The sequence below is a fragment of the Bordetella genomosp. 12 genome (genome assembly GCF_002261355.1).
GTDB lineage: Bacteria > Pseudomonadota > Gammaproteobacteria > Burkholderiales > Burkholderiaceae_B > Bordetella.
In genome coordinates, this window is sequence record NZ_NEVU01000002.1 from 1,183,645 (window position 1) to 1,241,315 (window position 57,671).

Consider the following 57,671-nt stretch of genomic DNA (forward strand, 5'->3'; position numbering starts at 1 on the left):
GCGCTGCCCGACACCAAAACGATGCTGCTCGTCGACGATGGACAAGCCCAGACGGGGGAAATCGACGCCATCCTGAATCAGCGCCTGGGTACCCACCACCAGTTGCACTTGACCGGCTTGCACGGCCGCGGCAGCCTGGCGGCGCGCCTTGGGCGTGAGACTGCCGCTCATCCAGGCGACCGACACCCCGAGCGGCTCGAGCCAGCCGACCAGTTTGCGGAAATGCTGCTCGGCCAGGATTTCGGTCGGGGCCATGAGCGCCACCTGAAATCCATTGGCGATGGCCTGGGCCGCCGCCAACGCCGCCACCACGGTCTTGCCACTGCCCACATCGCCCTGCAACAGGCGATGCATGGGATAGGGGCGCGCCAGATCGGCGGCGATTTCAGCCACGACGCGCTGTTGCGCGCCGGTCAGCGTAAACGGCAAGGCGGCATACAGGCGCGCCACCAGACCGTCCTTCGCCTCATCGGCCGGCATGGTCGGGGCGCGCTTGTCCCGCCGCGCTGCCCGCGCCGCCGCCAAAGACAATTGTTGCGCCAACAACTCGTCGAACTTGATGCGCTGCCAAGCCGGATGGGTCCGCTCGGTGAGGTCAGCGTCGGGCACACCCGGCGGCGGGGCATGCAGCAGGCGAACCGCCGCATCAAACGGCATCAGGTCATAGCGCTCACGCACGGGCGGCGGCAACGTGTCGTGCAGGCCCACCTGGGCCAAGGCCTGCGTGACCGCGCGCCGCAAGACCGGTTGGGGCAAGCCGTCGGTGCTGGGATACACGGGCGTGAGGGCATCCGGCAGCGCGCCGTCGGCATTGCTCATGCGCGGGTGCACCATCTCGCGCCCGAACAGCCCGCCGCGCACCTCGCCACGCGCGCGCAACCGGCGCCCGGCCGTCAATTGTTTCTGCTGGCTGGGGTAGAAGTTCAGCCAGCGCAACTGCAGTTCGCCACTGTCGTCGGCGATGACGGCCGTCAGTTGGCGGCGCGGCCGGTACAAGACTTCCGAGCGCAGGATCTCACCTTCGACCTGGGCCGAATATCCCGGGCGCACCGAGCCGATCGGCGTCACGCGCGTTTCGTCCTCGTAGCGCAACGGCAGATGCAGCACGAAATCTTCGGGCTCGACCAGACCGAGATTGCGCAGGCGGCGCTCGGTGTCCGAACGCGCCGTCGATGCGCGGCCGGCGGCTTTGGCTTGAGCGGGCATGGGGCCGCGCCAGCCGTCTCAGAGGACCAGGATGGCTTCGACCTCGAACTGGGCCCCCTTGGGCAAGCTGGCCACACCCACGGTGGAACGCGCGGGGAACGGTTGCGGAATCAGTTCGGCCATGATCGCATTGGCCGCGGCGAACTTGTTCAGATCGGTCAGAAACAGCGTGAGCTTGACGATGTCGTTAAGCGAGCCGCCGGCTTCCTTGATGACCGCTTCCATATTGGCGAAGGCCTGGCGCACCTGAGCGTCGAAGTTCTCCGAAACCAGATCGCCGGTGCCCGGCTCCAGGCCGATCTGCCCGGAGAGGTAAACCGTTTTTGAACCCGTTGCGGCCACGGCCTGGGAGTACGGGCCGACGGCGGCAGGTGCCGCGTCCGTATGGATGATCTGCTTACTCATGGGCGACTCCTTGGTAACGAAAAACATGACTATCGAAGTTTAAACAGCAATAGGCACTTGCGAAAGAGGCCAGCTGCCAGGGAGCTGCAAGGTGAGTAACCCTACAATTCCCGGACCTCGGGTTCTGCATCTTGCCATGTTCTTGCCTGCTCTTCGTCCCCGCGCCATCTTTACCCTGGCTGTATTGCTCGTGGGACTCTCCGCAGGCGTGACGGGGCTGCTGCTCTCTTTGCTCCTGCACGCCGTGCAGCATCTGGCGTTCGGCTATAGCCTGGACGATCTGTTTTTCAGCCACCGGGCCTTTCTGGATGGCGTGATGGCCGCCACGCCGCAGCGCCGGGTGCTCGCCTTGACGGCCTGCGGCGTGGTCGCTGGACTGGGCTGGGGGGCCCTCTACCGATGGGGCCGGCCATTGGTCAGTGTCAAGGCGACGCTGGCCGAGCCCGGCCGGACGATGCCGCCGGGCGCCACGCTTGCGCATGCCATTTTGCAGATCCTCACGGTCGGTCTGGGCTCGCCCCTGGGACGAGAGGCCGCTCCGCGCGAGGTGTCGGCCATGCTGGCGAGCGGTCTGGCACGCCATGCGCGGCTGGATGCCGAACAAAGGCGGATACTGGTGGCCTGCGCGGCAGGCGCGGGCCTGGCCGCCGTCTACAACGTGCCGCTTGCCGGCGCCGTCTTTGCGCTCGAGGGCTTGTTGGCCACCTTCCGCTGGCAAGCCGCACTCATCGCGCTGGCCACTTCGGCCGTTGCCGCCGCGGTGGCCTGGCTGGGGCTGGGCATGGGCCTGCAATACGTGATCGGCCCCATGGAAATACATCCCAGCCTGCTGGTCTGGGCCATGCTGGCCGGGCCCGTGATCGGCGTGGTGGCCCATGGATTCTCGCGCATGACCGATGCGGCCCGCCGCAGGGCGCACACCCTGCGTGGCTGGCGCATGCCCCTATTGGCCTTGCTCAACTTCACGGCCATCGGCCTGTTGTCGGTGTACTTCCCAGCCCTCCTGGGCAATGGCAAAGGACCCGCGCAATTAGGATTTGATAGCGCGCTCACGCTCAGCCTGGCCGCCATGCTGCTCTGCCTGAAGATGCTGGTCAGCGCGAGCACGCTGCGCGTCGGCGCTTCCGGCGGTTTGCTCACGCCGGGACTGGCCTGCGGCGCGCTGCTGGCCACGCTGCTGGGCGGCCTCTGGAATCTCCTGTGGCCCGGCGCGCCACTGGGCGCCTATGCGGTGATCGGTGCCGCGGCCTTTCTCGGGACGTCCATGCATCTGCCGTTTACCGCCATCGTGCTGGTCATGGAGTTCACCCAGGTCAATCACAACTTCGTCGTCCCGATTGCCCTGGCGGTGGCCGGCGCGCTGGCCACCGCACGTCTGCTGGATCACGATTGAGCAACAAAAAGCCCGCCATGGATGGCGGGCCTGGGCACAGCATGTCGTGCTGCTTATTTTTCGACGAAGGCGCGTTCGTAGACATAATCGCCCGGCTCGCCCACGCCGGCCGAGACCTCGAAACCACGCGCATCCAGCATGGCGCGGATATCGGCCAGCATGTGCGGGCTGCCGCAAATCATGGCGCGATCGGTTTCCGGATTAAGGGGCGGCAAGCCGATATCCTCGAACAACTTGCCGTTATCAACCAGTTCCGTGATACGACCCTGATTGCGGAAAGGCTCGCGCGTGACGGTCGGGTAATAAATCAGCTTATTGCGGACCACATCACCGAAGAACTCATTATCCGGCAGCTCGCGCCCGATGTAATCGGCATAGGCCAGCTCGCTCACAAAGCGCACGCCATGCAGCAGCACGACCTTGTCGAAGCGCTCATAGATGTCCGGGTCCTTGATGATGCTCATGAAGGGAGCCAGGCCCGTACCGGTGGCAAACAGATACAGGTGCTTGCCCGGACGCAGGTCATCAGCGACGAGCGTGCCCACCGGCTTGCGGCTGACCAGGATGCTGTCGCCCTCTTTCAGGTGCTGCAGACGCGAGGTCAGCGGGCCATCCTGGACCTTGATGCTCAGGAACTCGAGGTTTTCTTCGTAATTGGCGCTGGCGATACTGTAGGCGCGCATCAGGGGCTTGCCTTCGACTTCCAGGCCGATCATGACGAAATGACCGTTATGGAAACGCAGCGCGGCATCGCGGGTAGTGGTAAACGAAAAAAGAGTGTCGTTCCAGTGGTGCACGCTCAGCACGCGCTCAGTATTGAAAGCAGCCATATCGTTGTAGAAGTTGTGACGCCGTGCGACCGCACAGAATGGACCTAGGGTTAGTACCGATTCTAACCCATCCACCTGATAATTGCTCTCATTAATGGTTATACCCATATAGCTGAAAACGGGGTTTGTCCGCCTTTTTTCTGACCTGCCGCTATACACCGCGCGCGCCGCGTGCCCCGCTTTCCGGCCGCAATCAGCCAGAGAAACCTTTCATTTAGTTGAACGAACGGGCGCTTCCTGCTATCTTTCCGAGCTTGTTGATAATCATTTTCGTTTGTGCGGCGCGCCCCCGCGCCCAGCAGGAGACTCGACTATGTCCATAAAGCGTCCCGCCCTCCCGACACTGCTGCGCGCCCTGGCGCTTGCCGGCGCCGCCTCCTTTGCCGCCCAGGTGGGCGCGGCCGAAGAGGTCAGCCTCTACACCACCCGCGAGCCCAAGCTCATACAACCGCTGCTGGATGCCTTCACCAAGGACAGCGGCATCAAAGTCAACACCGTGTTCGTCAAGGACGGCCTGCTCGAGCGCGTCAAGGCCGAGGGCGCGAAGTCGCCTGCCGACGTGCTCATGACGGTCGACATCGGCAACCTCATCGATCTGGTCGATGGCGGCGTCACCCAGCCCGTCAAGTCGGCCACCCTCGAAGAAGTTATCCCCGCCAACCTGCGCGGCGCCGACGGGAAATGGTACGCCCTGTCCTTGCGTGACCGGGTCCTGTACGCCGAGAAGGACCTCAAGCTCGACAGCTTCCATTACGAAGACCTGGCCGACCCGAAGTACAAGGGCAAGGTGTGCATCCGCTCCGGCCAGCACCCCTATAACACGGCGCTCGTGGCCGCCATGATCGCGCACGATGGCGCTGAAGCCACCGAGAAATGGCTGCGCGGCGTCAAGGCCAACCTGGCGCGTAAAGCCGCGGGCGGCGATCGGGACGTGGCGCGCGACATCCTCGGCGGCATTTGCGACATCGGTCTGGCCAATGCCTATTACGTCGGCCATATGAAAAACGCCGAACCGGGCACCGACGCGCGCAAATGGGGCGACGCGATCAAGGTCATCCGCCCGACCTTCGCCGACAAGCAAACCAGCGGCACCCATGTCAACGTCAGCGGCGCGGCCGTCGCGGCTCACGCCCCGCACAAGGCCAATGCGGTCAAGCTGCTGGAGTTCCTGGTTTCCGAACCGGCCCAGACTCTCTACGCGCAAGCCAACTACGAGTACCCCGTGCGCAAGGGTGTCAAGCTCGACCCCGTGGTGGCCAGCTTCGGGCCGCTGACGGTCGATTCCCTGCCCGTGGCCGACATCGCCAAGTACCGCAAGCAAGCCAGCGAACTGGTCGACAAGGTGGGCTTCGACAACTAAGTTTTCCCCTTCTGTGGCGCCACCCGGCGTGGCGCCACAGGCTTGACCCGCCGGCCAAGGCGGACGCGACTTTTCCCGTGGTTTCAACAGGGCGGCCCCAAGGCCGCTTTGTGTTTTTTTCGCAGATGATGCCCAAGCTCTCCCTGGCACGCCCTTACAGCACTGGCCTGCGCGGACGCGGCTGGTTGCTGGCCGCCGCATTGATCGCCCTGGCCGTACTCGCGCCCTTGGCCAGCCTCGCCTGGTGGGCCCTGGACGCGGATCTCGGCCACTGGAACCATCTGGCGGCCTACGTGCTGCCTCAGGCGTTGAGCAATACGGCGCTGCTGCTGCTGGGTGTCGGCGCACTGGTCACCGTGGTGGGCGCCGGCTCGGCGTGGCTGGTGGCCGCCTACGATTTTCCCAGCCGCAGCGTGCTGGTCTGGGCATTGTTACTGCCCTTGGCCGTGCCCACCTACATCATCGCGTTCGCCTATCTCGACCTGCTGCACCCTATCGGGCCGATTCAGTCCGGCCTGCGAACGATTCTGGGCTATGACAGCCCCAGGCAGTTTCGTCTGCCCGACCTGCGCTCACTGGGCGGCGCGATTTTCGTGCTGGGCTTCGTGCTCTACCCCTATGTCTACCTCAGCACCCGGGTCATGTTCATGACACAGGCTGCCAGCCTGATTGAGGCCGCCCGCAGTCTGGGCTCCGGCCGCGCGGGGGTGTTCTTCCGCGTCGCCCTGCCCCTGGCGCGCCCGGCCATTGCCGTGGGCGTGAGCCTGGCGTTGCTCGAAACCCTCAATGACATCGGCGCATCCGAGTTCCTGGGCGTGCAGACCCTGACCGTCTCGGTCTACACCACCTGGATCACCCGCTCCGACCTGGCGGGCGCGGCACAGATCGCCCTGACGATGCTGGCTTTCGTGATCGCCCTGGTGTTGCTGGAGCGACGCGGCCGCGCGCGCCAGCGCTACGCCAATACGCAGCGTATGCGGCCCATGCAACCCCAACGCCTGCGCGGCGGGGCCGCGCTGGCCGCCTGCGTGCTGGGCTGGATCCCGGTCGTACTCGGCTTTGTGGCCCCGGCACTGTATCTGCTGGCCGAGACGTACAAACGGCTGCATCTGGTGGGCGGCGTGTCAGGACAACTGCTCGCCAGCCTGAGCAACACCCTGCTCGTGGCGGCCAGCGCGACGGTCATTACTGTGCTGTGCGGCCTTGCGGTTGCCTGGGCCGCGCGCAATCTCGGCGCGGGCGCCGGCCCCGCCCGCCTCTGCGCCCGCATTGCCAGCCTGGGCTATGCCGTCCCGGGTACGGTGTTGGCCATTGGCCTGCTCACCCCCTTTGCCTGGATCGACGCGGCGGCCGGCCGCTTGTTCGGGCTGCCCGGCATGCTGCTCATGGGGACAATGGCTGCTCTGGTCTGCGCTTACACCATCCGGTTTCTGGCCATCTCCACCGGCAGTATCGAGGCCGGCTTGGCCCGCATCCCGCCCTCTCTCGAACAGGCCTCGCGCCTCCTGGGCGAAAGCGGCAGCGCAACCCTGCGGCGCGTGCATCTGCCGCTCTTGCGCCCGGCGCTGGCCGCCGCGGCTCTGCTGGTGTTCGTGGACACCATGAAAGAGCTCCCCGCCACACTGCTGTTGCGCCCGATGAACTTCGACACCCTGGCCACCTGGCTGTACGCCGAGGCCGCCCGCGGCACTTACGAAGAAGGCGCCGTGGCCGCGCTGGCCATCGTCCTGGCGGGGCTGGCTCCCGTCATCCTGCTCGCGCGCACCAATCTGAAAATGGGACATTGACACCATGGCCGACCTGCTTCAACTCGAACACCTGGCCCTGGGCTACGACACGCCGCAAGGCATCAAGCGCGTGGTCGACGATCTGAGCCTGACGTTGCCCGCCGGGCAAATCGGCTGCCTGCTGGGCGAATCCGGCTGCGGCAAAACCACCGTTCTGCGCGCGATTGCGGGCTTTGAGCCGCTGCGCGCCGGGCGTATTCTGCTCGGCGGCCAGGTGCTGTCTTCGCGGGGCGAGCAAGTGGTGCCCGAAAAGCGCAACGTGGGCATGATGTTTCAGGACTACGCCCTCTTTCCTCACCTCACCGTCGGCCAGAACGTGGCGTTTGGCCTGCGGCGCTTAGCGAAAGCACAGCAACTCGCCCGCGTTGACGAAATGCTGTCATTGGTGGGCCTGGCGCACGCCGCGCAAAGCTATCCGCACGAAATTTCGGGGGGACAGCAACAGCGGGTGGCGCTGGCCCGCGCCCTGGCGCCATCGCCCGGCCTTTTACTGCTCGACGAGCCATTCTCCAACCTGGACGTGGATACGCGGGAGCGGCTGGCTTTCGAGGTGCGCGACATTCTCAAAGCCACCGGCAACACGGCGATTCTCGTCACCCATAACCAGGCAGAGGCCTTTGCCATCGCAGATCGAATCGGCATCATGCAGCAAGGGCGTATCGCCCAATGGGATACGCCCTATCACCTGCGCCACCTGCCGGCCAGCGATTTCGTGCGCGACTACATCCGCCGCGAGGCGCTGCAAGAGCAACGCGAAGCGGCCTATGCCCGGGGAAGCTGACGCGGGCCGGCTCAGGAACGGGGCGCGGGCAAGGGGATGAATTCGGTTTCGTCGCCCGGCACGATCTGCCCGAAACGGTTGCGCTGCCATTCGTCCTTGGCTTGTTCGATACGCTCTTTGCTGCTGGAGACGAAGTTCCACCAGATGTAGCGCGGCCCGTCCAGGGGCTCGCCGCCCAGCACCGCAAACCTGGCATCGCTGCGCGCGCGCAAGGTCACCGGGCTGCCCGCCTTGAAGACCAATAGACGCCCGGCGTCGAACACCTGACCGTCGACTTCCACCGTGCCTTGCACCAGATAAGCGCCCCGCTCTTCGTAATCGGCGGGCAAGACCAGACAGGAACCCTCCCGCATCCGCACATCGCCATAGAACAGCGGCGACAAGGTCTGCACCTGCGAGGTCTGCCCGAACAGGCTACCTGCCACGAGCTGCACACGCACGCCCTCGCCCTCGATGACCGGCTGCGCCTCGCGCCCGTAATGCACGAATCCCGGGTCGGTTTCTTCATGTGCGCGCGTCAACCCCACCCACAGCTGCAAGCCAAAGATGCGCTGCTCGGCCTGGCGGCTCTGCGGCGATGAGCGCTCCGAATGCACGATGCCGCGGCCTGCCGTCATCCAATTGACTTCACCGGGCAGAATGGTCTGCACATGGCCTTTGCCATCCCGATGCACGATGCTGCCGTCATAGAGATAGGTCACCGTGGCCAGGCCGATGTGTGGATGCGGGCGCACATCCATGCCCACACCGGCCGGAAACATCGCCGGACCCATTTCGTCCAGGAACACAAACGGCCCGATAGCGCGCCGTTGCGCCGACGGCAATGCGCGGCGCACCTCAAAACCGCCCAGGTCACTGGTGCGGGGCACGACGATCGTTTCCAGGCTGGTGTGGCCTTCGGGGGTCAGACTCGACATGATCGATACCTCTGCGAGTGGGGCGACAAGCGCCAGGTGGGTGCGCCAGACGAACTCGCGCAGACAAGGGCGGGGCCGCCAGACCCCGCCCGCCTACTTTACGGCAAGTCGAACACCAGCACTTCCGCCTGGCGGCCATCGCTGACCCGGACGGCGGCTTCGTTTTCCAGCGCCACGCCGTCGCCGGCCTCGAGCGCCCGGCCATTGATGCTCACCGCGCCGCGGGCAACATGCACCCAGGCGCGCCGACCTGCCGCCAAGGGCAGCTCGGCCTGCTCGGCCCCGTCGAACAGGCCCGCGTAGAGCCGCACATCCTGGTGAATGCACAGCGACCCTTGCGCGCCATCGGGCGAGGCGACTTGGCGCAGGGCACCCCGCTTCTCGGCGCCCTCGAAGGTCTTTTGCTCATACTCCGGTTCGATGCCGGCCACATCGGGCTCGATCCAGATTTGCAGCATATGCGTGGCCGCATCAGGCTGCGGATTGAACTCCGAGTGCAGCACCCCTCGCCCGGCGCTCATGCGTTGCACGTCGCCCGGACGAATGGTGGATCCGGTGCCCATGCTGTCCTTGTGCGCGACCGCGCCATCCAGGACATAGGTGATGATCTCCATGTCGCGGTGGCCATGCGTGCCAAAGCCCCTGCCGGCGGCGATACGATCATCGTTGATGACACGCAGCGGCCCGAAGCCCATATGCGCGGGGTCGTAGTAGTTGGCAAACGAAAAGGTGTGAAAAGTGTCCAGCCAGCCATGATTGGCATGACCGCGGGCGGCGGCGGGGCGAGGGGTGATCATGATGGGCTCCTTATTCCGATTCGGTGAACGAGTCCAGCCAGACAGGCCAAAACGATCGCTCACTGCATGCTTGTCATTGTGCGCGTTTGCAGGACTCTCCAAGACGACTAGAATTGAACACATCATTCAAATTATTTGAACGATCATGCCCAAGCCCTCCTCCGCCCCGCCGCCGCCCGGCGCCATCACGCCAGACTTGCTCCTGATGCTCGACGCCATTGCACGCCACGGCAGTTTCGCGCGTGCCGCGCGCGAGCTGGGCAAGGTGCCGTCGGCCGTCACCTATGCCGTGCGCAAGCTCGAGGACAATCTGGATGTGCTGCTGTTCGACCGCTCCGGCCACCGCGCCCGCCTCACGCCGGCTGGCCAGACGCTGCTGGAGGATGGCCGGCACTTGCTGCGTTCGCTCGATGACCTGGCCTGCCGTGTCAAACGGATAGCCACGGGGTGGGAGGTCGAGTTGCGCATCGCCGTCAGCGCCGTACTGCCCTTGGAGCCGCTGCTGGATCTCGTGCGCGATTTCCAGGCCCTGGGCGGCGGCACGACGCTGCGCATCAGCGAGGAAGTCCTGAGTGGATCCTGGGATGCGCTGGCTTCTGGCCGCGCCGACCTCATCATCGGAGCCGACGCCTCCGGCACCCCTGCCGGCGCTTATCACAGCACGGCCATGGGCCAGACCCAGCTGGGCTTTTGCGTGGCGCCGCAGCACCCGTTGGCACGGCTAGGCCGCCCACTGACCGCTCAGGATATCGCCGAGCACACTGCCATCGTCGTGGCCGACACCTCTCGGGACCTTCCCCCCCGCACCCGGGGGCTGCTGCACAGCCAGAGCTTGATCGTCATGCCCAATATGCGCGCCAAAATGCAGGCCCAGATCCGGGGCCTGGGTTGCGGCTATCTGCCCATGACGCTGGCTGCCGGACCCATCACTGCCGGTTTGCTGGTGGATTGCCCCATCGAAGACGTCATTGCTCCCACCGAGCATGTCGTCTACGCCTGGCGCGCAGAAAGACCCGGTCAGGCCTTGGCGTGGTGGCTGGAGAAACTACGCTCGCCGCGCCTGTGCGAAAGCCTGCTGGGCGTGAGCTGACCTCAATACCCAATGGCGATGGTCAGAGGAGCCGGCATGGTTGGGGTTGCGGCTCGCAAGCGGGTCTGCGAGCCGCTGGCCTTGCGGATCGTCGCCAGGCGGGCCGGGGCGCGAGCTGCGGGCCGCAGCTCCACCGTACCGGGGTTGCTCGCGGCACAGACCACCTTGAAGGGTTCATCACCCTGCCCGCGCACAAGATGGCACCCCTGTGCGAGATCCAGCTCAAACGTCACCTCGTTGGCCTGCGCGGCGCCACCGGCCACGGCCATGAGCGAGGCAATTACCACGCGTCGAAATACGTTGTTCATAGCACTACTCCTTTCCGATCAAGTGAAGCAGACAGGGAAAGAATAGGACTTGAAGAAGGCCCTTTGAATCATCTACTTCTCGGCGTGCTGTAGGAAAAATCTCGGTCTTCGCGCAGGCCTTCGTCAGGGCGAAAAAAAGCCGCTCATCGAGCGGCTTGGGGAGGCGTCATCGTCATGACGTCAGTCCTCGGCGATTCCCAGTTCGCGCAACTTACGGGTAATGGTGTTGCGGCCAATACCCAGGCGCGTAGCGGCCTCCACGCGGCGCCCGCGGCTGGCGTCCAGCGCGCTTTGCAGCAGGATTTTTTCGAACTGCCGGGTGAGCGTGGCCATGACGGCCGGCTCTCCGCGTTCGAGCCGATACTGCGCGTCCTTGAGCAAGGCGTCCTGCCAATTGCGCGGCAAATCATCGCCGGCAAGCCCCGCCGCCGCCGGCGGATAGGCCTGATGGCTGGGCGCAAGATAGGGGGTATCGCTGGGGCCCGGCACGCGCAGGGGCGGATTGGGCGCGGCGTGCTCCATGGCCCGGATTTCGGGCGGCAGATCATTGCGATCGATGGTCTGGCCGGGCGCCATCACGGTGAGCCAATGACAGAAGTTCTCCAACTGCCGCACGTTGCCCGGAAAATCGAACTTGATCAGCACCGCCACCGCTTCCGGCGTCAGGCGCTTGACCGGCACCCCGAGCGTCTTGGCGCTGGAGGCCAGAAAGTGATTGGCCAGCGCCGGGATATCCTCGGTGCGCTCGCGCAAGGGCGGAAGGCGCAGGCGAATGACGTTGAGGCGGTGAAACAAATCCTCCCGGAACAATCCCTGCTCGACACGCTGCTCGAGCGGCTGGTGCGTCGCGGCGACGATGCGCACGTCGACGCGCACGGGCTGCGCACCGCCCACGCGATAGAAGCTGCCCTCGGCCAGTACCCGCAGCAAACGCGTCTGCAACTCTATGGGCATATCGCCGATTTCATCGAGAAAGAGCGTGCCGCCGTGCGCCTCCTCGAAGCGCCCCCGGCGCAATGTATTGGCGCCGGTAAAGGCCCCGCGCTCGTGACCGAAGAGTTCGGCCTCCAGCAGATCGCGCGGAATGGCGGCCGCGTTCAGTGCGACGAAGGGCCCGCCAGCGCGCGCGCCATGGCCATGCAGCGCGCGAGCCACCAACTCCTTGCCGGTCCCGGACTCGCCGGTGATCAGCACGGTGACCTTGGATTGGGCCAAGCGGCCAATCGCCCTGAAGACCTCCTGCATCGCCGTCGACGATGACTGGGTCATCATGTAGCGCTCGTTGGCGGCAGCTTCGGCGCTGGTCGCGGCTTCGGCCTGGGGCTCGACTTCCTGCATGGCGCGCTGGATGAGCGCCACGGCTTCATTGACGTCGAACGGCTTGGCCAGATAGTCGAAGGCTCCGCCCTGAAAAGCGGAAACCGTGCTGTCCAGATCGGCAAATGCCGTCATGACGATCACAGGCAGGCCGGCGTGACGCTCTTTGATCTGCCGCAGCAGTTCCAGGCCATCGCCGCCGGGCATGCGGATATCGGATACCAGCGCCGAAGGCGTGTCGCGCGTGAGCGCGTCCAGCACATCCGCGGCCTGGGAAAAGCTGCGCGTGGCGATGCCCGCGCGGGCCAGGGCTTTTTCCAGTACCCAACGGATGGCCTGATCGTCGTCAACTATCCATACGGGTTTCATCAAAGGGGCTCCATCGGTAATACCAGGCGGAATTCAGTGTGGCGGGGTCGGGACTCGAACTCGATGATGCCGCCGTGTTGCTGCACGAAGTCTTGTGCCAGGCTCAGGCCCAGGCCAGTCCCGCCCGGTCGGGCGGTCACCAGGGGATGGAAGATGCGGTCTCGGATATGTTCCGGCACGCCGGGGCCGTTATCGATGATGGACAACACCAGCGCCAGGCGATGATGGCGGTGAGCCAGCATGACCTGCCGCGCTACGCGCGTGCGCATGGTGATCTGGCCTCGGGGCACGTCGGGGCCGGGCTTTTGCAGTACCAATTCCTGCGCCGCGTTGCGCGCCACATTGAGTACGGCCTGCATCAGACGCGCGGCATCGCCCTGCAAGTCCGGCACCGAGGCGTCGTAGTCGCGCAGGATGCCGACGTCATCGCGGAACTCGGCCTGAATCAGCGCGCAGACGCGTTCGCAGATTTCGTGAATATTGACCGGACGCGCATTGAGCGGCACACGTTGCGGACCGCTCAAGCGGTCCACCAGTGCCTGCAAGCGATCCGCTTCGGAAATGATGACCTGGGTGTACTCGGCCAAGGCCGGGCTGGGCAGCTCGGCTTCCAGCAACTGGGCCGCGCCGCGCAGGCCGCCCAAGGGGTTCTTGACCTCATGCGCCAGATTACGCAGCAACTCGCGGTGCGACTCGATTTCATCGACCAGGCGATGGTTGCGGTCGGCGAGCACGCGCTGCTCGATCTCGCGGGTCTCGAGCAGCACGGGCCAGCGCTGGCCCGGGCAGGAGACGGTCGTCACCGTGACTTCGATCGATTCGTTGGCACGGCGCAAAGAAGACAGCTGGCGCACGTCGGCGAACTTGCCGCCCACGGCACCATCGATGGAATTCTGTAAGGCTTCAGGGTGATCGAATAGCGTGGGCGCCGCCAGACCGCTCAATTGCTTGCGGGACCTTCCGAAGAGATCTTCGGCAGCCGCGTTGGCGTATTCGATATGGCCACGTTCGTTCAACAGGAAAACGGAGGTGGCGAGCAACTCAAAGGCATCTACATTCGTCATGTGGGCTCCGGGGCGGGAAAGTCGGCGGGTCGAATGACCCGCCCCTAGCGGACTCCGCCCACCGTGTGGACGGAGCCTTCAGCCTCGGCGTATTACAGGCTGTAGTACATGTCGAACTCGACCGGATGGGTCGTCATGCGCAGGCGCGTGACGTCAGCCATCTTGAGCTCGATGTACGCGTCCAGCATTTCATTGCTGAACACACCGCCGCGGGTCAGGAACTCGCGATCCTGATCCAGTGCGGCCAGCGCTTCTTCCAGCGAGGCGCACACGGTCGGGATCTTGGCATCCTCTTCCGGCGGCAGGTCGTACAGATTCTTGTCGGCGGGATCGCCGGGGTGAATCTTGTTCTGCACACCGTCCAGACCGGCCATCATCAGGGCCGAGAAGGCCAGGTAGGGGTTGGCCAGGGGATCCGGGAAGCGGGTCTCGATGCGGCGGCCCTTGGGGTTGCCCACGTAAGGGATGCGGATCGAAGCCGAGCGGTTGCGGGCCGAGTAAGCCAGCTTGACGGGCGCTTCGAAGTGCGGAACCAGACGCTTGTACGAGTTCGTACCCGGGTTGGTGATGGCATTCAGGGCACGGGCGTGCTTGATGATGCCGCCGATGTAGTACAGGGCGAAGTCGGACAGGCCGGCGTAACCGTTGCCCGCGAACAAGTTCTGGCCATCCTTCCAGATGGACTGGTGAACGTGCATGCCGGAACCGTTGTCGCCAACGATGGGCTTGGGCATGAAGGTGGCGGTCTTGCCGTAGGCATGGGCCACGTTGTGGATCACGTACTTGACGATCTGGTTCCAGTCGCCGCGGGTCACCAGGGTGCTGAACTTGGTGCCGATTTCGAGCTGACCGGGAGCCGCCACTTCATGGTGGTGCACCTCAACCGGAACGCCCATTTGTTCCATCAGCAGGCACATTTCCGAACGCATGTCCTGGAAGGAGTCGACCGGCGGCACGGGGAAGTAGCCACCCTTGACGCCCGGGCGGTGACCCATGTTGCCGCCTTCGAATTCCTGGCCGCTGGACCACGGGGCCTCTTCCGACTTGATCTTGACGAAGGTGCCCGACATGTCCGTGTTCCAGGTCACGCCGTCGAAAACGAAGAATTCGGGTTCCGGACCGAAGAAGGCGGTGTCGCCCAGGCCGGAGGACTTCAGGTAGGCTTCGGCGCGCTTGGCCAGCGAGCGCGGGTCGCGGTCGTAGCCCTTCATGTCCGAGGGTTCGACGACGTCGCAGGTCAGGATCAGCGTCGATTCTTCGCGGAAAGGATCCAGATTGGCCGTGTTGACATCGGGGATGAGCAGCATGTCGGAGGCTTCGATGCCCTTCCAGCCCGGGATCGACGAACCATCGAAAGCCTGGCCGCTTTCCAGCTTGTCTTCATCGACAGTGTGGGCCGGCACCGAGACGTGGTGCTCGCGGCCGAGCGTGTCGGTGAATCGGAAATCCACGAACTTGACTTCGTTATCGGCGATCTGTTTGAGAACGTCTTGTGGGCTTGCCATGTCATCTCCATTGGGTAAAAGCGTCACGGGCATAGCGCCCGACAGGCGTAGAAAGCTAAAGCAATATGCGTGCCAGGTTTATCCCAGGGGAAATCCCGAGGCGGTACACAAGCTGAGCTGAATTTAGCACCGTTATGGTGCAAAACATAGGGCATAAAGGCCCTATGTTGGTGCAGATCAATTACAGGAAGATTTCCTGCAAATCGTTCAGGAAGCGCCATCCCAGGGCGGTGGCGCGCAGGCGGGTCGGGTCGGGATCCAGCAGCCCCCGCTGCGTAGCCGCCTCCAATTGGTGCGCGATGGCGGCCAGTGATAGCCCGGTGCGCTCGGAAAAGGTGCTTGCCGCCACGCCCTCTTTCAGACGGAGCGCATTGAGCATGAACTCAAAAGGCAGCTCTTCCGGGCCCACCTGGCGGCTTTCGGCGATGTGGCTGCCATCGCGCGCCATGGCTTTGACCATCCAGGACTCAGGATTGCGATGCCGCGCCTCGCGGATGATGCGGTCATGAAAGGACAGTTTGCCGTGCGCGCCCGGCCCCAGGCCGAGGTAGTCGCCAAACTCCCAATAATTGACATTGTGTTTGCTGCGCGCGCCGGCGCGCGCGTACGCCGACACCTCGTAGCGGGCCAGGCCTGCCTGCGCCAACGCCGCCTCGACCGCATCCTGCATCAGGGCGCTGGCGTCGTCGTCGGGCACTTCAGGCGGATACTTGGCAAAGACCGTATTGGGCTCGAGCGTCAGGTGATACATGGACAGATGCTCGGTGCCGAATGCCAAGGCCTGCCGGACATCATCCAGACAGGCCGCCAGATCCTGCCCTGGCAGCGCAAACATCAGATCCAGATTGACGCGCGACACAGCGCGCTGCGCCATGTCGATGGCCGCCCGCGCCTGCGCGGCGTCATGGATGCGCCCCAACTTGTGCAGTTGGGCGTCATCAAAACTCTGAATACCCAGCGACAGCCGGGTCACCCCGCTGGCGCCATAGTCCAGAAAACGCCCGGCCTCAGCCGTACCCGGATTGGCCTCCATGGTGATCTCGGCATCGGGCAGCAAATTCAGGCAGGCGCGCAGCATGGCCAGCAACTCGTCCAGGCCGGCCGAAGACAGCAGGCTGGGCGTCCCGCCGCCAATAAAGACCGAGATCACCTGCCGGCCCCATATCAGCGGAACGGATTGCTCCAGGTCGGCGCGCAAAGCGTCCAGGTAGGCCCGTTCGGGAATGTCCTGGCCTGGCGTGGCGTGCGAGTTGAAATCGCAATAGGGGCATTTACGCACGCACCACGGCACATGCACATACACCGAAAGCGGCGGCAAACTGGTCAGCGCCGCGCCGGCGGGGACGAGCACGGCGGATTTGGCCGGCGCGGCACCGGCCAGCCTGATGGGTATGGTGATAGCCATTCCGCTCAGAGTGCCTGCAACTTGCTCAGCACCACATGCAGTGCGCGGGCGCGATGGCTGACGGCATTTTTCTCGGCGGGCGGCAACTGGGCCGCCGTCTGACCCAGGTCAGGCAGATAGAAGTAGGGATCGTAGCCAAACCCGTGATCGCCCGCGGCCGAGTGCGCGATTTCGCCGTGCCAGTAGCCCTCTCCAATCAAGGGACAGGGGTCTTCGGCGTGGCGCACCAGCACCAGCAGGGCCACATACCAGGCACGCCGGTCGGCCTGCCCCTGCAGCCGCTCGAGCAGCAAAGCATTATTGGCGGCATCGGCTTTGGCTGCGCCGGTTTCACGCTGCGCGTAACGGGCGGAGTACACGCCGGGCGCGCCGCCCAGGGCGTGGACGCAGAGCCCCGAATCATCGGCCAACGCCGGCAGCCCGGTAGCCAGGCTGGCGTGGCGGGCCTTGGCCAGCGCATTCTCGACGAAAGTGACGTGAGGCTCTTCGGCCTCGGATACGCCCAGCTCGCCCTGGGGCACGAGCTCAATGCCCAGCGGGGCAAACAGCGCGGCAAACTCGCGCAGCTTGCCGGGATTGTTGGACGCCAGCACGATGCGGCGTAAGGAAGGAGGAATGGCAGCAGACATGAGCGCTATTGTAATCGCGGGGCAAGCGCGCCGGGCCCGGGGAGGCGCGGGGCTCGCCAGGCCCGGGCGAGCCTCAGAAAATATCCGAAGCATGACAAATGGAAACAATCACGACATAAACGGCCTTCATGATGGGGTTTCTGCCGCCGCTGGCGGCCATTCTTTTGCCTGAGCATGAACCCCTTGCTAGACGCCGAGACACCCGCCGCCAACCTGCCCTGGCTCATCCAAAGACGACTCTTGCAAGCGCGCTATCAGCCCGTAGCCGATCTGAGCCAGGGACGGATCTACGGTCACGAAAGCCTGATCCGCGGTCCGGCCGACAGCCCGCTGCATTTGCCCGACGCGCTGTTCGCCGAGGCCCGCCGCCTCGGTTTGCGCGATGAACTCGAGTGGGAGTGCTTCCGAGCCGGCGCCCTCAATTACCCCCGTCTGGGCGGTCAGGGAAAGCTATTTCTCAATTTGTCGGGCGCCAGCATCCTGGAGTACTGGACACGCTGGGGCCGGGACCTGCCGCAGCGCCTGTTGAGCGACACCGGCCTGGCGGCCGGCCGCGTGGTCATCGAACTGACCGAGCACAGGCCGGAGCGGGAAGATACCCAGACCCTGCGCCTGGCGCTGGATTGCCTGCGCGAAGCGGGCATGAAAGTGGCGCTGGACGACTATGGCGTCGGCCATGCCTCTTTACAGCTGTGGCTCGAGTTGCGCCCCGACCTGGTCAAAATCGACCGGTATTTTTTTCGCGATATCAGCCGTGATGAGAACCGGCTGGCCCTGGTGCGCGGGATGCTGGGCGTGGCCCAGCAATTGGGCACCGCCGTGGTGGCCGAAGGCGTGGAGACGCAGGATGACTTGCTGACCATCGCCGATCTCGGCATCCGCTACGCCCAGGGCTGGTGCCTGGGTTACCCCGCCGGCCAGCCCGCGCCCGCCCTGCCCCCGGAACTCGATGCGCTGCTGCCCGCCGTCCCCCGGGCCGCCCAGACCCACGGCTCGGGCAGAACGGCGCTGCATCTGCGCGCCGAAGGCCCGGCGGTGTATCTGACGCGCCACAGCAATGACGACGTGCATCGCATCTTCCAGGAGCAGCGCCACCAGCATGCGCTGGCGGTGCTCGACGAGCAGGATCGCCCGGTCGGCATCATCAACCGCCGCGACTTTCTCGAGCACTACTCGCAGCGCTACACCCGCGACCTGTTCGGGCGCAACCGCTGCGATACCTTCATGAACGCCGAACCCGTGCTGGTCGACATCGGCACGTCCATCGACCAGCTCAGCCACGTGCTGACCTCGGCCGACCAGCGCTATCTCACCGATGGCTTCATCATTACCCGGCATGGCCGCTACGACGGCCTGGGCACGGGCGAGGCGCTGGTGCGCTCGGTCACCGAGATCCGCCTCGAAGCGGCGCGCTACGCCAATCCGCTGACCTCGCTGCCCGGCAACATCCCCATCAGCAAACGCATTGCACAGCTGCTCGAAGGGCCCAGCGAGTTCATCATCGGCTACGCCGACTTGAATAATTTCAAACCCTTTAACGATGTCTATGGCTATTGGCGCGGCGACGACATGATTCTGTTGTGCGCGGAAATCATCCGCCGCCATTGCGATGCCCAACGCGACTTCGTGGGGCATGTCGGCGGTGACGATTTCGTGATCGCGCTACGCAGCCCGGACTGGCAAGAACGCCTGATGCAGCTGATCGACGCCTTCAATGCGCGGGCCATGGACCTGTACGATCCGCAGGCGCGGTGCGCGGGCGGGATACGCGCCGAAGACCGCTACGGCAGTCTGCGTTTCTTCCCTTTCGTGACCCTGGGCATCGGCGCGCTGCGCGTGGAGCCCGCCGAGCTGGCCCGGGCCGGCGCACGTACCCGGCCTGAAGACATCGCCTCAGCGGCCGCCCACGTCAAGCACAAGGTCAAGCATGGCGACCTTCCCATGGTGCTCGAAACCTATCGGCCTGCGGTCTGAAGGCGCAGCCAGACCCTGGCCGACGCCCTGCGCGCTGCGCAAGCGGAAGACCGACATGGCCTCGCGCAGCGATTGCGCCTGGGTTTCCAGTTCCATGGCCGCGGCCGCCGTCTGTTCGGCCATGGCAGCGTTTTCCTGCGTATCGCGATCCACCTCGGCCACGGCATTGCTGACGGCCGAAATCCCTTCGGCCTGCTCGGCGCTGGCGTGCGAAATATCGCCCACCAGACGCCTGACGCTATCGACCGCCGAGACCATGGCCTGCATGGTCTGACCCGCCTGAGCAACCTGCCGCGAGCCGGCTGCCACGCGCTCGCGCGATTCCTCGATCAGGCCCTTGATCTCGCGCGCCGCCTGGGCGCTGCGTTGCGCCAGCGAACGCACTTCCGCCGCCACCACCGCAAAACCCTTGCCCTGCTCGCCCGCCCGGGCCGCTTCGACGGCGGCATTCAAGGCCAGAATATTGGTTTGAAAGGCAATACTGTCGACCACACCCACGATCTCGCCGATGCGTTCGGCCGAGCCAGCGATCTCCTGCATGCTGAGCACGGCGTCCTGCACCGCCGAGCCGCCGTCGCGAGCCAGCCGGGCCGCGCCGTCCGCCTGGCTACTGGCCAGATCCGCATTGCGGGCGGTCTGGCTGACGGTCGTGGCCAGCCCCATCATGCTGGCCGCCGTCTCCTGCAGCGTCGCGGCCTGCCGTGCCGCCCGGTTGGACATATCGCCCGCGCCAGCGGCAATCTCCCCCACCCCGTCGTGAATGGCCTCCACGCCCGTGCGAACGCTGCCCACCGCCTGGGTCAGGCCGCCTTGCATGCGCCCCATGGCCCGGTAAAGCACGCCGATCTCATTGTCTCCACGGTCGGCGATGCCGGCCGTGAGATCCCCGTCGGCAATGCGGACGAAGTGGTGGCCCGCCTCGGTCAGCGGACGGAGCACGGCGCGCCGGAAGGCCAGGCGGATCGCCAGAGCCAACCCCAACACCAAAAGCAGCAGCGCCAACGCGCCGGCCGTCATGCGATCCACCATCGTGCCGGCCTGCTGCAGCATCTCGCGCCCTTGCGCGCGGGCATGTGACTGATAGCTGTCGACCGCCGACACATACGCGTCCGTGGCCGCAGGAAGCGCTTTCTCAGTCAGTTGATTGGCCTGGATGCCGTTCCAGCCCTTGACCGCGCCAGCCAGGGGCAGCAAGGCCTTGTCGGCCAGATTGGCATAAGCCGCCAGGACGGCAGCGTACCCCGCGTCGTCGGCATCCGGGTTGTCGCGCAGGCGTTGCGCGCTCTGTGCGGCCAGCTTGAGCAGATGGTCCGCCCTGGCCAGCGCGGCATTGCGCTCCGCTTCCAGCCCGCCTTCCATGAAGATCTTCGCGTCTGCCAACTGGGCCCGCGCCTGGAACAGCCGCGCCGACGTATCGCTCAACTCGTTGGCGCGCTCGATGTTGCCGCGTCCCAACGCCTCGATATGCGCCCGATTGGCGCGTAGCGCGAGCACTCCTGCCGCGGCAGCCGCGACGAAAAGAAAAACGAAAACCACCATGGTGGCGGTCAGGGCCGTCGCGACCCGCAGATTCTTAGCCATAGTCATCCAAGCGCTGGCGCCCAAACCCGGGAGGGCGCGGTGCCGTGGATTATCCCGGCCAAGAATGGCAATTTTTTGACATTACCCCCGGCCGCGATCCGCCGGCACGTCATCGATCATGGTTTGCACGAGTTCGCGCGCAAATACCGGCAAGGCGTCGAGGTCACGCACGCAGATATGCAGTTGGCGCAGGCTCCAGGCGTCGGTCAACGGCACGACGGCGATATCCAGCACGCGCGCGTAGCGCAGGGCCACGGACTCCGGAATCACGCCGATGCCCACGCCGCTTTCTATCATGCGGCAGGCCGCCTCGAAGTTGCCGACTTCCACCCGGAAACGGAACGTGCGCCCCAGGCCCGCGGCGGCCTGCACCAGAAAAGGATGGATGGCGCTCCACTCCGACAGCCCCACGTAGTCAAAACCCAGGGTGTCGGCAAAGGGTACCGCTTCTTCGCCGGCCAGCGGATGGCGGCGCGCGGTCACCAGCACCAGCCTGTCATTGCGATAGGGGATGAACTGCAGCTTGGGATCGGGCGCGCAGCCAGCCACCACGCCGATATCGGCCGAGCCGTCGGCCACGGCCCGTACGATGAGGTAACTCAGGCGCTCGCGAAGTTCGACGTTGACGTCCGGATGCACCGCCAAATAGCGCGCCAGAACCGCGGGCATGAACTCGGTGCTGGCCGTCGTATTGGCGAGCACCCGAACGTGCCCTTTGACCCCTCGGGCGAACTCCTGCATGTCGCCGCGCAACTGCTCGATCTGCTGCATGACGGTGCGGGCGTGCCGGGTCAATGCTTCGCCCGACGGCGTCAGCGTCACACCCTGGCTCGTGCGATACAGCAATTGCGTGCCGAAATGCTCTTCCAGATTCTTGACCCGGGTACTGGCCGCCGGCAGGGAAAGATGCGTTTTCTCGGCTGCCCTGGTCAAACTGTGCCAGTCTCCGATATGGACCATCAACTGCAGGTCCGTGAGGTCAAAATGCGTGGCCATGCCGGTTCTTTCCTGGTGCTTCGGGTTTGGATAACCCAGTATTAAGCAAAGCGAAATTGGCAGGCCCCCCGCCTTTGCGGCAAAGTCTGACCTGTACCCCTTTTTTCAAACACGATAATAGCCCGCCCATGCAGGACACCCAGAACGATTACCAGGACATCCGCGAAGCCGTCCGCAGTCTTTGCAGCCAGTTTTCGGCTGAGTATTTTCGCAAGATAGACGAAGAACGCGGCTATCCCGACGAATTTGTCCGCGCGTTGACCGAAGCTGGGTGGTTGGCCGCCCTGATTCCGCAGGAGTACGGCGGCTCGGGCCTGGGCCTGACCGAGGCCTCCATCATCATGGAGGAAATCAACCGCAGCGGGGGTAATTCGGGCGCCTGCCACGGGCAGATGTACAACATGGGCACCCTGTTGCGCCATGGCTCCGAGGCCCAAAAGCGCGAGTATCTGCCGCGCATCGCCAGCGGCGAGCTGCGCCTGCAATCCATGGGCGTGACCGAACCGACCACCGGGACCGACACCACGCGCATCAAGACCACGGCCGTCAAGCGCGGCGACCGCTATGTGATCAATGGCCAGAAGGTCTGGATCTCGCGCGTGCAGCACTCCGATCTGATGATCCTGCTGGCCCGTACCACGCCGCTCGAGCAGGTGACCCGCAAATCCGAGGGTATGTCCATCTTCCTGGTGGACCTGCATCATGCCGTCAAGCACGGCATGCAGGTGCGGCCCATCCCGAACATGGTCAACCACGAAACCAACGAGCTGTTCTTCGACAACCTGGAGATCCCTGCGGAGAATCTCATCGGCGAAGAGGGCAAGGGTTTCAAGTACATCCTCGACGGCCTGAACGCCGAGCGCACCCTGATTGCCGCCGAGTGCATCGGCGACGGCTATTGGTTCGTGGACAAGGTCAGCGCCTACGCCAAGGAGCGCGTCGTCTTCGGCCGCCCCATTGGCCAGAACCAGGGGGTGCAATTCCCCATCGCCCGCGCGCACATCAATGTGGAAGCGGCCAGCCTCATGCGGTTTGAGGCCGCCCGACGCTTCGATGCGCACCAGCCTTGCGGCGCCCAGGCCAACATGGCCAAGCTGTTGGCCGCCGACGCGTCCTGGGAAGCCGCCAACGCCTGCCTGCAGTTTCATGGCGGCTTCGGTTTTGCCAACGAGTACGACGTCGAGCGCAAGTTCCGCGAAACCCGGCTCTATCAGGTCGCGCCGATATCGACCAACCTCATCCTCTCCTACGTCGCCGAGCACGTGCTGGGCTTGCCCCGCTCCTTCTGAAGACCATGACCACCTCTCCCAGCGCTGCCCTGGCCACCTTCGCCAGCCAACTCCGTTACGAAGACATCCCGGCGCCCGTGCTGCGTCGCGCCGAAGACCTGCTCCTGGATACGCTGGCCTCGATTCTGGCCGGCGCCGGCGCGCGTCCGGTACAGATCATGGCCGACTATGCCCAGACGATGGGCCCGGCCGACGGGCCGTCCGAAATCCTGGTCAACCGCCGTCGCAGCACCCCGTTGTTTGCCGCCATGGTCAACGCCGCCTCGGCCCATGTGGTCGAACAGGATGATGTCCACAACGGCTCGGTATTCCACCCGGCCGCGGTGATCTTTCCGCCCGCTCTGGCCGTGGCCCAGGCCCTCGGTCTGTCCGGCAAGGACGTCCTGACCGCCGCGGTGGCAGGCTACGAGGTGGGCATCCGTATCGGCGAATTCCTCGGCCGCTCGCACTACAAGATTTTCCATACCACCGCCACGGTGGGCACGCTGGCGGCTGCCGTCACGGTGGGACGCCTGCTGAAGCTCGACCCGGAAGCCATGCTCAATGCGCTGGGCTCGGCCGGCACCCAATCCGCCGGGCTCTGGGAGTTTCTGCGCGACGCGGCAGATTCCAAGCAATTGCACACGGCCCATGCCGTGGCCGCGGGCATCACCGCCGCCTACCTGGCCCGTGACGGGTTTACCGGAGCACGCCAGATTCTCGAAGGCCCGCAAGGCCTGGCCGCCGGCATGTCCAGCGACGCCGACCCCAAGCGCCTGACGGACCGCCTGGGTCAACGCTGGGCCCTGGCGGAAACCTCATTCAAGTACCACGCCTCCTGCCGCCATACGCACCCGGCCGCCGATGCCTTGCAGGCCGTGATGCGCGAGCACCACCTGCAGGCCGACGACATCGCCAGCATCGAGGCCTTGGTGCATCAGGGCGCGCTGGATGTCTTGGGCCCGGTGACCAACCCAGCCACCGTGCATCAATCGAAATTCTCCATGGGCACCGTCCTGGGCCTGATCGCGCTCAAGGGTCGTGCCGGGCTGGCGGAATTCGACGCGGCGCTGGCGGATCCGGCCATGGCATCCTGGCGCGAACGCACCACCATGTCGCTGGACGAAGAAGTCGACCAGGCCTACCCACAGCGCTGGATCGGCAAGGTCAAGGTGCGCACGACGGACGGGCGCGAACTCAGCGCAAAAGTCGAAGAACCCAAGGGCGATCCGGGCAACACCCTGTCGCGCGCCGAAATCGAGGCCAAGATGCGCAGTCTGGGCGTCTACGGCGGCGCCGCGCGAGCAGAAGAACTGCAGAACCTGATCGATACGGTCTGGAATCTGACGGAACGCCCCACGGTGGGGGTTCTGCTGCCAGCCTGAAGCCCCGTGTCCCGCTCAGGCTTTGCGCGATGCGCTCGGCCATCGCCACGGCCTGCGTGGCCATGGCCTGATTGGGCTGCGCCGAGGCCGTCGCGCGAAACAGCGCCAACCAGTGTTCGAACAGGGCGGCGCTCAGATCCGGCAGGGCCGCATGCTTGGGCATCGGCGTGCCGCTAAAACGCCGGGTGCGCAGCAAAATGGCCGACCAGAAGTCCACCAGCTTACTCAGGTGGGCCTCCCAGTCGTCGATATGCGCATTGAAGATCGGCCCCAGGCGCGCGTCGGCGCGCACGCGTGCATAGAAATCATGCACGAGGCGCTGGATTTCTGCTTCGGTGCACAGCGCAGTGTGCGACATGGCGGAATCCGTGCGGCGGGGTCGCGACGCTGCCGGCTCAGCCGCGCGCAGCGCGCTGGGCGGCGACCAGTTGGGCAATACCGCTTTCGGCCAGGCCCAGCATGCTGTCGAGTTGGGCCCGGGTGAACGTGGCCTCTTCACCGGTGCCCTGCACTTCAACGAAGGCGCCCGCACCGGTCATGACGACATTGACGTCGGCTTCGCAGGCCGAGTCTTCTTCGTAGTTCAGATCCAGGACGGGGCGCCCGCCCACCAGGCCCACGGAGACGGCGGCCACATGATCGCGAATGGGATTCTGCGTCAACTGGCCGCGCTCCATCAGCAGCGCCACGGCATCGGCGGTAGCCACCCAGGCACCGGTGATGCTGGCGCAACGCGTGCCCCCGTCGGCCTGCAACACGTCGCAATCCAGATGCAGCGTGCGCTCGCCCAGCAGTTTGAGGTCGACCACGGCCCGCAGCGAGCGGCCGATCAGACGCTGGATTTCCTGCGTGCGGCCGCTTTGCTTGCCGCGCGCGGCCTCGCGATCGCCACGCGTATGGGTAGCGCGCGGCAGCATGCCGTACTCGGCCGTCACCCAACCCTCGCCCTTACCTTTGAGAAAAGGCGGCACTTTGTCCAGGACGCTGGCGGTGCACAAGACCTGGGTATTGCCAGCCACCACCAGCACCGAGCCCTCGGCGTAGCGGGTGAAGCCGCGCTGCAGGCTGAACGGCCTGAGGGCATCAACGGTGCGGCCATCGGCGCGGGCGGAGGTATCGAGTGAGGTCAAGGCAGGCTCCAGAATCAGCAACAGATATCTAACGATAGCGGGATTGTACGTGCGCGGTCCGGCGCTTCGGTTATTCTGCGGGCATAATCCCGCGCTTTAGGGCTCGCGCCCTGCATTTCCAGGAATATCCACCATGATTCGCAGCATGACCGCGTTTGGCAACGCCCGCGTCGATCTCGAACAAGGCTCGCTCGCGCTCGAACTGCGCAGCGTCAACAGCCGTTTTCTCGACCTGCATTTCCGCCTTCCCGACGAACTGCGCCATGCCGAAACGCCGTTGCGCGAGCTGCTGACGGCCCAGTTGGCACGCGGCAAAGTTGAAGTCCGGGTGAGTTTCGCCCGCAATACCAGCGCGGAGGTCGCCCAGCTCGATCCCCAATGGCTGGGCCAACTGGCCGACCAGCTTCAGGCCGCTCGGCGCATCCTGCCCGAGGTCAGTGCTCCGCGGCTGGTCGAGCTCTTCAACTGGCCCGGCCAGCGCAGCAATGACGTGCTGGACCCCCAAGTCTGGGGTACGGCATGCGTCAGCGCGGGGCAGCAGGCACTTGCTCAATTGCAGGAAGGACGCGTCCGCGAAGGTGAGCGCCTGGCCCAGGTCATGCGCGACTGCGCCGACGGCGTCGGCCGCATCGTCGAATTGGTCGAAAGCCATCTGCCGCAATTGCTGGCCGAGCATCGCGAGAAACTGGCCACCAAACTGCGCGAGAGCCTGGAGGCCGCGTTTCCGGCCGGGTTTGCCCACATCAGCGGCGCCGAGCTGACCGAGCGCGTGGCGCAGGAAGCCGGGCTGTTCGCCATGCGCATCGACGTGGCCGAAGAACTGGCGCGGCTGCGTTCCCACCAGGAAGAGCTGCGGCATTTGCTTAGCGAGGGCGGCGGCAAAGCCGGCGCCAAGGGCAATGCCAAAGGCAGCGCCGGCAAGCGCCTGGACTTTCTTTTCCAGGAAATGAATCGCGAAGCCAACACGCTGGGCTCCAAAGCCGGCAGCCTGGAAGTCACCCGCGCCGCCATGGACCTCAAACTGCTCATCGAGCAAATGCGCGAACAGGCGCAGAATATCGAGTGATATGCCCAGAAGGGGACGACGTCCCCTGGGCGAGCCGCCCGGCCTGCCTGTCTATTCCCATGGAACAAGCTGCGCCGGCATACCGGGTGTTCCTTGCATGACGGCGCAGCGCTGCCAGCCGGCTAATTACAGTAGCGGCGGGATGGTGGGCAGTACCGGCACTTCCAGGACGGTCGGACCCTTGCGCGCGAACGCTTGCTCGCACACGGCACGGATTTCATCCACGGTTTCTGCCCGTACGCCGTAGGCGCCATAGCCCTTGGCCAGTGCCACGAAATCCAGACCCGGCAGGTCCAGTCCAGGCACGCCCGGCGTGTCTTCCAAAACCGCGAATGATTTCAAAATGCCGTACTGCCCGTTACGGGGCACGACAAACAGGATTGGTAGTTCGTGTTGCGCTGCCGTCCACAGGCCCTGAATCGAGTACTGAAACGAACCATCGCCGATGATGGCGAGCACCGGACGATTGCGGCCGCTGTCGCGCTCTGCGAGGGCCAGGCCGACACTTGCGGGCAGGTTCCAGCCGAGGCTGCCGCTGGCGAACGTGTAGAACGAATCCGGCCGTTCTATGGGCCACGCGGTATGCAGTTCGCCAAGGTTGGAGGGAGACTCCTCGACCAATACCGTTTCCGGCGGCGTTGCCGCGCGCAAAGCCTCAAACAAGGCCAAGGCGGACAGGGGGCCCTCTTTCGATGCCTCATCCGCTTTGGCCGCAGGGTGAGGCGCCGGGCCATGCGGCTGCTTGACGACGGCCGTGGCCGGCGCGGAACGGCCCTGAACGCGCTTTTCAAGAAGCTCCAGGGACAACACCGCATCACCCAGCAGGCTATCGCCGACGGGCGCCCGGGCGGACTCCGACGGATCGTCGGTGATGTGCAGCAGGCGCAGGCCCTGGGGTAGATAGTCGCCTTCGACGTAGGGGTAGTAACGGAACACAGGTGCGCCGATCACGATAGCGACGTCGTAACCTGTCAGTTTCTTGGATAGGGGGCCCATCGCAAAAGGCAGGCCGCCGCTATAGAGAGGATGCGTTTCCGGAAACGGAGGCCGCTCGGTAGCGGGAGCAGCGTAGACGTGCGCCTGCAATTTTTCTGCCAGTGCGATGGCTTGTTGCCAACCGTCGCCACGCGCAATAGCGCCCCCGTAAATCAGGGCAGGATTGCGGGCTTCGGACAGGATCTCTGCGAATTCTGCGATACGGTCGGGATCGGGGGCGATGCGCGTCGTGATCGAGCGGACCACGGCCGGCCCTGTGGCAGGTTTGTCCCAGTCATCCAGAGGGATAGACAAGAATACGGGACCGGCTGGGGGCTGCATGGCCATGGCGTAGGCACGCATGAAGGCGGCTGGTACGTCTTCGGCCCGCACGGGCTCATAACTCCACTTCACCCAGGGCTTGGGCAGCAGCGATGGCTCCACATTGGTGAGCCAGGGCTCCATCAGCAGCATCTCGCGCGTCTGATTCCCGGCGGTAATGATCAGCGGCGTTTTGTTCTGCGAAGCGGTGAGAATATTGCTCATCGCATTGCTCAGACCGGCTGACGTATGTACGTTCACAATTGCCGGGCGGCGATTTGCCTGCGCAAAACCATCGGCAGCACCCACGGCCGAGGACTCATGAAGCGTCTGGATATAACGAAAATCTTTCGGAAAATCCTTGAGAAAGGTTTCCTCCGTGGAGCCAGGATTGCCAAATATGGTCGTTAGACCAAGGTCGCGGAATAATTCAAAAGCGACTTCACGAATTGTCCTGGCTGACATATAAGCTCCGATGCCTAATATATGAAAACAGCAAACATACCAACCAAATCAGATACCACGCCCTGAAATAAAAAATAAAACCTTTAAATCATTCCCCTGCTACAGGCATACCCTTCCGACCCAAAGCAACTAAAAATACTTTTTCGGAAGAGGCGGAAAATTATTTTAACTGCTGGCAACTTCTAAAAATAAACAAACTGATTGCCAATACATCTCCCAGCATTCCGGAGGCGACTACACCTTGGGAATGGCTGTTCATAGCGTGTCGCCGTGGGGTCGATGCCGGCGCAGACATAGCCCATTTGCGCCCGGCGTCGCGAGGTCGCCCATCGACGGTACGGCGGGGTCATCAACCCTCGGCTCGACCGATAGCAAATCACCGTGTTTACGACTTGGATAGCGGCCCTGCGGGACAAGCACCCTTCTGCCGATGAGTATCGTGGCATCAGGCATTTGGACGAGGACAGCCCATCTTTACAGCCCCAGGTAAAGCTTCTTAAGAGTTGAGCAGGAAGCTGGTAAATCTGCAAGACAAGCGGGCTTGGATGGGCTCCCGGCATGAGATCACACCGACCCTATTTCGGCAACGCACGGCAGGGCGGCGCGACGCCCTGCCCTGCCGGCGCGCGGCTTTCCTTCTGCCTTCGGCAATGTGGCCCGTGGGGCAGGCCGGGCGTTGCCGCCCGCAGCCTCCCCCGGCTTTGCCGCCTGCAGCCCGGTCTCAATACTCGTAGCTTTCGCTGCGCCGATTGCCGCCGCTCACGCCCGGGCGGCCCAGGATATGCAGGGCCACGGCTTCGGCCACTTTCATGCCGTCGATCGCGGCAGACATAATGCCCCCGGCATAGCCCGCCCCTTCACCGGCAGGAAACAGGCCGGCGGTATTCAGGCTTTGGAAGTCATCACCGCGCGTGATCCGCAGTGGTGACGACGTGCGCGTTTCAACCCCCGTGAGCAGCGCATCGTGCGTGGCGAAGCCTTTGATCTGCCGGTCGAATGCCGGCAAAGCCTCTTTGATCGCCGCGATCACGTAGTCAGGCAAGCTGGTGGAGAGGTCCGTCGGCGTCACGCCCGGCTTATAGGAAGGCACCACGCTGCCAAGGGAGGTAGACGGCCTGCCGGCCAGAAAATCGCCGACCAGCTGCACCGGGGCGCTGTAATCGCTCCCACCCAGCTCATAGGCGCGCGACTCCCATTGCCGTTGAAATGCAATCCCCGCCAGCGGGGACTCGTCGATGCCGGGGAAATCCTTGGGGTCTATGCCCACCACAATCGCGGCATTCGCATTGCGCTCATTGCGCGAATACTGGCTCATGCCATTGGTCACGACACGGCCTGGCTCCGAACTGGCCGCCACGACGGTGCCCCCCGGGCACATACAGAAACTGTAAACCGCCCGGCCATTGTTGGTGTGATGCACCAATTTGTAGTCGGCCGCGCCGAGCACAGGGTGGCCCGCATTCTGGCCGAACCGGGCGCGATCGATCAAGGATTGCGGATGCTCGATGCGAAAGCCCAGCGAGAACGGCTTGGCCTCCATGAACACGCCCCGGCGATGCAGCATTTCAAACGTATCGCGGGCGCTATGACCTATCGCCAGAACCACGTGGCCTGACTCGATGACCTCGCCGCTGGCCAGCGCGACACCACGCAGCTTCCCATCCTCGATGAGAATGTCATCCACGCGCGACTCGAAGCGAAACTCTCCGCCCAGCGACTCGATCTGCGCGCGCATCTGTTCGATCATCTTCACCAGGCGGAAGGTGCCAATGTGCGGCTTGCTGACGTACATGATCTCCGCAGGGGCATCCGCTGCCACAAACTCCTGCAGGACTTTGCGCCCATAGTGCTTGGGATCTTTGACCTGGGTCGAAAGCTTGCCGTCTGAAAACGTGCCCGCACCGCCCTCACCGAACTGCACGTTCGATTCCGTTTGCAGTTCGCGCTTGCGCCAGAAACCCCAAGTGTCCTTGGTGCGCTCACGCACGACACGGCCGCGCTCCAGCACGATAGGCCGGAAGCCCATTTGCGCCAAGATCAAGGCGGCGAACAGGCCACAGGGCCCGAAACCGATGACCAGGGGCCGCGCGTTGGCCGGCAGATCCGCCGGCGCCTGAGCGACATGTTTGTACTCCATCTCGGGAGTCATCTGAACATTGCGCAAGCCCTGGCAGCGGGCGAGCACGGCCGCTTCGTCCAGGACCTCGACATCAACGGAATACGTCAGCGTGATCGCGCTACGCTTGCGCGCATCGTAGCTACGGCGAAAGATAGTCAGTGAGACAAGCTGGTCCGCCGGGATGCCTAAACGCGCGCAAGCAGCGGCTTTCAGGACATTCTCGATGTCATCCTGATCAACGGAAAGCGGGAAGATAATTTCGGTAAGGCGCAACATGAAGCGGGTGGAATCTAGTAAGGATTCAAGGAAGTGCTAACCCGCCATTAGAGCATGCGCCCGCGTTCCTGGCCGCCCCGGGGCCAGCCCACCCCCGGGGCGGGCCAAGCGCGGCGCAGCCGTTGCCCGGAGGCGTCGTTGGACGGCCTGCCCGAGGCACGGCAGGCCGCCGCTTGCTCACCAGCCCCAGCAGGTGCCGGCGGCAGGCTTGCCGCAAGCGCGGTAGTTGACCGCGAACCAGAGCTTGCCCGCGCCACGCGGTGACTGGTCGGACTTGACGTCGTTGCGCGGCAACTCTTCCAGCGTGTCACGGGCCGTCTTGGTCGGCGTGCCGCTATCGGCATTGGCCACCAACTGCACCCGGCCCAACTGCGCGGCCGTGCGATCTCCGTAGACTACGTCGCTATCGGCCAGCGTCGTCATGCGCAGCGCGGCTTCCCGCGCCATGGCCGCATAACTGGTGCTGCTGTCGGCGCGCGACAGATCTTTCTTCAGCGTACTGGCCGCCAGAATGTCCGCACTGCTGGCCGGCGCCTTGAGATTGAAGGCCGACAGGGGTTGCAGCCGGCCCGCTTCGGTCTCGCGGCGCAGCCAATCGCCCCACAGAAATTCCGCGAACTCGGGCAGGCCGGTATTCGTGTAGCCGATATCACGCGTGAAATAGACCAGCGAGCGATAGGGATCTTCCTGCATACCACCCGCCTCGGTCGCGTTGGCCAGCCCCAGGCGCGTAGGCAGTTGGTCCACCGTGATGGGCTGATTATTGCCGTCGCGCAGCCAGGCGCGCCCTTCGTCGACCATGCGCTGCCAGAAGGCGCTGCTGCTGGTCATATCGCTGTAATTGGCGTCAACCTTGACCCAGACCTTGAGCTTGGGGCCGCCGTCGGCGATTTCGCGCAAGGATGAGAACGAATGGTGGCCATCCGTCAGATACAGATTGCCATCCCACCCGACGACGACGGTTTTCATCGCCGCCGCGTTGGTGCCCGGGGCGTCCTTGCAGGCAAATGTGGTGGCATCATCCAGGCGCGCGGCACTGGCCTCGGCGATCGTCTGGAACTCCTGCGCGCGCGAGGTCTGGCCCGTGTCTTCGCAATAGTCGTCGAACTTCTTGCCCACGGTACGGTTCAGGTAGTCCAGCATCTGCGTGGGGTTGTTCTGCCAGGTGGAGCGATTGAAATCTCCCTGCCAGCGGCCCAGCTTGTAATAGATCTGGTCATAGCCAATCGCGGCCTGGGTGGGTTGCAATTCCTCGATGCGCACGGCAATGACGTCGCCCGGTTTGGCGTCGAGATAGGCGGCATTGCGCGCAGGTTCCGTATTCTCGGCAGGCGGCGTCTCGGCCGGGGCGGTCTCGACCGGCGCGGTTTGCTCCGGCGTCGTGCCGGCGGCTTCCTCGTCGCCGTCATCGCCGCCATTGCAGCCAGCCAGCACCAAGGGCAAGGCCAACAGGGCCATCCAGCGGCGATACTGCATCGCCATACGCGGTTTCGCGGCTTGCATTTCAAGCTCCCCCACAGATGAAAAGCCGCGAGTATGTCTGCACTTTGTTACAGGCGCGTGGATAGCAACAGGCTACTGAAAGGCCGTCTCGGTGAACGATCGCAGCTTGCGCGAATGCAGCCTTTCGGGCGCCATCTCGCTCAGGATCTCCAGCGCGCGTATGCCGATCTCCAGATGCTGGTTGACCTGCCTGCGGTAGAACGCGCTGGCCATGCCGGGCAGTTTCAGTTCGCCATGCAACGGTTTGTCCGACACGCAAAGCAAGGTGCCGTACGGCACACGGAACCGAAAGCCATTGGCCGCGATGGTGGCCGATTCCATATCCAGGGCAATCGCGCGGGACTGGGCGAATCGCTCGACGAGCTCGCCCTGGTCGCGCAGCTCCCAGTTGCGATTGTCGATGGTGGCCACGGTGCCCGTGCGCATGATGCGCTTGAGATCCCAGCCCGACAGGCCGGCCACTTCCTGCACGGCCTGCTCCAGCGCCACCTGCACTTCGGCCAGCGGCGGCACAGGCACCCAGGCCGGCAGATCCGCGTCCAACACATGGTCGTCGCGCACATAGCCGTGCGCCAGTACGTAGTCGCCCAGCCGCTGCGAATCGCGCAGGCCGGCGCAATGGCCCAGCATCAGCCAGGCATGCGGCCGCAGCACCGCGATGTGGTCGGTGATGGTTTTGGCGTTGGATGGCCCCACGCCCATATTGACCAGGGTGATGCCCGAGTGATCGGGGCGGATGAGATGATAGGCGGGCATCTGGGGCAGCCGTTGCGCGACATCGGCACTTGCCGTGCTCTGACCGAGCCGGGTGATGCGATTTCCCGGTTCGACCAGCGCCTCGTAGTCGCCCCGGCCCTCGGCCATCATGGCGCGGGCACGGGCGCAGAATTCGTCCACGTAAAACTGGTAATTCGTGAACAACACGAAATTCTGGAAATGCGAAGGCGCGGTGGCGGTGTAATGCTGCAAGCGGTGCAGGGAGTAATCCACGCGCGTGGCAGTAAACGGCGCCAATGGGTGCGGCTCGCCTTCGCGCCCGCGCCATGAGCCGTTGACGATGGCGTCGTCGGTCACCGCCAGATCGGGCACATCGAACAGATCGCGCAAGGGACGGCGCAGGCTGTCCAGATGTTCGCCCTCGACATAGGCGCCTTCCGGAAAGGCGAAGTGCAGCGGGATGGGCGTGTCGGACTCGCCGATTTCCACCGGCACGCCATGGTTCTGCAGCAACAGACCAATCTGCTCGATCAGGTAATCGGTGAACAACGCGGGCTGCGTAATCGTCGTTTGATAGCAGCCGGGCTCGGCCACATGCCCGTATGACAGACGCGAATCGATGGGGTCGTAGGTCTGCACCGAAATCTGCAAGGCCGGGTAGCAGGCCCGCACCCTGCCACTCAGATTGCGGCCATGCAGCACATCCTGAAACGCCTGGCGCAGAAACGCCGTATTGCGGTCGTAGATCTGGGTCAGCCGCGCCACGGCGGCGCGCGCATCGTCAAAGCGTTCGAACGGGATGGGCTCCGGACGATAGAAACTGGCTGCTGAATACACTGCACTCATGGGTCTGCTTCCCTGCGGCGTCGCGGCCAGGGCGCCGCGCGTAGCCGATTATGCCGCATCCATGATGACGCCCGACGGCGCCTGCGGCGCGTGCCGAAACCTCCCGCAGTGCATCAAAAATGTAATGAAATACTATTTCAGGTCCATCCGAGGCCGAGTGCTGTTAAGGTTGCGCTTTGCCGCCGGCTTACCCCAAGAGACACGTGCTCTGAAGCCATCCGTCCACACTTTGCTGTCCGAAGTGCCGCATGACTCCTCCCACGCGAAACGCTCGCCGACAATGGCCCTCATTGTCTGCTTTGATCAGCGCCCCTCTGTTGGCGCTATGTTTTTCCGGTATCGCCCACGCCACGGTGCAAGCCGAAGCGCTAGGCAACCTCCAGGGCCTGAAACTGGCCAACGAAACCACCGTACCCACACTGCGCGAACGCATCGTGCAGGCAGGCCTGGACAAGATAGGCACGCCCTACAGCTGGGGCGGCGATGATCCTGTCGACGGATTCGATTGCAGTGGCCTGGCGCTGTTTGTCTTCCGCGAGACCGCGGGCATCGACCTGCCGCGCACCTCGCGCGCGCAACGGCAGGCCGGCGACAACGTCAACCGCCGGCAATTGCGCCCTGGCGATCTGGTGTTCTTCGCCACCAACCGCCGCGGCGTGACCTCGCATGTCGGCATCTACATCGGCCAGAATCAATTCGTGCACGCGCCCTCGCGCGGCGCCAAGGTCCGGGTGGACAAGCTGAGCAACAGCTACTGGTCCAAGCGCTACCTCGGCGCTCGCACTTATCTCGAGAGCGCGCCTTCGCCCTTGCTGGCCAAGGCCAACTAAAGCGCAAATGGGGCGGCAAGCCGCCGCCCCGCCGTGCCTCAACCGCGCCCGACGAAGGGCATGTTGGTGGCCATGATGGTCATGAACTGCACATTGGTGTCCAGCGGCAATTGCGCCATCCCCGCCACGGCCTGCGCCACGTGCGCCACATCCATCCGCGGCTCGACCCGCGTCGAGCCATCCGCCTGCAGCACTCCCTTAGCCATGCGCTCGGTCATGTCGGTAGCGGCATTGCCTATATCAATCTGACCGCAGGCAATGCCGTATTGGCGGCAGTCCAGGGAGATGGATTTGGTCAGGCCGGTGACCGCGTGCTTGGTCGCGGTATAGGCGATGGAGTAAGGGCGCGGCGCATGCGATGAAATCGAACCATTGTTGATGATGCGCCCGCCGCGCGGGCTTTGCGCCTTCATGAGGCGGATGGCGGCCTGCGCGCACAGAAACATGCCGGTCAGATTGGTGTCCACGACCGAGCGCCAGACTTCCACAGGCAGATCCTCGATGGGCACGGCCGGCGCGCTGCGCCCGGCGTTGTTGAACAGAACATCCAGGCGGTCATACTCACGCTGGATCTCGTCGAACAGCGCGCGCACATCAGCCTCCTGCGTGACGTCCGTCGGCACGACGAGCGCGCGCACGCCGTCCTCCCCGGCCGCAATGCGGGTCTGCTCCAGCGGCTCGCGCCGGCGTCCGGCCAGCACCACTTTATAGCCCTGGGCCAGAAATTCGAGCGCGACGGCCCGGCCGATGCCGGTGCCCGCGCCGGTCACCAGCGCCACCCGCGAACCGGGCGTGTCATTGGACTGCATAGACGTCTCCACCAAGATTCTCAACGCGGCAATCCTACCCCAAACCCCGGATGCGCAATGCAAGCGGGCGTGACGAAGACCGCGACGGTGCGGACAAAACCCCTTGACCCCCTCGCCCTGCGGGCCTGCCGATTTGCTATGCTTCGGGTCTCATTCCGTGCGCTTTGTTTCCATGTCCGCTCATTCCGGCAATGTTTTCATGGTCGTCGCCCCCAGTGGCGCCGGCAAATCCAGCCTGGTTCGCGCTCTTCTGGACCGCGACCCCGCCATCATGCTGTCCATTTCGGCCACCACGCGCGCGCCGCGCCCCGGCGAGCAGGACGGCCGCGAATATCGTTTTGTCAGCAAGGAGGCTTTTGCCGCACTGCGCGAAGCCAACAGCCTGCTGGAATGGGCCGAAGTCCACGGCAATTTCTACGGCACGCCGCGCGACCGCATCGATGAGGCTACCGCCGCTGGCCGCGACGTGCTGCTGGAAATCGATTGGCAAGGCGCGCGGCAGGTCAAGCAGCGCTACCCGCAAGCCATCGGCATTTTCATCCTGCCGCCGTCCATAGAAGAACTGGAAGCGCGCCTGAAGGCCCGGGGCCAGGATTCCGAGCAAGTGATCTCGCGCCGCCTGCTGGCAGCGGGCGGCGAAATCGCCCACGCGCCGGAATGCGAATATGTTATTATTAATCAAGAATTTAGCGTAGCCCTGTCGGAATTGATGCAAGTCATCAGTGCCGCGCGGCTGCGTTTTCCGTCTCAGGCAGTGCGCAATGCCAGCTTGTTTGCCCAACTGGGCATCCCCGCTTCGCACTGAAACGCCCTGCTCCCAACGTCTGCATATCCACCAGGTAATTCCATGGCCCGCATCACTGTCGAAGATTGTCTGAACCAGATCCCCAACCGCTTCAAGCTCACGCTGGCCGCGACCTACCGCGCCCGCGAGCTGGCGCAAGGCCATGCCCCGCGCCTGGACAGCAAGGACAAGCCGACCGTGACCGCCCTGCGTGAAATCGCCTCCGGCCTCACCGGCCTGGAAATGCTGCGTAAAGTCCCGACCTGATCGCGGCCGGGGAGGCGGCTAGCATGGCTTTTCCCGGACTGAAGTATGCCTCTTCAGGTCTACTTGCAGCGCTACGCGCTGGCTCGCGCCTGGGCCGGCGCGGCGGCAAGAAGGCACGCAACCACAGCGGCGCATCCTCTGCACAGCAGCACGATGCCGTCGAGAATCTCCCTCCCCCGATTGCCTCTCTGGCGCCCCTGACCGAGATTATCAGCACCTATCTCGAGCCCAAGGACGTCGAGCGGGTGCGCGAAGCCTACCGCTTCGCGGATCAGGCCCATCTGGGCCAGTTCCGGGCCTCGGGCGCGCCGTACATCTCGCATCCCATCGCCGTCACGGAAATCTGTGCGGGCTGGAAGCTCGACGCCAACGCGCTGTCGGCGGCCTTGCTGCATGACGTCATCGAGGATCAGGGTGTCGCCAAGCAAGAACTGGCCGAGCGTTTCGGGCCCGAAGTCGCCGAGCTGGTCGATGGGCTGTCCAAGCTGCAGCGCCTGGACTTCGCCACCAAGGCCGAGCAGCAGGCCGAGAGCTTTCGCAAGATGCTGCTGGCCATGGCGCGCGACGTGCGCGTCATCCTCATCAAGTTGGCCGACCGCCTGCACAATATGCGCACGCTGGATGCGGTCAACCCCGAGAAGCGGCGCCGCATCGCGCGTGAAACCCTCGAAATCTATGCCCCCATCGCCCATCGCCTGGGCCTGAATCTGCTGTTTCGCGAGCTGCAAGACCTCTGTTTTGCGGCCATGTACCCCAATCGCTACCAGGTGCTGTACAAGGCCGTGCTGGCCGCGCGCGGCAATCGTCGCGAAGTCATCAGCAAGATCGAGGATTCGGTGCGAGCCGCCTTGCCCGCCGCGGGCATCGAAGCCGAGGTCACGGGCCGCGAAAAAACCCTGTTCGGCATTTACCGCAAGATGGCCGACCAGAAAAAGAGCTTCTCGGAAGTTCTGGATATCTACGGCTTTCGCGTCATTGTGCACACCCTGCCCGAGTGCTATCTCGCCCTGGGCACCCTGCATCAGCTCTACCGGCCTGTGCCGGGCAAGTTCAAGGACTATATCGCCATCCCCAAGGTCAATGGCTACCAGTCCCTGCACACCACGCTGGTCGGCCCCTATGGCACGCCGGTCGAGTTTCAGTTCCGTACGCGCGACATGCACCACATCGCCGAGGAAGGCGTGGCATCGCACTGGCTGTACAAAGATGCCGACCTCACGCTGAACGAACTGCAAAAACGTACGCATCAGTGGCTGCAATCGCTGCTGGACATTCAAAGCCAGACGGGCGACTCGGGCGAGTTCCTCGAGCATGTCAAGGTCGACCTCTTTCCCGACGCCGTCTATGTCTTTACGCCACGCGGCAAGATCATTTCGCTGCCGCGCGGCGCCACGCCTGTGGACTTCGCCTACGCCATCCACACCGATATCGGCAACCAGGCGGTGGCCGCCAAGATCAACAGCGAATTCGTGCCGCTGCGCACCGAGCTGGCCAGCGGCGACACGGTAGAGATCATTACTTCGCCGGCCTCGCGGCCAAACGCCCAGTGGCTCAATTACGTGCGTACGGGCCGGGCACGCTCGGAGATCCGGCACTTCCTGCGCACGGTGCGCTACGAAGAGTCCGTCGCCTTTGGCGAGCGGCTGCTGGCGCAAACCATGCAAGAGTTGCACTTGCCCATGCCGCCGTCGGACGATCCGGCCTGGGACAAGCTGGCGCGCAGCACCGGGGCGACATCGCGCGATGAGATCCTGGCCGACATCGGCCTGGGCAAGCGGCTGGCCGCCGTCGTGGCACGCCGCTTCGCGCCCGAGCACGATCTGGTCGCCACGACCGCCGCCGCGGTTGACGAAATCACGTCGGCCCGCGCCGCGCCCATTCTTATCCAGGGCAATGAAGGCCAGGCCGTGCAACTGGCGCCTTGCTGCGGCCCCCTGCCGGGCGACCCCATCATCGCCGGCATGCGCCTGGGCCATGGGCTGGTGGTGCATACCGCCGACTGCCCGGTCGCCATGCGTCAGCGCCTGCGCGAACCCGAACGCTGGGTGACCGTCGCCTGGGACAAGCAAACGGCCAAGCACCTGGCCACGCGCTTGGACATCATCACGCGCAACGAGCGCGGGGTGCTGGGCCGCATCGCGGCCGAAGTCACGGCCGCGGATGCCAATATCGTCCAGGTCACCATGCACGACGATGCGGTTTCCACCGTGTCGCTGCATCTGACGGTGCAGGTCGACAGCCGCAAGCATCTGGCACAGGTCATCCGTGCCATCCGGCACGTGCCGCAAGTGCAGAAGATCGTCCGCGTCAAAGGCTAAAGAGATCAGGCCGCCTGCCGGCTTGCGGGGCCGATGCCCCGCCCGGCCAGGCGGCCTGCTTCAGGCCACGTGCTGCAGGAAGTCGCGCAGGCGCTGGCTGGGCGGATCGCTGAGCAAGGCCTCGGGCTTGCCATCGTGCGCGATCTTGCCGCCGTCGATGAACAGCAGGCGGCTGCCCACTCGCCGTGCGAACTCCATCTCGTGCGTCACCACGACCATGGTCATGCCCTCATCGGCCAGATCGCGCATGACCTTGAGCACTTCGTGCCGCAACTCGGGATCGAGCGCGGAGGTCGGCTCGTCAAAGAGCATGAGTTTGGGCTTGATCGCCAGCGCACGGGCGATGGCCACGCGCTGTTGCTGCCCGCCTGACAACTCGGCGGGATAGTGATCCATCCGCTCTGACAATCCCACTTTGCCCAGCAACTCCCGCGCCACCTGGCGGGCTTCTTCGCGCGTCGTGCCGCGCGTATGCTGCGGCCCGAACATCACGTTTTCCAGGGCTGTCATCTGCGGAAAGAGGTTGAACTGCTGAAACACCATGCCCGCTTCGCGGCGTATGGTGCGCACGTCTTCGGCCGAGCCCAGCACACTGATGCCATCGACATGCAGATCGCCGCCGTCTATGGTCTCCAGCACATTGATACAGCGTAGGAACGTGGACTTGCCGGAACCCGACGGCCCGACGACCACGACCACCTCGCCCACATCCACGTCGACCGTGATGCCGTTGAGGACGACCGAATCGCCGAAGCGCTTGATGACGTTCTTGAATTCGACCATGCTCATAGTATGCGCATCCTTTTTTCCACCAGGCGCAGGCCCAGGGCCATCAGGCCGGTAAGAATCAGGTAGACCACCGCCACCGCCGACCAGATTTCCACCGCGCGGAAATTGCTGGCCATGATCTCCTGGCCTTGGCGCGTCAACTCGGCCACGCCGATCACAATGAACAGCGAAGAATCCTTCAGGCTGATAATGCATTGATTGCCCAGGGCGGGAATCATGCGCCGGAAGGCCACCGGGCCGATGATATAGATCAGGATCTTGGAAAATGGCAGACCCATGGCCTGCCCTGCTTCTTTGAGGCCGCGCGCCACCGACAGCAAGGCCCCGCGCACGATCTCCGCAATATAGGCACCCGAATTGATGATCAGGGTGGCGATGGCAGCCATCTCGGCCTCTACCCGCATGCCCGGCAGCAACAAGGGCAGCGCAAAATAGATGAACATCACCTGCACCACAATGGGCGTGCCGCGGATCACGGCCACGTAGATCTGGGCCACCAGCGCCAGCGGCCAGGGCCCGTAAGCCCGGGCCACACCGGCCAGCGCGCCCAGGATGAAGCCCCCGACCAGCCCCCATAAAGTGATCTTGACGGTCATCAAGGTACCGTCGAGCAAGTTGGGTAACGCGTCCCAGATTACTGATACGTCAAAATTCACGCTTCCCCCTTTCTGGCGGAAAAAACATGGCCGCCGGCGAGACCTGCCCGCAAGCGGCCAAGGGTTCTTTCAGATCAGCGCATCAAGGCGCCTTGCCGAACCACTTGGTATAGATCTTGTCGTACTCGCCATTGGCCTTGAGCGTGGCCAAGGCCTTGTTGACCTGGGCGACGAGGTCACTGCCCTTGGGGAAGGCAATGCCATAGAAATCGCCGCTCTTGACGGTACCCACGACCTTGACGCGGCCCTTGCCCGCCGTATTGGCGTAATACTGCACGTTGGGCGTGTCATGCACGGCGGCATCCACGCGCCCGGTCGCCAGCTCCAGATAGGCGTTGTCGATATTGGGGAAGAGCTTGAGCTTGGCGTCAGGTACCTGGGACTTGAGGAAGTCCACCGTGGCGGTTCCCGTTTTGACGGCTACGGTCTTGCCCGCCAGATCCTGGGCCGTCTTGATATTGGTGGTTTTTTCGGGCACCAAAATCGCGAGCCCGCTTTCGTAATAGGGATCGGAGAAGTCGATCACCTTCTTGCGGTCGTCGCGGATGGTGATGCCGGCCAGCGCTGCATCGATGTTCTTGGTCTGCAGGCCCGGGATGATGCCGTTGAAGTCCATGGGTTGCAGCTTGTATTTGAGGTTGAGCTCCTTGGCGATGGCCGCCCAGAGATCGACGTCAAAACCCGTGTAGGTATTGCCTTGCTTGAACTCGAACGGCACGAAAGCCGTGTCGGTGGCAACGATCAACTCCTTACCCTGAGCCGCCGCGGTAGATATCGAACCAAACATCGTGACGGACAAACCGACAAGGGCAGCCGCGACTTTACTTTTGATCATAGATTTCTCCTGTGGATTCAACAGGCTACGCCCATACTGCCTGGCGAGCCAAGTCTGGGCGTCCGGTGCCGGACGCAATCCCGCCCGGCACCGGACTTGCGAATGATCTTAACGCAACACTTCGCCGTGGCACAGCCACCGATAAAAATTACAATGCAAGACCAATCCCACTCTGGGGGCAGGCTGTGGCGTTCAATCCCATCCTCATCGAGGGCGACCGGCGGCAGGTCGGCCTGGAGCTCGGCAAACTGGCCCGGGCCATCATGCCGGCCTATCTGGATCAAAGCAGCACCTGGGCCGCCTTGCGCCCCTGGCGCGGGCATGCCTTTCTGCGCGGGCTGGGCGACGCGGCCCAGGCCGCGCTGCCCGCCATCTGGCAGGAAATCGAAGGCATGGCCGAAGGGCTGCGCATGCCTGTCGAGGACGTGCTGCTCTGGAACTGCCGCGGCGACCTGCTGCGCAAAACCTCCGACGGCTGCACCTCGCTGGCCTGGCGCGCAGCCGACGGTACTTGCTGGATGGCGCACAACGAAGATGGCGATCCCTATCTGCGTGGCCGCTGCCGTGTCGTGGATGTCCGGCCCGACGGCGCGCCGGGCTTTGTCAGTTTCTACTATCCCGGTTCCCTGCCGGGGCACACGTTTGCCGGCAATCGTGCGGGCCTGGCGCAAACCATCAACAACGTGCGCCTGCGCCAACGCCAGGCCGGCGTGCCGCGCATGCTGCTGGCACGCGCCGTGCTCGATTGCCGCACCCTCGACGAGGCACTCGCATTGCTGCAAACCCTGCCCCGGGCCGGGGGATTTCATCACACCCTGGGCTGGGCCGCAGACGGCAGGCTGGTGAGCGTGGAAGCCAGCCCCGCGCAGTGCAGCGTGCAAGCAATCGGCAAAGGTTATGCCCATGCCAACCACCTCATCCATCCCGACGGCCCGCCCCAGGTCGTGAGCGACTCATCGGCCAGCCGTCAGCGCCAGGCCGAGCACTTGATGGACGCCTGGCACGGCACGGCGACAGGCGCCGACCTGGTAAAGGTTTTACTGGATACCCACGGCGAGCTGCCCATTCTGCGCTGCGACCCTCAGGATCCCGACGAAGAGAACACCCTGGCCACCGCCCTGTTCGCATTGCGCGCCGGCAGCCTGACCTTGGCCATCCACGACCGCAGCCCGCACGCCCTGACCACCTTGACCCTCTGCGGCGACGCCGATGCTGCCGCCTAGAACACGAGCGAGGTATTGATGTACCAAAGCGGTTTCTTGGGCAGCGGCGACCACAGCGGCCGGGCGTAGGTGGCCGACACATTCCACAACGGCGTATTGACCCGCAAGCCCAGCGCCCATCCGGCCAGCCGCAGCGCAGGCCCGCCCTGAAGACTCTGGAGCCGGCCCATATCCCACCCGGCAAACGGTGTCAGACGCACCCTGCCCAGCCACGACGCACTGATGGGCAGGGACAGGGTGTTGGACCAATACACCCCTTTGTCCGCGCTTTGCGAGGTCGTGCGGCTGAAGCCGCGCACGGTGTACTCATCGCCCAGCGTCAATTGATAGCTGTTGAGCAGCATCCGGCGTGCATACTGAAACCCCAGCTGGGACTGCACCACGAGCGCCTGGCCGCCCGGCGCAAAGCGGGCCTGCCAGGACGCGATCCCATTGACCCGCGAGCCATAGCCGATGGCTCGCTCCGGGTTGAAGGCCGAATACTGGCCATTGTTGATTCCCAGGCCGCGATTCCAGGACAGGTCCACGAACATGGCGTGCCGGCCGCGCTGCGTACTCCATTGCGCGCCCAAGGTGCCGTCGCTGTAATGTTTGCTGCTCACCTCCAGCTTCGTGCCAGCAAGGTAGTTTTTATTCTGGCGCGTCTTGAGCGCGCCATACAGGCTGAACTGCGAGGTGGCATCCCGATACACCGTCCGCGTGACGCGCACACTCAGATTGCGTGAGTTACCTGCCGATTGATAGGCCAATCCCCTGGCTCGCAACAAATTCTTGTAGTTGCTGTAGCCGGCCTGCAGATCGATGCGCGTGTAGCCCAGGGGAATACGATAGGAAAGGTCAAAAGCCTGCTCTCCATCGTGGACGGGATCCGAAAAATATCGCTCACTGGCAAAGAGGTTGAGGGTGTCATTGACGCCCAGCACATCCCCCAAGGCCAGCGAAACGTTGTACTTGTCGCGGCCCCGCTCAGGCGTACCCAAGCCTGAGTTGTCCGCCCCCACCGAAAATCTTGCCCAGCTCGTGCGCTCGACACGCAGATCCAGATAGGAGTAGCCGTACTCCTCGGCCGGCGCGATCGTCACCACCACCTGCTTGAAGCCGTTATTCATATCCTCGATCGCCTGATCCATATCTCGGATATTCAGGATCGCCCCACGCCAGTTGGGCATTGCCCAGCCCACCATGGCCCGGTCTCGCAGCCGTTCCAGGGGCTTGCCGTCGATGCGCCAGCCCTTGATACGCCCCCAGTTGACCTGCAACTGCAGACGGCCGTGCTGCACGGCAGGCTCAAGCAATGCAATATTGGACGTCACATAGCCCAGCTCGTATAACCTGGCCGTCAACAGCCGCACCAGGTTGAACAGCCCCTGATTATCGATAGGGCGATGCAGATAGGCCTGCGCCACTGCCTCGGCATCGAAGCGCACCGGCTCGGGCCCAAAATCCAGATCCACCCCCTCCAACGTCACGGTGTGGCCCGGCAAAGTGAGGTCAGGCTCTGCCGGAGCGAGCGGCGCCTCGGGGGCTGGCAAACGAGAACCCGGCGGCTGGGCCAACGCCCGGTCAATCTGGCGCTGCTGTTGCGCGCGCTGCAGGCGGTTCTGCTCAAAATCCAGATCCCGTTGGCCGGGTGTGAGGGGCTGTTGACCGCTTGGCGGAACCGGCGGGCGCGCAGATTGCGCCAAAGCCGGCATCGCTGGCGCGCACAAGGCCAGTAATGCGACCAGCGCCAGGCGTGGGCGCGCCCCCAAAAAGTGGGCATTAGTCATAGCTGAGGGTAACGGTGTAGACGACCTGCAGCGGGCCGGCCTGCACGTCTTTCTTGAGTTGGTAATAGCGGGCGCGCAGCGGAATCTGGATTTCCACCCTATCCTCCGTCGCCTTGGCTTCGTCCAATGAACGCGAAGAGGAGAAATCCCAAGGCGTGTCGCCAGTGGCGTCGCCCTTGAGCAACTGGATGCCAACGCCTTTCGCCTCCATTTCCTTCGGCAGACCGACACCTTGAACCTGCTCGTACTTATGCTGAGGCGTTATGGACACCTTGGCACTAGGGCCCCCATAGCAAGAAATAGGTATGTTGAAGGACGTATCCCCTAGCGTCGACCCAACACTTCTAAACTCCGTGCGACGGACCTTGTTTAGTACCTGCGCCACGTTCTGGTAACTGCAACCCTGAGCGTTGATGGTTAACAACGCGAGTCCGGTGCTCATGCTAATGGGAGTTCTTCCCGCGACATGATCTTGACCTTGGTACTCAATCACCCATTTCACAGAGAAAATGTCGTGATGGCCGCCGCTGATCAACTTCTTCCCTGGCCGGGTAACCGGGGCAATCTTGGTCACCAGATAACCGAGTTGCTGCGACGGTGTGAAGAGTGAAACTTTGCCACCCTCAAACAGATTGAGAATGGTGCCCCCAGTGCCTATCACCCATTCTTTCTGATTCGCGGCGAGTTGCTGGCCATTAGCTGAAACCACCTGAAGCGCCACCCCAATCTCATCGGTGATACCGGGCAGTTTGATCATCACCCCATAGGGACTATCCAGCTGAGGGTAGCCTTGCGAAGCCTCCATCACGAGCTTGACTCGCCCATTCTCCACGACGTCCGCAACTAGTTCAGCCGTAGAGTCTTCATCACCCAATTCGCCGATGTCGTAATCGCAGAATCCTGCCAACACACTGCTGCTACTCGTCAAAGGGCTGAGTTGTTTGCCTAAGGGTGTATCGGGTGTGACCTTCACCGCCCCGCCTGCGGGCGGCTGAATGACATTGCCATTCGGTGTGACGGAACAGTTGACAGGAGGATTGTCGAACAACGCATATGCTGGCCGTCCCCAAGCTGCAAAGACCAAACAGCAGACAATCAGTCGCACACTCATCGAATCAAGGATTTTCATGGTCAGGCTCGCATTGCATGAGGATTTGGGGCAAGCCCCCTTCACCGCGCCTCAGCGTGTCATCAAGTCGATAGGAAGTCGTACAGACCTGCCCACTCGCCAGGCGAACATGCAGCTCGCCTTCGGCAGGCAGCCCCCGCAACAACGCCCGGCCGCCCTGACCGCTCGTGCCCAGGGTCTTGCCCTCGCCGTCGGTAATCGGGCTGCCAAAGGGCAAGTGCTTGCGCCACGGCGCATCGATGAGCAAAAGGGCCGAGCGCTCGCGCCGCGTCTTGAACACCAGGGGGACCACCGCCCCGGCGCGGGGGATGGCCTCCTCGACTGTGGATTGCAGTTCCACGTCGAGCGGCAGGTTTTCGGGCGACAGTTGCACTTCATTGAGCGAATAGGGCGACAACGCCACCAGGCCAAAGCCGCTGCCGTCCACGCTGGCGTTACTCATATTGGCGATCGCCGCCCCCGCCGCATCGCGCGCATCGATCAGGCCCACGCTGTCGGACAGCGTCTGTCCCAAGGTCAGGCCGCCCCCATGCGCGACCAGGCCGCCGCTGCCATTGACGAACACTTGATTGCCATACTGCTGCTGCGTGAAGGCGCCAGCCACCTGACCGTAGCGCCCCAGATAATTGGCACTTGCGCCATAGGTCAGCGTGCGATCCGCATTGCGGGTGATGTCCAAGCCATAGGACAACGCCCGGCTCTCCCCCCACGTGCCGTCATAGGAGACGCGCTCATTGCCGCCGCGATTGCGGGTGCGCAGGATACTGGTGCGCAGCGAGCTGGACGAGGCTGCGCCGTGGAGCGGGATAGAGAAATTGAGCAAGACCTGGCGGTCACGGCCAAAACTGCCGTTGTTGAAGGATGCCGACAAGTACACGCCCACCCCTTTGACGCGAGTGCCATAACCGAGCTCCCATTGCGTCTGACGCGCGGTGGAGCGCCAGTAATTACGCAGCGCGCCCGACATATACAAGCTGCCGTAGGCACCTAGAGGCTGGCTCAACGCCACGCTGAACTCCCCGCGCGGCCTTCCGGGACGCAGCGGCGTGAACTGACGCGCCAGGCTGTCGGATAAGGTCCAAAAACCCTCGGAGGAGTAGCGCAATGTCGCCAGACGCACCACGGTGCGGGTTGCCTCCAGCGTCTTGCTGTATGACAGGCGATAACTCGTGCCGTAAAAGCTGCTTTGGCGCACGGGCCGGGCGTAGGCCCAGGTCGTGTCCAGGCTCAGCGCGCCCACCGGGGTATTGAACGCGGCGCCCAGCGTCATGGCGGCATAGGTTTTGTGCGCCCCCAGCACACCGCCATAGAGGTTGATGCCATCCTGCAGCCCCCAACGGCCACTGGCCTGCGCGACCCAGGGCGTGGCCGCCACATGCAGGCTCCGGGTGTAGCGCCCGGCGGTCAGGGCGTATTGCAGCTGGCCCTTGCGGATCAAGCGCACGGCGTTGCCAAAAGGCACGACAAATCGTTGCACCGCGCCGTTGGACTCGGTGACGATGACGGTCAAGTCGCCACCGTAGCTGATAGGCGAATAATCATCGATGGCAAAAGGGCCGGGCGCCAGGCTGCCCTGGTAAATCACATTGCCGCCCTGCATGATCCTGATGCTGGCCTGGCTGGATGCCACGCCCCGCACCGTGGGCCGATAGAGGCGCTCCGAGTAGGGCAACATGGCCGGGTCGCTCGCCAGCGTAAACCCCCGCAACTGATAGGGGCTGAAGTACTCCGCGCCGGCATAGATATCGCCCAGCACGAGGCGAGCGCGCCAGGAAGGGATGTCGGTCTGCACCGTACTGCGCTGCGAGCGAAATTCGCTGCGCCCCCCCGCATGGCTGAAGAAGGCGTTGTTACGGAAGTACCACCCCCCCAGATTGAAGCCGCTGTCGAGCAAGGCGCTGAAGGTCTGAAACGCGGTGCCGTGAAAGTTGTAGCGGCTGTAGCTATAGCTGTAGTTGCTCCGGAATGCGGTCAGGCCCGCCTGCCATTTGGACGGCGGAATATCCCGCTGATAGCGATTGCGCACATAGGCCTGTGGCACGCTGAAACTCAGCTGTGCCGTGGCGTAATCGAAGCTCTCCACGCTATCGGGATAGATATCCTTGACGCCCACACAAACGCCGGCGGCAAGCTGCGTGCGCAATGCCGGATCCAGCGCATCGAGATTGACGCCCAGCGTCTGCAACTGGCTCTCGTCGAGGCAGGCCAAGGCATCGCTATAGGGTGGACTGGCCGCGCCCGGCGCCCGAAACTGCACCATCATGGGTACGCCCCGCTCTCCATTGAGCACGACCTCCACCTGATGCCATCCGGGCGGAAGGACATTGCGGCGCGCAAAGCGCCGCAAGTCCGCCTGGCTGGCAGACCCCCACAGCATGCGGGGATCGAACTGGAGTTCGGCCGGCTCCTCGGCCGCGGGCGCGGGCCGCGCATAGAGCGCCAGGAGCGCCACACTCAGTAGCGTCAGGGACAACGGCGCACGCCCTGCCCGGGACAAGTGTTTGATGACCATCTTCCGAACCGGGCCTGCTACTGCCTGCCCACCTCCTTTTCGAAGAAGAAGATGGCACCCAGATCGCTGATGGATGCATACCGGATGGATGCCGGCCTAGCCGCGCCCAGCTCCAGCGTGAGGCTGGAAAACGGGGCGACCATCATCGACGGATAACGGTGGGCGGGGTGATCCTGCGGGCCATAGGAGGCCTCGCGCAGATTGACGTAGTACGGCGTGGGATTGGCGACCTCCAATTTGCCGCCGGGCACTACCCTGAACGTGAGGTCCGCCGCGGCGTTGTCCGCCGAGCCCTTCAAGCCCTTGGGCCGGAAGAACATCTTCAAGCGGGTGCGCACGCTGATCTGCAGGATGGCGCCGGTATCCTCGCCCGTGCCGGCCTTGGGCGGCACATCCAGCACATTGAGCCAAAACAGCGATTCACGGTCCTGCGGCAGCGCCTGGCCGCCGTCGGTATGAAAGATGCGCAATGCCTGCCCCTTGCCGGGCTCCACCCGTGCCAACGGTGGCGTCAGAAAAAACGGGACGCTCATCTGATCCGGCGTGGCATCCGGGCGGCCGTCGTCTATCCAGGCCTGCATCAACGACGCCACCGCCCCTTCGTTGCTCATCTTGACGACGACTTCGGCCGCGCCCGCTTTATAGACCACCCGGGTGCCTTCGATCACCAGGCTGGCGTGCGCGGCGCAAGCCGTGCCCATACACAAAACGACCGCGCCCGCTCGCCAAAGCCGGCGCCATGCCGAGGGAATGCCCGCGGCCGGCAATACTTCATCCATGACGCGCCTCAGGCGTCGTGTGCTTATACGCATAATCAGAACCCCATAACCGTGCCTCAGCGCCGCGCGGTGGCGGATCAGCGGCACTTGCAGGAAGAGATGCCGGCCGCGGCAGCCCGCCGCGGGCCAGCCACTACAGATCAGGGATACATCACCGAAAACTGCACCGACGTGCCGACATGGCTGGCCGCGATCGCGCCGTCAGATATTCGCTTGTAGCGAGCAATGAAACGCGCATTGGCGTTGTTATCCGTCACTCGGAAGGTATTGCCTGCAATGGCCTTTTGCGCCTCGGGCGCGCTACCCATGGGTATCTGCACCCCGTCCAGCCCGGCGAGCTCGATACGCAGGTGATCAAAGCGCGTGGCGGCCGCGCCGGCCGCCGGGATCGCGGTATCTGCGGCGGACACTTGGTAGGGAATCAGTGTGTGCGAGTCATAGTCGGTGGTGTGCCCGGGCTCGAAGTAAATATGCACGTTTTGCCCATCGATGGCCGCGGGACATTCGCTCAGATGGATGGTGAACACCGTGGCGCCCGCCGTATCGTTGACACGCTTGATCGCAGACGTGGAAATCTTGGGCAAACGGACGGTGATATCCGCCGGCGGCGCCGCGCCTTCTATCTTGCAGGTGGTGTCGATGATCTCGCCACGGATGGTGATGGTGCCGTCCGAAGCGACAGCGGTCGCGCTCATTGCCATGAGCAAGCACATACACAAGCGTCGAGGTAAGCAATGCATGGAAGGTCTTCGTATAGGAGTTGAGGGGTTTTCCCACCTGCCAAGCCAAATCATCCGCAAGCAATCAGCAAGTAATACGACAGCGATTTCTGCTTTTTGGGCTTGATTTGAATGAAAGTGAGAGAAGAAGAATCCTATTGAGACCTAGCGCATCCCACTATCAGCCAACACCTTTGGGGCTGTAGGATTTTTCTCATTGAGGCGTGGAGTGCCAGGGACACCGGGAGACAGCGGCCGAGGAAGGCAAAAAAAAGCGGAAAAGGGATGATCCCTTTTCCGCCAACCAGGCAAAGCCCCTGCCTACTTCGCTGTCTTGTAGGAGATGCGGTAGTTTTTACCGCCGACGTCCTCCACCTTGAGGAGGAACTTTTGCTCCGCCCCCTGGGCGGGCTTGCTCGTTAAGACCTTGCCGTCGAGCTTCATGAGTTGCTCGCGCCGCGTGATGGTGATGGTTTCGGGCCCGTTGGGACCGGTAAACGTCAGCGTGACGGGTTTGGCCAGCTTGCCTCCCATATCCTTCATCAGATTGATCTCAGACACTTGCTTTTGTGCCACCTTGACTTGCTCTTGCACGGCGTAACGCCCACCCTGAGGCTGAAGCTTGACCTTGGGCTGAGCAGGCGCCGCGGCTTTGGGTTTGGCGCCGGCATCAACCTGATCTGGCTCGGGCGGGACGACCCGTTTGGGCGGCGTCGCCGACACCGTGGGGGCCTCCGCTTTGGCGACCTTGGTTTGCACCACGGGCGCCTCCTGCACCGGAGTCACCACTTTCGCATGCTGGACCTTGGGCGTGGTGGTGATGGTCGCCTTTTCAGTCTGGATTACCTTGGTCTTGACGACCGGCGCGGGATGACCCGGGTCCACCAGCTCAGCACGATGCACTTTGGGCGCCGGCGTGACGGTCGCCGTCTCGGTTTTGATCACTTTGGTCTTGACTACAGGCGCCGGGTGGCCAGGATCCACCAGCTCAGCACGATGGACCTTGGGCGCAGGCGTGACGGTCGCCGTTTCCGTCTTGATCACCTTGGTCTTGATCACCGGCGCCGGATGGCCCGGATCCACCAGCCCGGCACGATGGACCTTGGGCGCAGGCGTGACGGTCGCCGTTTCCGTCTTGATCACCTTGGTCTTGATCACCGGCGCGGGATGGCCAGGATCCACCAGCTCGGCACGATGGACCTTGGGCGCAGGCGTGGCGGTTGCCGTCTCGGTTTTGATCACTTTGGTCTTGATCACGGGCGCCGGATGGCCCGGATCCACCAGTTCGGCATGATGAATCTTGGCCGGCGGCGTAATGGTGGCCGTCTCGGTCTTGATGACTTTGGTCTTGACCACGGGCGACTCGGGCGCAACCACGTTCTTGCGCAGGCGAGCCCGGAGTTTTTCCACCGTGGGTTTGAGCGCCAGTGACAAGGCCGACTCGCCCCCGGCGTAGTACTCCTCGCGCGTTACCACGCGCTGACGTTCAGCGTCGGTGTTGAGAGGACCGGCCATGCCCTCGCCCGCCGTCACCTTGGCGGGGTCACCGACAGCGATGGTGGCCTTGTTGGTCGCCTCCACATGATCACGCGCGTCGCGTCCATACTCGATCGTCACCATGGGCAGGCCCGTCGTGGGGTTGATTGCCCCTGATCCCCCGCCCTTGCCGCCGTCCTTATCGATTTTGTCGTGCAACTCGGCGGTGGTGATCTTGCCGCCGGCGTCCACGGCCCCCGAGCTGCCCACGATGTGCGCTCCGGTCAGATCCAGGCTGCCGCCGGTATCCAACGCCAGGCTCGAGCCAGCACGGATGCCTGCCTGCTCCTTAACGACCTTGGCATTGTCGTGATGAGACTCTGCCGTAAAGCCCACGGTGGCCGACGCCGCACCTATGGTTTTGGTGTTGACACTCGCGACCGCGCCCGCCGTCCAGGTGCCGCCCTCCTGCTTGCGATTGATGTCGTCTTGCAGGCTCGCGATACGCGTGTTGCCAGAGACATCCACCTTGGCCTTGTCCGTGGCAGCCACCTGGGCGCCCGTCAGCGCAAGATCCCCTCCGGCGCGAATGTTGACCTCGCCCGCCTCGACCTTGGCGTTCTGATAGCGCGTGCTGTTTTCGGTGGTGACGGTGTGCGAACCCGACAGCGTCGCCGACACGCCAGCCCCGGCGGCGCCCATCGCTGCGTTGACCCCACCGTTGATGGAGGCCGACAACGTCAGGCCATGATCTTCGCCGTGGCTGACCGTCTTGGACTCGGCCGCCCTGAGCGCGACGTCGCCCTTGGCCTGAAGCGTCACGGCATCTCCGCCCTTGAACTGCGTGCCTGCGAGTGCGATATTGCCCCGATTGGCGTGCAGCTGGATATTGCCGCCAAAGGTCTGGGTGTTTTCCTTGGTGTCGACGCTGTCGCTGTGGCCCCACTCCACTCCGGCTTTGGCCGTCCCCGTGATCGCCGCCGTGTCCCCAAGCACCAACTGCGTGGCTTCGGTGGCGGCCATGGCCGCCGCCAACGCCGGATCGATCTTGCGCTTGGGGTCATCCACCGTTTGCGCAATCATGTCCCCGAAACGCGTTGCGGTCGTCGCCACGGAAGAGCCCGCATTCGCCTCGGCGCCCAGGGTGTAACGGGTGTAAGACGTATGGGTGTGGATTTCGTCCACCGCCTTGGTGCTAGCGATATTGCCGGCCTCGATAGACAGCGAACCTGCACCCGCCTGTGCCTCGGCCCGATCACGATTGATGTCGGCGCCACCCAGGTCGGCAGTGCCGCCCACCCTGACGGTGCCCTCACCCACGTTGAATTGAACATTGCCGTGCGTTTTAGCCTGCATGGTGCTTTCTTCGGAAGAGGCGGAGAAGCCTGCCGTCAGGCGTGCGCCGGCCGTCTTGCCGCGCCCGGCGTGAGCCTGCCCGCCACTTTCGCTCCCCCCCGAGGCAGCCGCCTCGTAACCCCCCGCCCCGACAGCCGCGCCCAGCGCCAGCTCGCGCCGGTCTTCGCGGCTATAGCCGAAATAGTGGTTTTCGCCGGCTTGAAGGTCGAGATTGCCCCCGATATCGATATCGCTCTTGGCGGCCGAGATCACACCGCCCTTTACCGAGACATCGCCACTATTGTCGATAACGAGCTTGCCTGCGCTGAACGTGCTGCCCACGTCGGTCGCACTGGCGGATTGCTCGACGCTGATGGTCTGCGACAGCGCGGCCAGCGCCTCGCCCAAGGCGTGGTTCACTTCGAACTTGTAGTGCGAACCCACCTCCTTGACCGCACCAAGTTTGATATTGTGGGTTTTGAGCGCGACTTCGCCCTGCGACGCCACGATGCCGCCCTCGCTCTCGTAATCTGTTGCCGCGATCTTGACCGAATCATGGCCCTGAATCTGAGGCTGCTCATCGCGCACGACCAGGCGTCCTTTGTCGTCATAGCGCATCCCTACGATCGTCCGCAGGCGGCCTTCGGCCTGCAAGGCCACGGTTTTGCCCTGGACTTGCGCACCGGCGATCAGGCCATCACCTGCCTTGATAGAGACAGCGCCCTCGCTGGCTACGCCGCCCAGCACCCCGCCCGTACTCGCGAAGTTGGCGTCGCCGATCTTCGCTTTGATGGCATAACTGCCTTTGGCACGCATTTCGCTTTCGGCCAATCGTTGAGCGGCTTTACTCACCGCTGCGGCGGTCGGTTTGCCGATCGTCAGCTTGCCTCCCGCCGCCGCAGCGGCTTGCTGCAGCACCCCCAGCAGCTGCTTGCGGGTCAGGGGTTCGCCGGCATCGTGTTCCTTGCGCCATGCATCCGAGCGCTCGGCCAAAAGGCGGCGTGCCTTCTCCGCTTGCAAGCTGCCCGGCGCCACGCTGGTACCGTCGGCGTTCAGGCCGACGGCGCCGCGACCGAGGTCGAGCAAATCCGTGGCATTCAGCTGGCTGTCCCAATAGAAATCCCGTGCGCTCGCCTGCAACTTTTCGAGCTGCTCGGCACTCAAGGTCGAGAAGTCCAGCGACACCTGGCCGTCCACCGTCTTGTGCAACTGCGCGCCGACCACGGCCAAGACCTTGCCCGCGGCCTGCTGCAACTGGCTTTGCTGGGCCTGGGCCAAGGTGTCGATGGCGCCATTGAGGGGCGAGGCCAGCTCCTGGCCCAGCTTGTGCAACAGGGCATCGCGCTTGGCCATTTCCTGCTTGGCCGCCTCACTCCGGGTGTCGATATCCACCTTGCCACCCACGAGCGCGCCATTGGCCACCGTGACGTCCGCCCCCCCGGTTTCGACACTGACGGTTCCGGCCGAGGCCACGACGGCGCCGCCCTTTTTGCGCAGGGTATCGGCCGCCTCTTTGGAGGCACGGGCCAAGTAGACGCGCGGCATAAGCACCTGGGTGCCGTTGATGCGCGTCCAGACATACCAGACCGTGTCCTTGTCCAGCTTGGCGATCTGCTGATCGCTCAAGGGCTGCCCTAGTTGCAATCCCAACCGGCCGGCCATCTCGGCGCCGTTGTCCATCAACTGCTTGACCGTCTGGGCGTCACCGCTGCCCATCCGGCCCTCGGCGCCGCCCAAGAGGCGGGCGCGCTCACGCAGGATCCACTGCGTGTCGAAGTAGTTGTCACCGCTCACGCGTGCGCCCTGCTGCGGCTGATAGCCCAGCTTCTTGAAAAAGTAGCCCGAGCCATAGAACTGGGCCTGATCGATGTACTTGAGCCGGGTTTCAAAATAAGGCCGCGGCAAGGCGCTGGCGGCCGGTGCCTGGATCGCACCGGTACTGACCGCGGGCGGCACCGGGCGGAACACAAAGCGGTTGCCCAGCAGATCGTCGAGCACCGGGTCGGGGAAATCCAGTTTGAGGTCGTCGGCAGGCGGTGCATCCAGCTCGAAGGTCGCATCCAGCGTACCGGCCAAGGTCGGCACCTTGGCCTGACCAATGCTGGCCTGCTGGCGCCGGTTGGCGCCCAAGCTGGCTGCCGCCGCATCCTGGCTGGTGTTGCCCCCGACGACCATATAGCCCCCGGTGTGGGTCACTCCCGCCTTACCTGCCAACACGGTCTGGGCCAAGGGATAGTAGTCCAGCGTCCAGGCACGTTGACCGTTTTTGAACTCTTTCCAGCGATTTTCCAACTCTCTCGCGCTCAAGCCTCGCCAGTCCGCACCCAAGGTGGCAGCCAAGACTTTCTGCAACTCTGGCGCATGGCTCATATTTCCGCCAGCGAACACCGGGAAAAGGTTATAGCTAGGCGAATAGGTATAGAGACCGCCCAAGCTGACACGATATGCGCTGTCGTGCAGCATGAACTCCAGAAAGTCGTAGAGGGATTTGAAATTACCATCATGCCCGCCCGTTGGCAGTGCCACCTCCTCGACCCGGCTGCTATAGCCACTCATGTTCTGGCGCAGGTAATCCATGACATTCAAGGACTTCGCCTTGGAACGGTTCTCGACGTTGCCATCGACGCGCAACCGGGCACCTGCCACGATGGCTCCCTCGTTGTAGACACGGGCCTTGCCGCCTTTCTGCGCCTGTTGATTGAGATCGATATCGCCGCCCGCGCGGATCACGCCTTGCTTGACTCGCAACGTGCTGATGGGCTTACCCACTGAGAAATTGTTGATTCTCGTCCTTACCCAGCGCCCGGTGCTCCAGAAGCCCAGCGAGTTAGAGAAACTCACCCTTTCTTGCTCGCTCCCCGACACCCGAACATCGCCTTGCATTTCTGAAATGTTCTCGAGATTGGGTGTATCGATGCTAATTTTTTTCCCTGCTTCGATACGGCCCACCTGGTTGCGCAGCTTCTTCGAAGCGCTTAGTGTGACATTGCCATTCTGCGACATGAGCCAGGCATCGCGCAGATTCTCGAGGGTCTGCCCGGAGATGTTGACGTGGCTGCCTGCCCAGATCAGGGCCCCAGCCTTGTTGGTGATATCGCCGCTGGCGGTGATGGACACGGTCTTTGGCGTCGCGATCTGGCTGTCGTTGTTGAGGCCGCCAGCCGTCGCCTTGATGACTACCGCGCCCGGGTTTTCCACCCCACTACGCACGGTAAAAGACTTGGCTTGCAGCGTTAACGTGCCATTGGCGATGGGAGTCAGCCGTTTGCTGTCGATGATCATGCCTGCAGCGTGGTTGTTGATGAGGCTGAGATCGTGGCCTGCCATCAATCGCCCCGTGTTGGCGTAATCCGAGGTGGTGATCGAGAGATCTCGGCTGGCCTGGACAGTGCCGTCATTGTCGATGCGCGCAAGCGTGAAGGTGGCGCTGTCGGCCTGAATGCTGGCGCCGCTGCGGTTATGCAAAGTGCGCCCGGCCAGCGTCAGGTGCTGGGCCTTGACCTCGCCGCTGTTATCCACATCCTGCTGCACGGTGAGTTGGGCCTGCTCAGCCTGGATGAGCCCACCGCCCTGATTGGCGAGGGCCTTTGCTGTCAGGGTGAGTTGCTTGGTTTTGATCTCGCCAGCATTGGCTACCTCGTCTTGGACGTGGAGCGTGGCAGTGCCCGCCATCAATTGCGCTCCGCCAAGATTGCTCAAGGTTGCGGCGCTCGCATCCAACACGCCACTGACTTTGATGTCACCCGCATTGTTCAGACCCTGACTGACGACGATCCTGGCCGAAGTGGCCGACACGCTGCCGCCTGCCATATTGCGGATCTCGTGCGCCTGAATATCCGTCTGCCGAGTATTGATCTTGCCTTGGTTGCTCAGGCGGCCCTTGGCCTTGATGTTACCCGACTGGGTCGCTCCAATCGTGGCGCCCGTTTGATTGGCGATATTGTCCGCCTGCACGGTTACCGTTTTCCCACGCAGCGAGCCGTCATTGGTTAGGTCGCCATCTGCGGTGACAGACAAGGACTTCGCGGCCTGGACCAAGGCGGATGCCCCCTCGTTGCGTATCTCTCGCTGCGCCGTTAGGGAGATTTCTCCAGCCTTGAACTTACCTTTATTGACGATTTCTTGATTGGCCTGAACTTCTAACTGCCCGCTGACTTTGATAGTTCCTTTATTAGCCAGCGACTGAGTACGGACACTCAGGTCCTTCGCCTGGATCTCAGCCTTACTGCCAACCTGGGTGCGCCCTGCAACGACGAGTTTCGCGCCCGCCGATATGCGGACTTGTCCGTTCACCTCAGCTTCGCCTGCCCGCACATCCAAGCCACTGCTCTTGTTGCCACCCCCACTGGAAAGGATAAGGTTTCCTGTCGAACGGAACAGCCCTGAAACATCGATGGTGGCAGTGCCGTCACGCAGGTTGATATTTCCATCGTTGTTAAGGCTTTCACCATTAAATAGCAGGTGTACGCCCTCAACTTGCCCCGTTGACTCGTTGATCCACGCGGGCCGGGTCTTGACTTTACCCTGAGCGGGCAGCCCCTCTACAGTGAGAGTTCCAGTCACGCCAACGAAGCCGCGGTTGACGAGTCGATCTCCCACGCTCAAGGTAATTGCCTGCGTGGTACGGGGACCGGGGGTCACCTTGGTCGCGTCGGTCAACGCAGATATTTCAGCGGAATTCTCGAGCTTGCCACTGGCGGTAAGCGCCACTTGATTTTCGGAACCCAGCAGAAGGGTGTTCTTAATGTTCTTACCCGAGACCTGGAGCCCCTGTTTTCCCCTGATGATGCCTTGATTGTCGATGTCGCCCGTCAAGGAGAGCGTGGTCTTGCCATCAAGAGCGGCGATCACGCTGCTTTGGTTCTCCAGCGAACCGCCTTTGATTAGGATGTTGCCCTTGAGCGCGCGGACTCCTACGCTCGAACCTATCGATGCGCTCTTGAGCTCCTCGCCGGTACTGGCCTTTTGAACGATAGGCCTGCCCTTGATGACTTTGACCAGTGAGTCAGACAGCGGATTGCCATCTTTATCCACGCCATGCAAAGCGCCAACGAGCACGATGCGGTCGGTAACGTCGACATCTACGCTGTTGGAGCCGCCGCTTTTGCCGCTGGCTTCGACCACGGCATTGCGGAAGACCCAGCTTTTGGCCCTGACCTTGAAGCTGTCGGCCTTGATGTCACGCGAGAGAATGATGCTGCCGTTGCGCGCCGTGAGTTCGACATTGCCGGTGAGCGTGGAGGCCCCGGCATCGCCCTTGCTGTCCGGGCCCAGGTTTATGTCGCCGGAATCAGCGGTGATGCTGGCGCCTTTGCCGGCAACCAGGGCATCGACGGACAGGTTGCGGCCAGCCGAGGCCGTGAGCTTGCCGGCGGTGTCGACGGTGCCGGCCTTGACGTCCGAACCGGCGCGCAGCGTGAGATCCTGAGCTTTGGCGCTGCCGACTTCGATATTGCCACGCGCGTCGATGCTGATGTCGCCCGGCGAGACCAGGGTGCCGGGTTGGCGCACCCCCAGCCCGGCATCGGTGGAGATCAGCGTGATGGCTTTGCCGTGCATGGCGCCGGCCGCGCTGCCATCGATGGCGTAGCCTGCGCCTGCCTGGGCGGCACGTGTGCGGCGCACGGGGCCCGTGGTGCGCGTGGCGGTGTTGAAG

The 57,671-nt window shown here is 63.7% G+C and carries 42 protein-coding genes and 1 pseudogene (2 of these 43 only partly in view); 14 read left to right on the forward strand and 29 right to left on the reverse strand.

Annotated elements, in window-relative coordinates; translation table 11 throughout:
* Together recG and CAL22_RS10990 are read right to left on the reverse strand one after the other, a co-directional pair.
* Window positions 1–1,206, reverse strand: the 5' portion of a protein-coding gene (gene recG / locus CAL22_RS10985; protein ID WP_094813050.1) for an ATP-dependent DNA helicase RecG. It extends 864 nt beyond the left edge of the window; the window shows 1,206 of its 2,070 coding nt (coding positions 1–1,206); it begins with the start codon at window positions 1,204–1,206; the stop codon falls past the left edge of the window.
* Between the two features lie 18 nt (window positions 1,207–1,224).
* Complete coding sequence (locus CAL22_RS10990) at window positions 1,225–1,611, reverse strand: Rid family detoxifying hydrolase (RefSeq protein ID WP_094813052.1); 387 nt, start codon at window positions 1,609–1,611, stop codon at window positions 1,225–1,227.
* Window positions 1,612–1,747: 136 nt separating this feature from the next.
* Here CAL22_RS10990 and CAL22_RS10995 point away from each other — a divergent pair, with 136 nt between their 5' ends.
* Complete coding sequence (locus tag CAL22_RS10995) at window positions 1,748–3,004, forward strand: chloride channel protein (protein WP_094813053.1); 1,257 nt, start codon at window positions 1,748–1,750, stop codon at window positions 3,002–3,004.
* A gap of 53 nt (window positions 3,005–3,057) precedes the next feature.
* Here CAL22_RS10995 and CAL22_RS11000 read toward each other — a convergent pair whose 3' ends face one another.
* Entirely contained in the window at window positions 3,058–3,834 is a 777-nt protein-coding gene (locus tag CAL22_RS11000; RefSeq protein ID WP_094813055.1) for a ferredoxin--NADP reductase, read from the reverse strand.
* A gap of 313 nt (window positions 3,835–4,147) precedes the next feature.
* On the opposite strand from CAL22_RS11000, the gene CAL22_RS11005 reads away from it, so the two are divergent.
* The 3 genes from CAL22_RS11005 to CAL22_RS11015 all read left to right on the forward strand — a co-directional run bounded on the left by CAL22_RS11005 (window position 4,148) and on the right by CAL22_RS11015 (window position 7,762).
* A complete protein-coding gene (locus tag CAL22_RS11005; protein WP_094813057.1) occupies window positions 4,148–5,194 on the forward strand; it encodes a Fe(3+) ABC transporter substrate-binding protein in 1,047 nt (348 codons plus the stop codon).
* 128 nt (window positions 5,195–5,322) lie between these two features.
* On the forward strand, window positions 5,323–6,981 hold the full coding sequence (locus CAL22_RS11010; RefSeq protein WP_167383620.1) for an ABC transporter permease: 1,659 nt from the start codon (window positions 5,323–5,325) through the stop codon (window positions 6,979–6,981).
* 4 nt (window positions 6,982–6,985) lie between these two features.
* Entirely contained in the window at window positions 6,986–7,762 is a 777-nt protein-coding gene (locus CAL22_RS11015; RefSeq protein ID WP_094813059.1) for an ABC transporter ATP-binding protein, read from the forward strand.
* An 11-nt stretch (window positions 7,763–7,773) separates the two neighbouring features.
* On the opposite strand, the gene CAL22_RS11020 is transcribed toward CAL22_RS11015, so the two are convergent.
* Together CAL22_RS11020 and CAL22_RS11025 are read right to left on the reverse strand one after the other, a co-directional pair.
* Window positions 7,774–8,679 carry a pirin family protein gene (locus CAL22_RS11020; protein WP_094813061.1) on the reverse strand — a complete coding sequence of 302 codons (906 nt, stop codon included), beginning with the start codon at window positions 8,677–8,679 and terminating at the stop codon, window positions 7,774–7,776.
* Window positions 8,680–8,777: 98 nt separating this feature from the next.
* A complete protein-coding gene (locus tag CAL22_RS11025) occupies window positions 8,778–9,476 on the reverse strand; it encodes a pirin family protein (RefSeq protein ID WP_094813062.1) in 699 nt (232 codons plus the stop codon).
* A gap of 145 nt (window positions 9,477–9,621) precedes the next feature.
* Here CAL22_RS11025 and CAL22_RS11030 point away from each other — a divergent pair, with 145 nt between their 5' ends.
* Window positions 9,622–10,566: a LysR family transcriptional regulator gene (locus CAL22_RS11030; RefSeq protein WP_094813064.1), complete on the forward strand. Its 945-nt coding sequence runs from the start codon at window positions 9,622–9,624 to the stop codon at window positions 10,564–10,566.
* 2 nt (window positions 10,567–10,568) lie between these two features.
* On the opposite strand, the gene CAL22_RS11035 is transcribed toward CAL22_RS11030, so the two are convergent.
* The 6 genes from CAL22_RS11035 to rdgB form a co-directional block, all read right to left on the reverse strand.
* The gene (locus CAL22_RS11035; protein WP_094813066.1) at window positions 10,569–10,874 is read right to left on the reverse strand and encodes a hypothetical protein; all 306 of its coding nucleotides are present in this window, start codon (window positions 10,872–10,874) and stop codon (window positions 10,569–10,571) included.
* A 180-nt stretch (window positions 10,875–11,054) separates the two neighbouring features.
* Entirely contained in the window at window positions 11,055–12,560 is a 1,506-nt protein-coding gene (gene ntrC / locus CAL22_RS11040; protein WP_094813068.1) for a nitrogen regulation protein NR(I), read from the reverse strand.
* On the reverse strand, window positions 12,560–13,624 hold the full coding sequence (gene glnL / locus CAL22_RS11045; protein WP_094813070.1) for a nitrogen regulation protein NR(II): 1,065 nt from the start codon (window positions 13,622–13,624) through the stop codon (window positions 12,560–12,562). The genes ntrC and glnL overlap by 1 nt, the downstream gene beginning before the upstream one ends.
* Before the next feature lie 92 nt (window positions 13,625–13,716).
* Window positions 13,717–15,129: a type I glutamate--ammonia ligase gene (gene glnA, locus CAL22_RS11050; RefSeq protein WP_094813072.1), complete on the reverse strand. Its 1,413-nt coding sequence runs from the start codon at window positions 15,127–15,129 to the stop codon at window positions 13,717–13,719.
* 181 nt (window positions 15,130–15,310) lie between these two features.
* A complete protein-coding gene (gene hemW / locus CAL22_RS11055) occupies window positions 15,311–16,534 on the reverse strand; it encodes a radical SAM family heme chaperone HemW (RefSeq protein WP_094813074.1) in 1,224 nt (407 codons plus the stop codon).
* A 5-nt stretch (window positions 16,535–16,539) separates the two neighbouring features.
* Window positions 16,540–17,163, reverse strand: coding sequence for an RdgB/HAM1 family non-canonical purine NTP pyrophosphatase (gene rdgB, locus CAL22_RS11060; protein WP_094813076.1), 624 nt, complete (start codon window positions 17,161–17,163; stop codon window positions 16,540–16,542).
* A gap of 174 nt (window positions 17,164–17,337) precedes the next feature.
* Between rdgB and CAL22_RS11065 the strand changes: the two genes are divergently transcribed.
* Window positions 17,338–19,137, forward strand: a complete 1,800-nt coding sequence (locus CAL22_RS11065) for an EAL domain-containing protein (RefSeq protein WP_208621958.1) — start codon at window positions 17,338–17,340, stop codon at window positions 19,135–19,137.
* Here the strand turns inward: CAL22_RS11065 and CAL22_RS11070 are convergent.
* Entirely contained in the window at window positions 19,057–20,718 is a 1,662-nt protein-coding gene (locus CAL22_RS11070) for a methyl-accepting chemotaxis protein (protein WP_143276960.1), read from the reverse strand. The genes CAL22_RS11065 and CAL22_RS11070 overlap by 81 nt on opposite strands.
* 81 nt (window positions 20,719–20,799) lie before the next feature.
* A complete protein-coding gene (locus CAL22_RS11075; RefSeq protein ID WP_094813080.1) occupies window positions 20,800–21,714 on the reverse strand; it encodes a LysR family transcriptional regulator in 915 nt (304 codons plus the stop codon).
* A 128-nt stretch (window positions 21,715–21,842) separates the two neighbouring features.
* On the opposite strand from CAL22_RS11075, the gene CAL22_RS11080 reads away from it, so the two are divergent.
* Both CAL22_RS11080 and CAL22_RS11085 read left to right on the forward strand, forming a co-directional pair.
* Window positions 21,843–23,003, forward strand: coding sequence for an acyl-CoA dehydrogenase family protein (locus tag CAL22_RS11080; RefSeq protein ID WP_094813082.1), 1,161 nt, complete (start codon window positions 21,843–21,845; stop codon window positions 23,001–23,003).
* Between the two features lie 5 nt (window positions 23,004–23,008).
* Complete coding sequence (locus tag CAL22_RS11085; protein WP_094813084.1) at window positions 23,009–24,367, forward strand: MmgE/PrpD family protein; 1,359 nt, start codon at window positions 23,009–23,011, stop codon at window positions 24,365–24,367.
* Here the strand turns inward: CAL22_RS11085 and CAL22_RS11090 are convergent.
* Both CAL22_RS11090 and rph read right to left on the reverse strand, forming a co-directional pair.
* Window positions 24,348–24,725 (reverse strand): annotated as a pseudogene (locus tag CAL22_RS11090) (group III truncated hemoglobin); the annotation flags it as partial. The gene CAL22_RS11085 and the pseudogene CAL22_RS11090 overlap by 20 nt on opposite strands.
* A gap of 37 nt (window positions 24,726–24,762) precedes the next feature.
* Window positions 24,763–25,497, reverse strand: coding sequence for a ribonuclease PH (rph, locus tag CAL22_RS11095; RefSeq protein WP_208621959.1), 735 nt, complete (start codon window positions 25,495–25,497; stop codon window positions 24,763–24,765).
* Between the two features lie 133 nt (window positions 25,498–25,630).
* Between rph and CAL22_RS11100 the strand changes: the two genes are divergently transcribed.
* Window positions 25,631–26,563 carry a YicC/YloC family endoribonuclease gene (locus tag CAL22_RS11100; protein WP_094813086.1) on the forward strand — a complete coding sequence of 311 codons (933 nt, stop codon included), beginning with the start codon at window positions 25,631–25,633 and terminating at the stop codon, window positions 26,561–26,563.
* A 126-nt stretch (window positions 26,564–26,689) separates the two neighbouring features.
* Here CAL22_RS11100 and mdlC read toward each other — a convergent pair whose 3' ends face one another.
* The 4 genes from mdlC to CAL22_RS11120 all read right to left on the reverse strand — a co-directional run bounded on the left by mdlC (window position 26,690) and on the right by CAL22_RS11120 (window position 33,785).
* Entirely contained in the window at window positions 26,690–28,324 is a 1,635-nt protein-coding gene (mdlC, locus tag CAL22_RS11105) for a benzoylformate decarboxylase (RefSeq protein WP_094813088.1), read from the reverse strand.
* 721 nt (window positions 28,325–29,045) lie between these two features.
* Window positions 29,046–30,719 (reverse strand): NAD(P)/FAD-dependent oxidoreductase, encoded by a 1,674-nt coding sequence (locus tag CAL22_RS11110; RefSeq protein WP_094813090.1) that lies wholly within the window; start codon window positions 30,717–30,719, stop codon window positions 29,046–29,048.
* A 177-nt stretch (window positions 30,720–30,896) separates the two neighbouring features.
* Window positions 30,897–32,222 carry a ParB/Srx family N-terminal domain-containing protein gene (locus tag CAL22_RS11115; RefSeq protein WP_094813092.1) on the reverse strand — a complete coding sequence of 442 codons (1,326 nt, stop codon included), beginning with the start codon at window positions 32,220–32,222 and terminating at the stop codon, window positions 30,897–30,899.
* A gap of 72 nt (window positions 32,223–32,294) precedes the next feature.
* Window positions 32,295–33,785 (reverse strand): AMP nucleosidase, encoded by a 1,491-nt coding sequence (locus CAL22_RS11120; protein WP_094813094.1) that lies wholly within the window; start codon window positions 33,783–33,785, stop codon window positions 32,295–32,297.
* A gap of 248 nt (window positions 33,786–34,033) precedes the next feature.
* Here CAL22_RS11120 and CAL22_RS11125 point away from each other — a divergent pair, with 248 nt between their 5' ends.
* Window positions 34,034–34,615, forward strand: coding sequence for a C40 family peptidase (locus CAL22_RS11125; protein ID WP_167383595.1), 582 nt, complete (start codon window positions 34,034–34,036; stop codon window positions 34,613–34,615).
* Between the two features lie 38 nt (window positions 34,616–34,653).
* On the opposite strand, the gene CAL22_RS11130 is transcribed toward CAL22_RS11125, so the two are convergent.
* Entirely contained in the window at window positions 34,654–35,424 is a 771-nt protein-coding gene (locus CAL22_RS11130) for an SDR family oxidoreductase (RefSeq protein WP_094813098.1), read from the reverse strand.
* A gap of 172 nt (window positions 35,425–35,596) precedes the next feature.
* On the opposite strand from CAL22_RS11130, the gene gmk reads away from it, so the two are divergent.
* Genes gmk through CAL22_RS11145 form a run of 3 tightly spaced genes read left to right on the forward strand, consistent with a single transcriptional unit; the run spans window position 35,597 to window position 38,793 of the window.
* Entirely contained in the window at window positions 35,597–36,229 is a 633-nt protein-coding gene (gene gmk / locus CAL22_RS11135; RefSeq protein WP_094813100.1) for a guanylate kinase, read from the forward strand.
* Between the two features lie 42 nt (window positions 36,230–36,271).
* Window positions 36,272–36,475 (forward strand): DNA-directed RNA polymerase subunit omega, encoded by a 204-nt coding sequence (rpoZ, locus tag CAL22_RS11140; RefSeq protein ID WP_003811126.1) that lies wholly within the window; start codon window positions 36,272–36,274, stop codon window positions 36,473–36,475.
* A gap of 23 nt (window positions 36,476–36,498) precedes the next feature.
* Window positions 36,499–38,793, forward strand: coding sequence for a RelA/SpoT family protein (locus CAL22_RS11145; RefSeq protein WP_094813102.1), 2,295 nt, complete (start codon window positions 36,499–36,501; stop codon window positions 38,791–38,793).
* 60 nt (window positions 38,794–38,853) lie between these two features.
* On the opposite strand, the gene glnQ is transcribed toward CAL22_RS11145, so the two are convergent.
* The 3 genes from glnQ to glnH all read right to left on the reverse strand — a co-directional run bounded on the left by glnQ (window position 38,854) and on the right by glnH (window position 41,073).
* The gene (glnQ, locus tag CAL22_RS11150; protein WP_094813104.1) at window positions 38,854–39,582 is read right to left on the reverse strand and encodes a glutamine ABC transporter ATP-binding protein GlnQ; all 729 of its coding nucleotides are present in this window, start codon (window positions 39,580–39,582) and stop codon (window positions 38,854–38,856) included.
* A complete protein-coding gene (gene glnP / locus CAL22_RS11155; RefSeq protein ID WP_094813106.1) occupies window positions 39,579–40,238 on the reverse strand; it encodes a glutamine ABC transporter permease GlnP in 660 nt (219 codons plus the stop codon). The genes glnQ and glnP overlap by 4 nt, the downstream gene beginning before the upstream one ends.
* An 82-nt stretch (window positions 40,239–40,320) precedes the next feature.
* Window positions 40,321–41,073, reverse strand: coding sequence for a glutamine ABC transporter substrate-binding protein GlnH (gene glnH, locus CAL22_RS11160; protein ID WP_094813108.1), 753 nt, complete (start codon window positions 41,071–41,073; stop codon window positions 40,321–40,323).
* Window positions 41,074–41,258: 185 nt separating this feature from the next.
* Here glnH and CAL22_RS11165 point away from each other — a divergent pair, with 185 nt between their 5' ends.
* The gene (locus tag CAL22_RS11165) at window positions 41,259–42,296 is read left to right on the forward strand and encodes a C45 family autoproteolytic acyltransferase/hydolase (protein WP_094813110.1); all 1,038 of its coding nucleotides are present in this window, start codon (window positions 41,259–41,261) and stop codon (window positions 42,294–42,296) included.
* On the opposite strand, the gene CAL22_RS11170 is transcribed toward CAL22_RS11165, so the two are convergent.
* From CAL22_RS11170 to CAL22_RS11195, 6 genes are all read right to left on the reverse strand, one after another.
* A complete protein-coding gene (locus CAL22_RS11170) occupies window positions 42,293–43,828 on the reverse strand; it encodes a ShlB/FhaC/HecB family hemolysin secretion/activation protein (protein ID WP_244193839.1) in 1,536 nt (511 codons plus the stop codon). The two genes, CAL22_RS11165 and CAL22_RS11170, sit on opposite strands and share 4 nt — an antisense overlap.
* 229 nt (window positions 43,829–44,057) lie before the next feature.
* A complete protein-coding gene (locus CAL22_RS11175; protein ID WP_244193840.1) occupies window positions 44,058–45,194 on the reverse strand; it encodes a fimbrial protein in 1,137 nt (378 codons plus the stop codon).
* A complete protein-coding gene (locus CAL22_RS11180) occupies window positions 45,181–47,706 on the reverse strand; it encodes a fimbria/pilus outer membrane usher protein (RefSeq protein ID WP_094813114.1) in 2,526 nt (841 codons plus the stop codon). The genes CAL22_RS11175 and CAL22_RS11180 overlap by 14 nt, the downstream gene beginning before the upstream one ends.
* 17 nt (window positions 47,707–47,723) lie before the next feature.
* Entirely contained in the window at window positions 47,724–48,485 is a 762-nt protein-coding gene (locus tag CAL22_RS11185) for a fimbrial biogenesis chaperone (RefSeq protein WP_279628541.1), read from the reverse strand.
* A gap of 140 nt (window positions 48,486–48,625) precedes the next feature.
* Window positions 48,626–49,180, reverse strand: coding sequence for a fimbrial protein (locus CAL22_RS11190; protein WP_208621960.1), 555 nt, complete (start codon window positions 49,178–49,180; stop codon window positions 48,626–48,628).
* Window positions 49,181–49,525: 345 nt separating this feature from the next.
* On the reverse strand, window positions 49,526–57,671 hold the 3' portion of the coding sequence (locus CAL22_RS11195; RefSeq protein ID WP_244193841.1) for a hemagglutinin repeat-containing protein. 767 nt of this gene lie beyond the right edge of the window; 8,146 of the gene's 8,913 nt are visible here — the last part of the coding sequence; its start codon lies beyond the right edge, outside the window; its stop codon occupies window positions 49,526–49,528.

Bases quoted from the DNA above. Each gene is read 5' to 3' on its own strand.
- CAL22_RS10990 (WP_094813052.1), bottom strand. From the start codon at position 1,611: ATGAGTAAGCAGATCATCCATACGGACGCGGCACCTGCCGCCGTCGGC.
- CAL22_RS10995 (WP_094813053.1), top strand. From the start codon at position 1,748: ATGTTCTTGCCTGCTCTTCGTCCCCGCGCCATCTTTACCCTGGCTGTA.
- CAL22_RS11000 (WP_094813055.1), bottom strand. From the start codon at position 3,834: ATGGCTGCTTTCAATACTGAGCGCGTGCTGAGCGTGCACCACTGGAAC.
- CAL22_RS11005 (WP_094813057.1), top strand. From the start codon at position 4,148: ATGTCCATAAAGCGTCCCGCCCTCCCGACACTGCTGCGCGCCCTGGCG.
- CAL22_RS11010 (WP_167383620.1), top strand. From the start codon at position 5,323: ATGCCCAAGCTCTCCCTGGCACGCCCTTACAGCACTGGCCTGCGCGGA.
- CAL22_RS11015 (WP_094813059.1), top strand. From the start codon at position 6,986: ATGGCCGACCTGCTTCAACTCGAACACCTGGCCCTGGGCTACGACACG.
- CAL22_RS11020 (WP_094813061.1), bottom strand. From the start codon at position 8,679: ATGTCGAGTCTGACCCCCGAAGGCCACACCAGCCTGGAAACGATCGTC.
- CAL22_RS11025 (WP_094813062.1), bottom strand. From the start codon at position 9,476: ATGATCACCCCTCGCCCCGCCGCCGCCCGCGGTCATGCCAATCATGGC.
- CAL22_RS11030 (WP_094813064.1), top strand. From the start codon at position 9,622: ATGCCCAAGCCCTCCTCCGCCCCGCCGCCGCCCGGCGCCATCACGCCA.
- CAL22_RS11035 (WP_094813066.1), bottom strand. From the start codon at position 10,874: ATGAACAACGTATTTCGACGCGTGGTAATTGCCTCGCTCATGGCCGTG.
- ntrC (WP_094813068.1), bottom strand. From the start codon at position 12,560: ATGAAACCCGTATGGATAGTTGACGACGATCAGGCCATCCGTTGGGTA.
- glnL (WP_094813070.1), bottom strand. From the start codon at position 13,624: ATGACGAATGTAGATGCCTTTGAGTTGCTCGCCACCTCCGTTTTCCTG.
- glnA (WP_094813072.1), bottom strand. From the start codon at position 15,129: ATGGCAAGCCCACAAGACGTTCTCAAACAGATCGCCGATAACGAAGTC.
- hemW (WP_094813074.1), bottom strand. From the start codon at position 16,534: ATGGCTATCACCATACCCATCAGGCTGGCCGGTGCCGCGCCGGCCAAA.
- rdgB (WP_094813076.1), bottom strand. From the start codon at position 17,163: ATGTCTGCTGCCATTCCTCCTTCCTTACGCCGCATCGTGCTGGCGTCC.
- CAL22_RS11065 (WP_208621958.1), top strand. From the start codon at position 17,338: ATGAACCCCTTGCTAGACGCCGAGACACCCGCCGCCAACCTGCCCTGG.
- CAL22_RS11070 (WP_143276960.1), bottom strand. From the start codon at position 20,718: ATGGCTAAGAATCTGCGGGTCGCGACGGCCCTGACCGCCACCATGGTG.
- CAL22_RS11075 (WP_094813080.1), bottom strand. From the start codon at position 21,714: ATGGCCACGCATTTTGACCTCACGGACCTGCAGTTGATGGTCCATATC.
- CAL22_RS11080 (WP_094813082.1), top strand. From the start codon at position 21,843: ATGCAGGACACCCAGAACGATTACCAGGACATCCGCGAAGCCGTCCGC.
- CAL22_RS11085 (WP_094813084.1), top strand. From the start codon at position 23,009: ATGACCACCTCTCCCAGCGCTGCCCTGGCCACCTTCGCCAGCCAACTC.
- CAL22_RS11100 (WP_094813086.1), top strand. From the start codon at position 25,631: ATGATTCGCAGCATGACCGCGTTTGGCAACGCCCGCGTCGATCTCGAA.
- mdlC (WP_094813088.1), bottom strand. From the start codon at position 28,324: ATGTCAGCCAGGACAATTCGTGAAGTCGCTTTTGAATTATTCCGCGAC.
- CAL22_RS11110 (WP_094813090.1), bottom strand. From the start codon at position 30,719: ATGTTGCGCCTTACCGAAATTATCTTCCCGCTTTCCGTTGATCAGGAT.
- CAL22_RS11115 (WP_094813092.1), bottom strand. From the start codon at position 32,222: ATGCAAGCCGCGAAACCGCGTATGGCGATGCAGTATCGCCGCTGGATG.
- CAL22_RS11120 (WP_094813094.1), bottom strand. From the start codon at position 33,785: ATGAGTGCAGTGTATTCAGCAGCCAGTTTCTATCGTCCGGAGCCCATC.
- CAL22_RS11125 (WP_167383595.1), top strand. From the start codon at position 34,034: ATGACTCCTCCCACGCGAAACGCTCGCCGACAATGGCCCTCATTGTCT.
- CAL22_RS11130 (WP_094813098.1), bottom strand. From the start codon at position 35,424: ATGCAGTCCAATGACACGCCCGGTTCGCGGGTGGCGCTGGTGACCGGC.
- gmk (WP_094813100.1), top strand. From the start codon at position 35,597: ATGTCCGCTCATTCCGGCAATGTTTTCATGGTCGTCGCCCCCAGTGGC.
- rpoZ (WP_003811126.1), top strand. From the start codon at position 36,272: ATGGCCCGCATCACTGTCGAAGATTGTCTGAACCAGATCCCCAACCGC.
- CAL22_RS11145 (WP_094813102.1), top strand. From the start codon at position 36,499: ATGGCTTTTCCCGGACTGAAGTATGCCTCTTCAGGTCTACTTGCAGCG.
- glnQ (WP_094813104.1), bottom strand. From the start codon at position 39,582: ATGAGCATGGTCGAATTCAAGAACGTCATCAAGCGCTTCGGCGATTCG.
- glnH (WP_094813108.1), bottom strand. From the start codon at position 41,073: ATGATCAAAAGTAAAGTCGCGGCTGCCCTTGTCGGTTTGTCCGTCACG.
- CAL22_RS11175 (WP_244193840.1), bottom strand. From the start codon at position 45,194: ATGAAAATCCTTGATTCGATGAGTGTGCGACTGATTGTCTGCTGTTTG.
- CAL22_RS11180 (WP_094813114.1), bottom strand. From the start codon at position 47,706: ATGGTCATCAAACACTTGTCCCGGGCAGGGCGTGCGCCGTTGTCCCTG.
- CAL22_RS11185 (WP_279628541.1), bottom strand. From the start codon at position 48,485: ATGGATGAAGTATTGCCGGCCGCGGGCATTCCCTCGGCATGGCGCCGG.
- CAL22_RS11190 (WP_208621960.1), bottom strand. From the start codon at position 49,180: ATGAGCGCGACCGCTGTCGCTTCGGACGGCACCATCACCATCCGTGGC.